The 40,767-nt window shown below is 30.5% G+C and carries 36 protein-coding genes and 1 riboswitch; of the genes, 7 read left to right on the top strand and 29 right to left on the bottom strand.

Annotation, left to right across the window (positions count from 1 at the left end; all coding sequences use genetic code 11):
• Positions 1-211: 211 nt before the first annotated feature.
• The 11 genes from CLOTH_RS09855 to CLOTH_RS09805 form a co-directional block, all read right to left on the bottom strand.
• A complete protein-coding gene (locus CLOTH_RS09855) occupies positions 212-1,933 on the bottom strand; it encodes a hypothetical protein (RefSeq protein ID WP_079413609.1) in 1,722 nt (573 codons plus the stop codon).
• 55 nt (positions 1,934-1,988) lie between these two features.
• Entirely contained in the window at positions 1,989-2,936 is a 948-nt protein-coding gene (locus CLOTH_RS09850) for an SAVED domain-containing protein (RefSeq protein ID WP_079413607.1), read from the bottom strand.
• Complete coding sequence (locus CLOTH_RS09845) at positions 2,914-3,405, bottom strand: Mov34/MPN/PAD-1 family protein (protein ID WP_079413605.1); 492 nt, start codon at positions 3,403-3,405, stop codon at positions 2,914-2,916. The genes CLOTH_RS09850 and CLOTH_RS09845 overlap by 23 nt, the downstream gene beginning before the upstream one ends.
• Complete coding sequence (locus tag CLOTH_RS09840; protein ID WP_079413603.1) at positions 3,395-5,095, bottom strand: ThiF family adenylyltransferase; 1,701 nt, start codon at positions 5,093-5,095, stop codon at positions 3,395-3,397. The genes CLOTH_RS09845 and CLOTH_RS09840 overlap by 11 nt, the downstream gene beginning before the upstream one ends.
• Before the next feature lie 15 nt (positions 5,096-5,110).
• The gene (locus tag CLOTH_RS09835) at positions 5,111-6,172 is read right to left on the bottom strand and encodes a cyclic GMP-AMP synthase DncV-like nucleotidyltransferase (protein ID WP_079413601.1); all 1,062 of its coding nucleotides are present in this window, start codon (positions 6,170-6,172) and stop codon (positions 5,111-5,113) included.
• A 415-nt stretch (positions 6,173-6,587) separates the two neighbouring features.
• Positions 6,588-8,471: a TnsD family Tn7-like transposition protein gene (locus tag CLOTH_RS09830; protein ID WP_079413599.1), complete on the bottom strand. Its 1,884-nt coding sequence runs from the start codon at positions 8,469-8,471 to the stop codon at positions 6,588-6,590.
• Positions 8,468-10,129, bottom strand: a complete 1,662-nt coding sequence (locus CLOTH_RS09825) for an ATP-binding protein (protein ID WP_079413597.1) — start codon at positions 10,127-10,129, stop codon at positions 8,468-8,470. The genes CLOTH_RS09830 and CLOTH_RS09825 overlap by 4 nt, the downstream gene beginning before the upstream one ends.
• Entirely contained in the window at positions 10,122-12,287 is a 2,166-nt protein-coding gene (locus tag CLOTH_RS09820; protein ID WP_079413595.1) for a Mu transposase C-terminal domain-containing protein, read from the bottom strand. Before CLOTH_RS09820 ends, CLOTH_RS09825 begins: the two co-directional genes overlap by 8 nt.
• Positions 12,274-13,122: a TnsA endonuclease C-terminal domain-containing protein gene (locus CLOTH_RS09815; protein WP_079413593.1), complete on the bottom strand. Its 849-nt coding sequence runs from the start codon at positions 13,120-13,122 to the stop codon at positions 12,274-12,276. Before CLOTH_RS09815 ends, CLOTH_RS09820 begins: the two co-directional genes overlap by 14 nt.
• A gap of 6 nt (positions 13,123-13,128) precedes the next feature.
• The gene (locus tag CLOTH_RS09810; RefSeq protein ID WP_079413591.1) at positions 13,129-13,407 is read right to left on the bottom strand and encodes a hypothetical protein; all 279 of its coding nucleotides are present in this window, start codon (positions 13,405-13,407) and stop codon (positions 13,129-13,131) included.
• A 112-nt stretch (positions 13,408-13,519) separates the two neighbouring features.
• Complete coding sequence (locus tag CLOTH_RS09805) at positions 13,520-13,717, bottom strand: hypothetical protein (protein WP_079413589.1); 198 nt, start codon at positions 13,715-13,717, stop codon at positions 13,520-13,522.
• Between the two features lie 231 nt (positions 13,718-13,948).
• Here CLOTH_RS09805 and CLOTH_RS09800 point away from each other — a divergent pair, with 231 nt between their 5' ends.
• On the top strand, positions 13,949-14,236 hold the full coding sequence (locus CLOTH_RS09800) for a hypothetical protein (RefSeq protein WP_079413587.1): 288 nt from the start codon (positions 13,949-13,951) through the stop codon (positions 14,234-14,236).
• A gap of 9 nt (positions 14,237-14,245) precedes the next feature.
• On the opposite strand, the gene CLOTH_RS09795 is transcribed toward CLOTH_RS09800, so the two are convergent.
• From CLOTH_RS09795 to CLOTH_RS09785, 3 genes are all read right to left on the bottom strand, one after another.
• The gene (locus CLOTH_RS09795) at positions 14,246-14,998 is read right to left on the bottom strand and encodes a DUF1444 family protein (protein WP_079413585.1); all 753 of its coding nucleotides are present in this window, start codon (positions 14,996-14,998) and stop codon (positions 14,246-14,248) included.
• 570 nt (positions 14,999-15,568) lie between these two features.
• Positions 15,569-16,759, bottom strand: a complete 1,191-nt coding sequence (locus tag CLOTH_RS09790) for a sensor domain-containing diguanylate cyclase (RefSeq protein WP_079413583.1) — start codon at positions 16,757-16,759, stop codon at positions 15,569-15,571.
• Positions 16,760-16,844: 85 nt separating this feature from the next.
• Positions 16,845-16,930: riboswitch (cyclic di-GMP riboswitch) on the bottom strand.
• A gap of 321 nt (positions 16,931-17,251) precedes the next feature.
• Complete coding sequence (locus CLOTH_RS09785) at positions 17,252-17,707, bottom strand: hypothetical protein (protein WP_079413581.1); 456 nt, start codon at positions 17,705-17,707, stop codon at positions 17,252-17,254.
• A 333-nt stretch (positions 17,708-18,040) separates the two neighbouring features.
• Here CLOTH_RS09785 and CLOTH_RS09780 point away from each other — a divergent pair, with 333 nt between their 5' ends.
• Positions 18,041-18,934 carry a tyrosine-type recombinase/integrase gene (locus CLOTH_RS09780; RefSeq protein ID WP_079413579.1) on the top strand — a complete coding sequence of 298 codons (894 nt, stop codon included), beginning with the start codon at positions 18,041-18,043 and terminating at the stop codon, positions 18,932-18,934.
• Between the two features lie 150 nt (positions 18,935-19,084).
• On the opposite strand, the gene CLOTH_RS09775 is transcribed toward CLOTH_RS09780, so the two are convergent.
• The 8 genes from CLOTH_RS09775 to CLOTH_RS09740 all read right to left on the bottom strand — a co-directional run bounded on the left by CLOTH_RS09775 (position 19,085) and on the right by CLOTH_RS09740 (position 29,866).
• Positions 19,085-19,798 (bottom strand): M48 family metallopeptidase, encoded by a 714-nt coding sequence (locus CLOTH_RS09775; protein ID WP_079413577.1) that lies wholly within the window; start codon positions 19,796-19,798, stop codon positions 19,085-19,087.
• A 10-nt stretch (positions 19,799-19,808) separates the two neighbouring features.
• Positions 19,809-22,940 carry a type I restriction endonuclease subunit R gene (locus CLOTH_RS09770; protein ID WP_079413575.1) on the bottom strand — a complete coding sequence of 1,044 codons (3,132 nt, stop codon included), beginning with the start codon at positions 22,938-22,940 and terminating at the stop codon, positions 19,809-19,811.
• A 26-nt stretch (positions 22,941-22,966) separates the two neighbouring features.
• Positions 22,967-23,770: a hypothetical protein gene (locus CLOTH_RS09765; protein WP_143715461.1), complete on the bottom strand. Its 804-nt coding sequence runs from the start codon at positions 23,768-23,770 to the stop codon at positions 22,967-22,969.
• Positions 23,771-23,802: 32 nt separating this feature from the next.
• A complete protein-coding gene (locus CLOTH_RS09760) occupies positions 23,803-25,107 on the bottom strand; it encodes a restriction endonuclease subunit S (protein WP_079413571.1) in 1,305 nt (434 codons plus the stop codon).
• 15 nt (positions 25,108-25,122) lie between these two features.
• Positions 25,123-25,383: a hypothetical protein gene (locus CLOTH_RS09755; RefSeq protein WP_079413569.1), complete on the bottom strand. Its 261-nt coding sequence runs from the start codon at positions 25,381-25,383 to the stop codon at positions 25,123-25,125.
• A gap of 29 nt (positions 25,384-25,412) precedes the next feature.
• Positions 25,413-26,930: a type I restriction-modification system subunit M gene (locus CLOTH_RS09750; RefSeq protein ID WP_079413567.1), complete on the bottom strand. Its 1,518-nt coding sequence runs from the start codon at positions 26,928-26,930 to the stop codon at positions 25,413-25,415.
• Between the two features lie 553 nt (positions 26,931-27,483).
• Positions 27,484-28,140, bottom strand: a complete 657-nt coding sequence (locus tag CLOTH_RS09745) for a ribbon-helix-helix domain-containing protein (protein WP_079413565.1) — start codon at positions 28,138-28,140, stop codon at positions 27,484-27,486.
• Between the two features lie 172 nt (positions 28,141-28,312).
• Positions 28,313-29,866: a toprim domain-containing protein gene (locus CLOTH_RS09740; protein ID WP_079413563.1), complete on the bottom strand. Its 1,554-nt coding sequence runs from the start codon at positions 29,864-29,866 to the stop codon at positions 28,313-28,315.
• A 159-nt stretch (positions 29,867-30,025) separates the two neighbouring features.
• On the opposite strand from CLOTH_RS09740, the gene CLOTH_RS09735 reads away from it, so the two are divergent.
• Positions 30,026-30,793 carry a helix-turn-helix transcriptional regulator gene (locus tag CLOTH_RS09735; RefSeq protein ID WP_079413561.1) on the top strand — a complete coding sequence of 256 codons (768 nt, stop codon included), beginning with the start codon at positions 30,026-30,028 and terminating at the stop codon, positions 30,791-30,793.
• A gap of 184 nt (positions 30,794-30,977) precedes the next feature.
• Positions 30,978-31,262 (top strand): hypothetical protein, encoded by a 285-nt coding sequence (locus tag CLOTH_RS09730; protein ID WP_079413559.1) that lies wholly within the window; start codon positions 30,978-30,980, stop codon positions 31,260-31,262.
• A gap of 65 nt (positions 31,263-31,327) precedes the next feature.
• Here the strand turns inward: CLOTH_RS09730 and CLOTH_RS10645 are convergent, their stop codons facing one another.
• From CLOTH_RS10645 to CLOTH_RS09710, 5 genes are all read right to left on the bottom strand, one after another.
• Complete coding sequence (locus CLOTH_RS10645) at positions 31,328-31,477, bottom strand: hypothetical protein (protein ID WP_158080504.1); 150 nt, start codon at positions 31,475-31,477, stop codon at positions 31,328-31,330.
• Positions 31,478-31,641: 164 nt separating this feature from the next.
• Complete coding sequence (locus CLOTH_RS09725; protein ID WP_143715460.1) at positions 31,642-32,334, bottom strand: hypothetical protein; 693 nt, start codon at positions 32,332-32,334, stop codon at positions 31,642-31,644.
• 76 nt (positions 32,335-32,410) lie between these two features.
• Entirely contained in the window at positions 32,411-33,502 is a 1,092-nt protein-coding gene (locus CLOTH_RS09720; RefSeq protein ID WP_079413555.1) for a hypothetical protein, read from the bottom strand.
• Between the two features lie 214 nt (positions 33,503-33,716).
• Entirely contained in the window at positions 33,717-35,945 is a 2,229-nt protein-coding gene (locus CLOTH_RS09715; protein WP_079413553.1) for a DEAD/DEAH box helicase family protein, read from the bottom strand.
• Entirely contained in the window at positions 35,929-36,645 is a 717-nt protein-coding gene (locus CLOTH_RS09710; RefSeq protein WP_079413551.1) for a hypothetical protein, read from the bottom strand. The genes CLOTH_RS09715 and CLOTH_RS09710 overlap by 17 nt, the downstream gene beginning before the upstream one ends.
• Positions 36,646-37,027: 382 nt before the next feature.
• Between CLOTH_RS09710 and CLOTH_RS09705 the strand changes: the two genes are divergently transcribed.
• Positions 37,028-37,345 (top strand): hypothetical protein, encoded by a 318-nt coding sequence (locus CLOTH_RS09705; protein ID WP_079413549.1) that lies wholly within the window; start codon positions 37,028-37,030, stop codon positions 37,343-37,345.
• A 54-nt stretch (positions 37,346-37,399) separates the two neighbouring features.
• On the opposite strand, the gene CLOTH_RS09700 is transcribed toward CLOTH_RS09705, so the two are convergent.
• Both CLOTH_RS09700 and CLOTH_RS09695 read right to left on the bottom strand, forming a co-directional pair.
• Positions 37,400-37,681, bottom strand: coding sequence for a hypothetical protein (locus CLOTH_RS09700; RefSeq protein WP_079413547.1), 282 nt, complete (start codon positions 37,679-37,681; stop codon positions 37,400-37,402).
• Positions 37,682-37,686: 5 nt separating this feature from the next.
• A complete protein-coding gene (locus CLOTH_RS09695; RefSeq protein ID WP_079413545.1) occupies positions 37,687-38,607 on the bottom strand; it encodes a ParM/StbA family protein in 921 nt (306 codons plus the stop codon).
• A 320-nt stretch (positions 38,608-38,927) separates the two neighbouring features.
• Here CLOTH_RS09695 and CLOTH_RS09690 point away from each other — a divergent pair, with 320 nt between their 5' ends.
• Both CLOTH_RS09690 and CLOTH_RS09685 read left to right on the top strand, forming a co-directional pair.
• Positions 38,928-39,212: a hypothetical protein gene (locus tag CLOTH_RS09690; RefSeq protein ID WP_079413543.1), complete on the top strand. Its 285-nt coding sequence runs from the start codon at positions 38,928-38,930 to the stop codon at positions 39,210-39,212.
• 258 nt (positions 39,213-39,470) lie between these two features.
• A complete protein-coding gene (locus CLOTH_RS09685; protein ID WP_158080503.1) occupies positions 39,471-39,827 on the top strand; it encodes a four helix bundle protein in 357 nt (118 codons plus the stop codon).
• Positions 39,828-40,767: the final 940 nt, after the last annotated feature.

Below are 40,767 nucleotides of genomic sequence, written 5' to 3'. Positions count from 1 at the left end.
CTGCTAATAAAAAAATCATGGAAGATTCAGTCTCAAAAACTGATATCTGCCCATGATTTTTAGGTCAACTTTTTTTGTTCTAGGTGGACTTTATTGTCACTAGGTGAACTTTTTTTGGAGTGTACATAGATAGTTTAAAGCAGTAAGTTCCAAGAAAAAAGCAGAATAAAACAAGTCAATAAATTATTTTATTAATGGACAATTAGTTACTTCAGTATAGTTTAGTACTCATTTTATTACTCAATATCTTCTTTACTCTCACTATTTCATTAAATGTAGACTTATAACTACTATGGTTTTTATAGTAACATATCATAACTTGTAATATATTATCCCATTGCACTATTATTTCTTTATTTAATATTCCATTTAACCTTGTTTCTAAGAAAACCCAAAATTTATTGCCTATTAAATAATTATGAACCTTTTCCACTTGATCTAGTAAGCCATAAAATTCAATTATGCTTTTGTACATTGGATTAAATAGCCATTCTAAATTATTTTTATAATCTTTATCATATAGATATCTATACATACATTCATCATTAGGATTTGTTTTGCATAGTTTAGAAACCGTTAAATATATATTCTTGTCTGTATCAAACATGCTAAAAAACTTTAGTGGCTTATTGTAGGGTATCTTTTCATTTGTTTTTATATCAAAAACAAGAAATTGCAAATCCAACAAAACTTCATGTGCCGTTTTCGCAACATGTTCATCATCCATCAATAAACCATGTGCGACCATATTCCTTATTAACGGAAAATCAAAAGCAAAATACTCATATGCATTGAAGCGAATTTTTTCATTTAGCATATTTAATTTAGTATTTAAAGTAAATGAGTTTATTCCATCCGGTTGGATACCCATTTCAAAACAATAGTCATAGAATATTCCTTCTATTTGTGTAGCAATTATACTTATAAAGGATAAGTAATTCTTCTCCTTATAACAATCTATAGCAGTTTTTATTACTTCCTTTCTTCTATAGATAACATGGTTATTATTTGTATTTTCTAAAATATAGCCGCAAACATTTTTTTCTTCAATATAAGTGGCAATAAATTTTATATAATTATGGATGTTATCCTTTTTAACTTTCTCAATTATATCTGATTTATACTTATAATTAGCCAATAATTGATTAATCTCATCTTGTTTCTCTTGGTAGTACAACGAATCATATTTCTCTAATAAACCTTTTAATTCCTTATAAAATTTTATTGAAATACTATAATCACACTCTGGTAAAAATAATTCTTCACTATCTTCAATAGGTGATAAGAAATATTTAAAAGTATCGCTTTCATCTGATCTTATTTTATTACAATTAGATAATGCTTTAGATTTTATATTAACTTTCTGCAAATCTAATCTTTCATTTTCTAACATTTTATTGTAGTGATCACATTTTTTGTTTTGGTATTCTATATAAGGTAATAATCTAGTTGTTATTAATTCTTTCTCCCTAACTTCTTCTATATAGGGTTTAAATTCTTTTCGTAATCTTTCTATTCTATTATTAATATCTGCTAATCTTTCTTTATGTTTATCATATTCTTCTTTCAGATTACTTTTTCTAATCTCAATTTTACTCATGATTTCATCAATTTTTATATATAGTCTGTTGATTTTATCATTTAATATTTTATATTCATCCCTTGGAAGCCCTTCTAAAAAGATTATCTTTTTATATACAGTAATATAAAAATCCATTTCATTTTTAGGAAAATTTATATTTCTATACTTAAATATGGAACTTAAAAACTCATGAATCTCGGAGAAACTCATCTTGTCCGTATCTAAATCGAATACATCTTTAATAAACCTTTTAGTTATTTCACACTCATCTTTTTCAAATATATATTCTATCCGTAATAGATTGTCTTTATCTATATATGCTTTGTACCTATTAAATTTCTCCTTGTCCATAAAAACTCCCCCTGAACATTTACCTGAAAGGTAAATCCTAAGACTTATTACATCATTATTTAAATATCACTTCTTTACTTCTAAGATTTACTCCCCAATCAAATATACCATTGTTATAGTTGTAAATTACAACTTCCGGGTGATAGTGCTTGATCACTCTGCCTAAACTAAAACTCAATGCGACAGGTGTTGTGGCAAATAGATGTATTTTTTCTACTCCTTTATTTTTTAATTCACTAAGAACTCTTTCAAATTCTCGCTGATACTTATCTATTTGAGCATAATTAGTTATTTTCCATCTCCCCGGTGTTTCAGGTCCAAAGGATATAATAGAAGGTACATTTATAACTTTTCTAATATCACCATCATTAATTTTAAAGGACTGCTCAATTTTTAATGCAATTTCATTTTCTATTGTTGCCCTATCTCCAATATTATCTAGCAAGTCAAGTGCTGAATTATATATCCGTTTTAATTCAAAAAATCCTCTCCCTAAGCATTCAGAGTCCATACCTTGATACTCATATAATATTGGTTCATCTATATCTGTAAAATTAATGCCATCTAAGAATCCTAAAGGAACATGAGGAAACCCTATGTATATGAATGAGTTTTTATTCTTCATTATTTTTTTTGCATCATCTATTGTTTTCTGCTGCTTCTTGATCACTCTTTCAAGGTTATCTTTTGTAATGGTTCCATCCTCTGCAAATTCTTTATAAGTTTCCAGTTTAAAAACCTTACATCCTGATTCCAAGTAGTTGTTTGTTATATCGTTTATTTTTCCTTCCTTTTTTGAAAAGTTACCGATCAATACAAACTCTTTTTGTATAAAAGGAATATAGTTTATAAGTCTCTGTAAAAACTTGTTTTTCCTATATGTAAGAATCGCTAAAATAGAAATAATAAAGGCTATTATGAGTAAAATTCCTATCAAGACAACACCTTTACCGGTATCTTGTTTAACTATATTTATTATTTCATCTAACCATTTTAAATTCACTATAATCACCCCCATAAATTTGATGGATTGTTTTTCTTTTTCTATCTCCTATCCATACTTTAAAAGACGAATTTCCTGCTATGAGAAATACTAATATTTCTGCCTCTGTTTTTGATTTCTTCATTAAGTTCATCCAATTTATAATGTCTTGTGATGATGGAAAAGGATTGTTCTGGGGGTGGGTATGCCACTCTCCAAAGTACATCTTAGTATACTGGCTCTCTATCCATTTTTGTTCAAGCAACTCATTATGCTTTTCACTACGGACATATTTAACCCTAGAACGGATATCCTCTTTTATTGGTAGTGTCAGATCTTCTATAACGATATCATTAGAATTTCTTATAATTGATCCTATTAGCATTCCACCGGCTTCACAATCATTGGGCCTTATTTGTCGGTAATCATAGATAGGTATTAAAGTATCATTATTAATTTTTATCTTTTTATTGCCAATATCAATTATCATCTTTAATTCTTCCCTCTAAACAACACATACAGTTGCTCCGTATATAGTCAGTGTTTTCTTTCTGAAGATCATCTAAACTTTTTTCATACCTAGGAGATGTTTCATACCCGTTTTTCCTAAATTCTTCTGAACTACCTTTCCATGAAACCAAAGGATTATCCTTTATTTCACTTTTGATTACCTTTAAAGCAAGTCGGGAAGCAATTAGAGCAGTTTGCATAGAATCGAGTCCGCCATAAGGTGTAAAAGTTCCAGAACATCCATTTATATTCTTAGTATATGGCTTATCACTTTTACCTGCAAGTGCTGCAGAGTTATTTAATTCTTCATCAATTAAGCATTCATAACAGCCTTTATCACCATTATTCACTAATAAAGCATGACCACCTAATCCATAGGCTTCTACCCATGTGAAAATTGCAGGAGTATCCGTTTCTAATATTAATTTGTGCAAGTACCTTTCAATATTGGGGTCACCAATAGCAATTAAAATTAAAGTATAATCATTGAAATCAATAGTCTTATCCTTAAGCAATTCTAATATATCTTTGTCTATTGCTTCAATTCTTGTACTTGGATACCTGCTTTCTATTTCTTCTTTTAGTAAAACAACCTTTTTCTTATATTCAAACGCTTTATTCATTCCTAAGAAATGCCTATATGAATTTTCCATATCTAATTTATCATAATCAACAATCGTAAAATTTTTTAATCCAGATCTTGCTAAAGAAAAAAGTACATCACTACCTACTGACCCACACCCAATGATTAGCACCCTATTATTACTCATGATTCCACCACCTCTTTCAACCAAGGAATGGTTATCATTCCGATAAATATATATAGGGTATATTTTAAATTCTTCACATGAATCAGGTTTTATAATAGGATTAGATCTTATGCTTCGAGTTTTTATCTTTCTATACCATAACCCAATTGTTACTTTGTTACCTGTCATCAGTGGAATCTCTAACAGATAATAATAGTTTTTCTTATTGGTAGAAAATGCTTCTAATTTTTCTATTTTCTCTGATGAAAGATTTTCTTTGAGTAAGTTAGCAATGTCGTCTACACTCCAGAAATCTTCCCCTTGAGGTACTGCACCATTATATGGCTTATCTAGCGGAATAAATAATGCTTTACTATGTATTAGTCCTGTTGACTTTTTTCCTGTTAAGTTTTCTAGTGTTACTTTAGATTCTTTGTCTCCTCTAAAAAATGCCATAGGCTGATCTCTTTTTCCAGTATATAAACTTATTTCTTCAATGTTATCTCCCTGCTCGTAAAAAGAAATAGCCTGTTCCAAATCCTTTAAAGTTGCAAAGTAATAATTAAACTCTCTATGGTATTCAATCTGCTCATCATTTTCTTGCAGAACATCTTCCACCCGTTCAAAAACTAGATCTAATGCTACACTGGGGTCACTATTCCAGACGATACCCTCCTTGTCCAAATAGCATATTGATCCACTCTTTAGAATATGTGGCTTCTTAGGAATATGAAAGCGTGTAGTATCAATTCTAATTTGTGGTAATGTCACTGGAAAATAATCATCAAATGTAATTATTAGTGGAATCTCATATTTATTTCTTAACTTAAAAAGAACTTTAAATCTATTATCCTTGTCATCCTCAATAACATCATTGATGTATGTCTTTACTTCTAACAATTCTTTTAGCCTTTGATTCATCTTACATATCACCCTTTATGCGGAAAATGATGAAGGTGAATTAGATTTACCTACTTGGTATCTACTCTCCTTTGCTTCAGGAACAGGGAACTTACTACCAAAATAATCTACTAATAATTTACATGCTGTATGAGGATCACTATCTGCTTCAGCCTTTACTAGAGCATCATATAATTCATCCAACTCATTATAGAAATCTGTCATTTGTAATTTTGACATTTTACTAAAGATATCTTTTTTAGGTGTAACAGGCAACTCAAGATAGATTGAATATAAATATTCTTCCCTCTCCGAATCCCATTCACATGTAAACTTGTTTTTTAAATTCCATACAAAGTTTTTTAGTGCCTTTAAATCAACATATTCTGTTTTTCCTGACAATGAATTATATTCTGTATGCGGATTAAACATTTCACATGCAGCAATGGTAATTCCAACACTAGGAGGTCTTGAATTTCTACTACTCTTAAAGCATACATCTTTCCACTTTTTCAAATATCGAACAATTCGTTTAAACTGCTTCTTATCATCTCCTGAAAATCTATTTTTAATATGTTCATTTAAACCTTTTGGATCAGCAGGGTCCCAATACTTATTTTCATTATTTGAATGTTCTTTACCCCACGCAATATATAACTCACTATCATTTTTTGATTTTGCATAGACCGGTATATCTACATGGTAAATTGGTTCTTCATCTTGGGAATAAGTTATAGTAACGCATGGGTTTTTTATCTTAGGTGGTGTTAAGGTATGCCCTTCCATAATTTCTTTAATCCATTTTTTCAACTCTGTTGGATCACTATAATCTTCTATGTACAAGTCAAATATTGCACCTTCATCAATATCATAATCTCCATCTTCAGGGATAATACCTAAATCAACAGCATAACTTCCTTGATCAATAAACTCAACGCTTGGAACTCCATTTTCGTCATCCTTAAATTTATCATCTAATCCATCTTCTATCTTTTTAATGATAATGTCTCTTTTTTCTCTTAATGTAGCATTTTCATCAAATCTTTTTAATTTAATTTCATCATGAAAATCTTCAAATTGTTTTTGTATTTGTGCCATTTTAAGGCCTCCTTCACTAATCAATATTTTAAACAAGAATTATAATAATTTTCATTGTAAAACTGTTATGTCTGCATCCGTTTCTCTAGTCCTTTATTCTTATATGCATTATATCACTTTTAGTTGTTTCTATAGATATACCTCCTTAAACTTGATTTTTTCTTGTTCTTTAATTAATATTAATTCCGATTATTTCTCATTTCTTTTTCCAGTTTATTATCTATTGTTTCGCTTTTATTTTTCTCAATTCACAACATATAGTTTTATCTAATCCTTCATAACACAACATATAGTATCAAACATATGTTCAGTTGTCAACTATTTCCACATAGATTTTTCTTTTTTTTCTAAAAATAAAGAATCGTAATATAAGTAAAGGTTATCAATCATACCTATTACCTACATCAAGATTCTTCTACCGTATTCGTTCTTCAACTTCCTGTATTAAATATCCTTGATATTCTGTCCTGATACCAGCCGTTCTGAAGATCACCCAAGACTTCAATTCTTTCCCTTGTAATTTAAGTTCTTTAATAGCCCATTCAATCCTTCTAATTTGAAAATCTTTTGTACTCTCAATGTTTTCCTCTAAACATTTTTTTGTTCTTGGTAGTTTACTAAGATGCTTTTCTATTAAAGATCTTATCCCTAATTTACTCCCGACTAGGCTTATTGTAATTCGCTCTGGCTTTTCTTCAGAATTCATAATTTCTTCAACTACTTCCGTTACCCTTAATAGAATTTCATTGTCTCTTTCTTGCCAATTAATCCTTGAAGTAACACTTGATGGTCCTTGTTTTATTGGTGAATTCTTTTCCATCCATTCCTTGCAGTTTCTGTATAGCCATGAATATAGTGCGGGATTCAATTTTCGTAATTCAGTTCTACTTTTACTAGGATATTTCTTTTTAAGGCTTAGCCATTCATTCTGTTTTAACTGCAAGTTATTTTCATCTATCACTGTTACATCTCTCACCTTATCATCTTTTATATTCTCAACAGTCCTATTCTCCCAGTAAGTTCTAATATCTAGTTTATCAACATATTTCTTTATGGTTGCAGGATCTACATTTAATTGCCGAGCAGTCTCTCTTAAACTTAATTTCTTTTCTGCTAGTTCTTTTAATTTTTGTTCCCAAATAGGTCCATAAACCTTTACTTTGCTAATCTTGTATCTAGCATCATTTTTTATATCAGGACCAGTTCTCGAATAGATGAAGCCACAGGAACATCTAAAAGTACCAAGTGGTTTTTTAGAGTCAGCATTATGTTTTATATTTACATCAACAATAGCATCTTTTAAATAATGGGTGGCTGCTACATTTAAACAAGGCCAAGGCCCCTCTCCAAATGGCTTATACTCTATTTTTTTATTGAACAAATCATTTATTGTAATACCTAAAAATCTGATAAATAGTAAATGTCTTATAGAATGACTTGTTTTATTCTTTCGTCTTACTAAATCTGATAACCAATTCTGATCACTGTGTATATCTATATAAGATTGCAATAGTACCAACAGTTTATCCCCGTAATAGTCCACAAAACTTGTTAATAACTCCTTCTGCTTTATCTTTCCATTTACATTTGCTAACCCTTTCTCCATAAGAATATTTGCATATTGATCTCTAAACCATTCTATTTCTTTATTCTCATGTTCACTATTAAGTAGAGCCTCTATATCTTGTGCAATCAGATTTAATTTTTGGAGCATATCATCAGTTATATTTGTCATCCCCCTGCTGTTGTTACAATTATTTACTGTGGCTGCCACATACTCATGTTTATTAAATCCTCTTACTGGTATTTTACTATCTTGTAATAACACCTTATGCTTGGGACATACAAATACACCGAAAATCTGATGTACTCGGTGCCAATATAACTCCCCGAATCTTTCTCGATCTTCTTTTAAACATTCCGGACAGAATTTAAAGTATTCGTTTAATGTAATAGAACTTGCCATTAGACCAATTTTATTATATATGCTACCACCTTTATCTCCCTTCATATAATCTTTGATTTCACTTGCTCTTTTAGGCGGAATAAAAGCAGCATAGAAAGGATATAGAGTATGCTTTTGTATTAATTCATTTGCATCATAATGGTTGCCTAATGGCATATTTGCAATAATTCTATTTATGTTAGAAGGTAAGTCCATTACAGCAGTAACATTTCTATGACCATATATATCATCTAAAGTAGACTTTAAACTTACATTTCCACTATAAACACGATATCTAGCCAGTATACTATACAGGAGTTCATCTTCATGGAGGATAGGGAAAAATGCCATCATACTACATCACCCAACTTTAAAAAATCTGACTCATAGTCCTTAATTATTCCCTTTTCTTTTAATGATTCATAGGCTGAAAGATTATTCTTTCTTCCATCTGATACAATAATCCTGATGTCCTTCTCATTGATCTTTTCTGTATTTCTAGGCTTCCTTTTTTTATTCTCAATATTAGATATCTGTTGAATCGCTTTTACAATGACTTCATTAACCTCTAGGTTCTCACCTTCTTCTTTTAATATTTTATCAACAGCCTTTAGTGCCTTATCTGGATTAATGTTTAAGTCGAATAATTTTAAAAGTGCTTCTTCTTTCTTACTCATTTTTACTTCTTGCTCTTTTTTCCTTTGAGTTCTTTTTAATGCCTCTACTTTCATTTCTAAGTCTATGCTACTTCTTTCTCTCTCTAAAAATCCCAAGAAATCCGTGTCAACAGTAGAAATATCCTCATATTTAGCAATCTTTTTTATATCTCCTGTTCTCAATGCATCCAGCATAGGCTTGACCAACTTAAAATTCTCACTTGCTACTTGTTTAATCAGGTTAGTGGTTATTTCTTCTTTTCCAGAGATAATTGCACGGATTTGGCTCATTGCATATAGTTTAACGGCAATATCTGTAATCCCCTGACTTTCTTCATATATAACATCACTTGCTTCTTTATTTAATGGAGTTATTTTCCTTGTCCACTGATAATCCCATATGGCATTTAATAACAAATCCCAACTCTGATCCTTTTTTAATCTATCCCACACTAGATCTCCTTGACCCGAACCACGCCTTGCCTGTCTGAACTGTGATTGTAATACCGATAACGCCGCTGGAGTTCCGATAAGTATGGTAGGTATGCCCATATTAATTAACTTAACAAAGAAATTTAGCATTTTATCTGCTCCACCACTTTTTGCTCCACTTAGATTTTGAACTTCGTCTATTAATAGCATTCCTAGCCCCGAATTTTTAGCAACTTGTGCCATGACTGGAACCATAGTATTGACTGATAATCTGCTCTGCCCAAACTTTTTATAATAATCTGTTCCTAATAAAGCATCTATTTTAAGAAAGAAATCTACACATAAACCTTTTAAGGAGCCATCATGTGGACAATCAATTTTTAACCATGTCAATTGATACATACTAAATTTTACATCTTTATATCGAGAATGGATGATAATTTGCGGATACATAGTTATGATCCTATTAATTGCTGTTGTTTTCCCAATACCGCTTATACCAACAATGGTTAATCCTGCACCAGTGCTTCTAAAAAACTCATTGTTATTTAAATCGTAGTTCATATTTTGGATTGCATCATATCCTTCTTGAAATGTACTGATATACTTTGGGTCAAATGGGTTACGGGCTAAGTATCCTTGTCTTATAATCCTAGAAATCCTGCTTTCTAAGTCTAAGTGAATCATAAGTGGCTGAAAACACTGAAATAACCTTTGAACGATATGTACCCTATATTGTTTATCCAATTGTCGTTCCTTTTCATTATAGGGTGGATAGATAGCAATCTTCTCAACTACTTCATCAGATGAAAAAATTGGAGGCAATGCCTCTATAAAGGGATTTCCTCCATATTCCAATATAACTTGTTCCTTATAGTCAGCCTTTACGGCCTCCCCTCCGTTTGCAAGTATTATCTTATTCATATATCTTCTTTAGAGCCTCCTTTTGTTTTCTTCTTAAAAGATCTAATTCATTATTATCTTCCTTCTTCTCTTGAATATCTGCATTTAAATGTATGAGTTCAGATTCTGGGATTTCTTCATCTTTATCCAACTCAAAAGCCTCATCTTCTCGATTCATTAACTTTTCAATTTTTCTATTCATTTTAATTCTTTTCATTCTTTTATTATTACTGTCTATAGATGATTTTTCTTTATTTGCCTCTTTTTTAGCCTCTTTGACGATATGTTCTATTTCTGCTATTAATTCAACCTTGCTCTGTAATTCTAACTCCTCATTTTTCTTCTCTTGTAATTTCTCATATTCTAGTAAATACTCAATCTCCTCAAAACTTTTACCTTTATATTTACTCTGATGCTCTAAGAGAAAACACTTTTCAAATCCCCTGCCATCTGGTTCTTTAATATAGATATAATCCATGTTCCTCATGTCAAAGCATACTGGAACTGACCACGAGCCATAATTTCTAGCCTTCTCGAACCATCTTTCTTTTAAAACCTGCTTGGACCCATAATACATGCTTTTAAATTTAATTCCTTGTGCTGTGACGGTTGCACTTCCCGTGGGCATCAAGTTAAGTTTTACTATATCCTCTGGTACAGACCTTAATTTCCCCGACCTATTTTGTATTCCCCAATTCCATAGTTTAATTGGAATAGGCTCTATATCATCCTCTATCATCATTTCTTCTCTGGAATAATGGGTAAGATAGTGGTGATTATTGTGATACAAAATACATTTCAAAATAACCTGCGTGAACTCATGCAAATTTAAACATGCATCTAGTTTTCTGTCCCTATCACCCCTTATTTTTGCGTCCTGATCCACCATTGCAGGAAGCAAAGGTTTCACCCTACCTTCCATTATGTGGAAGTTTTTCTCAATTATCGCTTTCATCTCGCTACGATATGATCCAGTATTTGAGATTTTTATATGTAATGCGTTTGTAAGACTTTCTATATTATAGCCCTCTAATTCGCCTCTATCTGCCAATATACTGTCTGGCAAGTAATGACATGGAAATTCTTCTTCTGATATTTCAATTCCATATTCCTTATAAAATTCCACCTTATCCATTGCAGCATTGGCTAAAGCCATAGCAGCCCCATTCCAACTTGGGCCCTCAAGGCCTATGTAGAGTCCCACTATCATCCTAGAGAACACATCCATAATTTGGTAAATTACAGGTCTGCCAATAATCCAGTTTCTATTAAACCGAGAAACAAGATAAATATCTCCTATTGTTGCATCTATCTGAAAAATACTCCCTGTGCCTAATGCCTCCATGGTAGAATCTCCGATAATTGCTCTATGGCTTTGCTCATATTTCTTTAAACTTCTTCTACTCTTAATCTCTTTTTTTATATCTCTTTCCTTTTGGAACCAGTATCTAAACTGCCTTAATGATGGAATCTCGTTCAACGGCTTTAGAATTGGCATTTCAACACCATTTTTAATCTTGGTATCTATACTAAAAAACTCCTTTAGCATCAGTTCATAAACAGCCTTTAGAGAGTTCTTAGCCGTTGTATAGTAAAATTTGTTGATTGCTATTCTAAATATTTTCTTTATATCTTCATCAACATTTACACCAACCCCTATAACTCCAGCACTTATCCTTGGTCTCCCTCGCTTTATTTCACTAACCCCTTTATCACTGCCTTTTCCACCACACAGATGGTAATCTGGCAAAAGAGCATTTTTTACTTTTCCTCTTATCCAATACTTCTTTAAATAGTTAGAGACAGTGCTTTCATCAACCCTATATAATTGGCAAATATTTAAAACTAATTTTCTTCTCTCTTTACTAATAAATACCTGTGGCTCTAAATTAATGATATTGTGAATCATCTCCCATGCCTTATCCCGTATTTCCCTATGCTTATCTGGAATATCACTCTCATCTATCACTCTGTAAAGGGGATCTGATTCGAGTAAAATTATGAATCCGTCTTTTATTCCACCATTAATCTCTTGAAGGCTTCTCTGATAAGGATATCTATTTACATTAATATTAATCACAAAAACAATATCCGCTGATTTATCTATCCATAGTATCCTTTCTGTTATATCTTCAATGCCATCATTTTGCCATTTGATTAATGAATTAACTAATAGCAATTATGCCTCCCCCCTCTTTAGAAGTTCCCTTCTCTTTATATGAAATGACTAGATTATTAATATTAATCTCCTTTGTCATATCAACTTCAATTCGTTTTGTAGCAATCAAATACTTGAATACATATAAACCTGTACCGGCTCCATAATTATATACTTTATCAAAGTCCGAAATAATTTCTTTTACTGTTGTGTTTTTTCTAACTATCATATCTATTAAGGTATTACTCATAAACTGAATATCTTTACCTGAAAAGCCCCTCTCTTTATAGTCAAAAAGTGAAGAATGGACCCACTCAATATTTCTTGCCATTACAATTGGTATATCTTTTTGTGTAACTATTCCCCAATCTATCCCCTTTGCTTCCCAATACCGTCTTTCTATCTCCATTTTTTGTAACGATTTATTCCTTTCTAATTCAGATTGAGCCTTAATACTTCGAGCAAAATACCTTACCCCATTGCTATCCTTTATTGTAATTAAAAAAGTAGTAGATATTACATAGGGTGTTTTGCTCTCTCTATCCGTAAAAAGTGCAAAATCCAAATCATCTTTTCTCTTAATAACTTCATCAACATCTAAAAGAGGAAAATGCTCCCGAATATCCTGAACAGAATCTTCCCATTCTAATAGATAGAAATACCTAGTCTGGATATCCGTAAACAAATGATGTATCCTTCTGGTTTTCCATCCAAAAACCCTTGACACTCTACCCATACTCGGAAAGTCTTGGATATTTAGCCATGGCTTGTAGTCCGCCCCTATTCCGTTGCCCCTGCCTTGTTCAATAAACTCCTGACGCTTATCTTCGTTCCATTTCAATTTCCTCTTTGCCATACTATTTCACCTACCATTTCTATGTATATATCCCGTATAGATTACATAAATACCATAAATAAATGAAATAACCCAATTTAAAAATGGCAGAAAAAGAACCAATGTAACTATAATTACTAACCATGTACTCTGCCTTGGATTGGACATATCCACTTCTATATTAATGATTGGTTTTTTATTCTCATCTTCCTCAAACATTTCTGGAAACTTATTTTGTGCAACTACACAAAGTATAAATAATGTAATACTTAAAAGAGTTGTGCTTACATATAACTCCTCACTCATTTACTTCCTCCTATTCCCCCTTAACTAAAAAACAAAATTTCCCCTATAGTTATAGTTGTCAACTGTAGGGGAAATTGTTCTTAAATACATTAGATTATTAGGTATGTAGTATCTAAATTGTTGTTCGTTGCACTGTTCTTAGTTCTTTGTAATCCTCTTTTGCTAAATAGTCTATAAGAATTGCTAGTGGAATTACAAAATATTGTTCTACTAATGGAATATCCATAGAAACTCCAAATTGATACATTAAATAAAATACCATTAATGCAACTGCATTAGATATAAAAAGTCTTATCATTGTTTTTCTCATTATTTATCCCTCCAGTTTATCTATAAAAATTAATAAATGTTGTTTCATTTTTATAATAAAATTATATCATTTTAGAGGCTTAAAGTGTTGATTTTACAGCATTCTTAACACAAATGTAAAAGTCTGGATACATAAATTTTTGAAATAACTTTAAAAAAATATCAGTTAAGGATTTGATTCTACTCACTTCTCTAAATAAAATACTTAAAAAAATTTAGAGGAGTGATATTAATGAAAGAATTAGATATTTTAAGGTTAGAAATAAACTATTTTCTATGTATTGTAGATTCAACCCTTTCCGTAGAAGATAGCAACTTAGCAAAAGAGGCACTTAATTCACTTGTTACCTCATTTCTATTTGCTAACCAGCATAACTTTTGTGAATATCATATACAGATCATTGAGGACTATATATCATCCATATCCAATCTTTCGGAAGAAGAATATCGCTATATAAAAAGAAATATTCCACATGTCATCAATCTATTAAATTTAATCAAGCAGGAAATAATAAAATAGCCCTGAGGGCTATTTTATTATTGTAAAAATCTGTTTTCTTTCAGCATATTCATAATGTCCGTCTTTAAATCTATATATATGCCTAGATACCTTATGTGGATCAGGGTCAACACCAATTAGTGTTTTCAATAAATCTATATATTTGTAACTATTTCTAGCAACAAGTAAAGATGTAGAAGATGGAATCGCTAATAAATGATTTGATCCTACTTTTCTCTGTATTTGTTGCTTCATGCTATTTAATAAAATAAATGATGATGAATAGTCCGTAAGAAATGCCACAGAATATATATCAAGGTCTTTATCCAACTTTACTAATCCGGTCGATACCATTTCTAAATTCTTATATGCACTTTCCTTTAATTTCCTATAATCATATTTGTCATCTATTAGTATAAATCTAAAGGTTTCTCCCATGTCCATAGCATATAGAATATTTAAATCTAAAAATAATTCATCTCTTAAAAAATTTGTACTCTCTCCCAATCCAAAATCCTTAGATTTTATAAGAGGAAATACCTTTGTATAGTCTATTTTAAACCTTCTTTTCTGAAATTCTTCTTTAAGCGTTTTCTTAAAGATATCACAAATAAATTTAAAATCCTTTGCCAATTTATATTCTTCATATGCATCCTGCATTGAAACTGTTGCTTCTATTGTTCCTTCTTCTATCACTAAACTATCTTTCTTTAAAAAAGCATTTACATATTCCTTTCTAAACTCATTTAACATTTTAACTTTAAATTCTTCAAAATTTATCATCCTAAAATCCTCCTTCAGTTTATAAATCCTAACTTTTACCGCTTCCTTATACCAAAGGATGCCTTTTACTTTCAACTTAAATTACTTGAAGTTATATTAAAAGATTTTGTATAACAATGATATAAATTAAGGAGGTATTAAGATGATTGAAACATATATACAATGGATTTTTATTATACTTATTGCTTATATAACTATATTTAATATTTTAACTGGCCATCTTCAAGGGAAATGGTCTAAGGAATTTAAGAGAAAACTACGAACACTATTTTTTCCCACATGGTTATTCCTATACTTTTTTTACCTTTATTGTGTTTAGATAACTCCTAATACTAAATCTTCCTTTTTCCAACATATTCTTTTTGGTGCTATTATTCATCTTATTATGGCTTCATTTGGCTATCGGGCAACTTTTCACTAAATATTAAATCCTAAGCAGTAAAATTGCTTAGGATTTTTATTGAAACTTATTACCGCACATATTTGCCTTATTCTGTCCTTACTTGAGTGCGATTTTTTGATATAACCTGCTATTTTTATAGTTTTTATTACCAGTGCTTTCTTAGGACATTATCCCACTTTCTTACTATGTTTATCTCTATACATATTTCTATCTGCATTTCTAAAAATCATTTCCATACATCCAATAGAATTTTCGTTATAATCATATCCCATAGATAATCGAATCGGTATTTCTGGATCACATGAATTATAATTATCAATTGATTTTATTATTGCATTTACTCTTGCCTTAACTTCTTTACATTCGATATCTTCCATGAGAATTACAAATTCGTCTCCACCGATCCTCGCAACTAAAATATCAGCACCTACATTTTCTTGTATTAGTCTTGCTGTTTCTTTGAGTAATTTATCCCCTGCTTCATGACCTAAATTATCATTAATAGGTTTTAAATTGTCTAAATCACAAATAATTACTCCCACTGACCTGTTCTTCTCCTTATTTAATTCATTTTTATACTTTTCAAAATAGGTTCTATTATAAACCCCTGTCAAAGTATCGTGATAACTTAAATAAGTAAGTTTTTCCTCTAATTCTTTTCTCTTTTGAATGTTTCTAACGATACTTTCAATTGCTACTAATTTTCCTTCTTCATCATAAACAGGAGTTATATATTCTTCAAACCATATGTATCTGCCATCTTTATGTTTGAATCGTGTCTCAAAATACTGATCATAATCTACTTCACCTTTGAATTTCTTTAAATGCAGATCATAGTCGTCTGGATGAACAACTTCTAGGGGCATCATTGGATTATCTTTATTTTCTTCTATAGTCATACCGAGATTTTTATAAATAGATGGACTTATATAATCCATTCTATATTCTCCCTCTAAATTATAGGAACATATTATATCATTAGACCTTTCAAATATTCTCACAATCCTCTTTGCTCTATTAAGTTCCTCCTTATGCTTAGTGATATCAAGCATGGATAAATAGATAAACTCCCTATTATCCTCTTTAATAAAATCCCTCTTTACACTCATATATATATTCTTATTATTTTTATCTTTAATCGTTATCTCTCTTATTTCAAAATCTTGATTTTTATCTAATATAGCACCAAATTCATTATTTTGGAAAATTTCTTTAATATTGTAGCCAATCATTTCTTCTTTTGTGTACTCAACTATATTAACACAATTTGAAGTTACATCCTGTATAGTGCCATCAACTTTAATCTCTATAAATAATTCCCTTGATAGATTTTGTTGTGCCTTTTCTCTTAGATGCATTATTTCATCTCCTTAATAAATAAAAAAACATCTGTACCAAACAGATGCCATTAACTTATAAATTATTGTTATAAAAACAAATCATTATGGCAGCCTGTCGATCATAGAATTAAATTCTTTAGACACATGGCTTTGCGTCCTTATCTTTCGATAAGTTTGCCTTTTCATTGAAGTTATTAACTTATTATTAAGTATTCACTAATATAGGACCTTAGCCCTATATATATATATATATATTTATTCTCCACTTTTATTCTAATTCCTCCAATCAATACTAACAAATAATACTAATCTTTAAACTGATATTTTTAAATTTCTTCCGAAGAACTTCTTAGGAGATTTCCGTAGCATAAGCCTAATACATTTCATCTAAATAATAAAAAGGCTCCTTCAATTAAAATATTCAATAATATTATTATCTCCTATAGATTGACCTTTTTTATCCATTTCCCTGTGAAAATTTCTAAATGTTATACTTTCCCTCCTAAAATTCTATTTAAATTTGTTCATCATAATTTCAATGCTATATTGGTTCAATAATCCTAAGTTTTTTTGCGATAAATTTATTCCCCATTCTGGTTTACTTTTTAAATCCTCATAATCTCTATCTTTTAGTAAATTATTAGGACTTTTCCACTCTATAGCAGGGATAAGAAATACATCTGGCATCTTATTATCCTCAAACAACGCAAGTACAAGAATTAAACTTTCGTTATTAATATCAAATTTATCTTTTCTCATAAAGACATAATTTAAATCCCTACATGATTTAACCTGCATCTCATAGAATTTTCCTGATCCACTTTTAATGACAAAATCTACTCCTTTATCATCTACCTCCGTATTAAATACATCAAACCCATAGGATAAAAATTCCATCTTCATTAAATACTCTGCGTACTTCCCAAGTTGTAAATGTGATAACTCACTCCATATCATTCTAGGCATAGGCACTCCCCCTTAAATTACAAATAATTTATTTTCCTATATATTACATCTATTATATCTTTTCTTTAAATTTCCTTCTAGGGAACCTAGTTAGGAAATATAAATTGAATTCTGTTGCCAATCTGTTAATTCTATAAAGAAATTAGATTTTTATAATCCAGCAATACAGCCATTGTAAAATTTCCCCTGAAGCCTCTATCCCTAAAAAATTGGAACAAGAACTTTATATCTGCTATTTTGCTAAGATCTTATATATATAAACCAAAGTTTTTCTTGAAACAAGATTTATTTTTTCTATATACTTTTACAAATAAAAAATGGAGGTATTTAGACATGGTTAAAAGGGATATGTATATGGATAAATATTATTTTAGAGAATATAAGACTTATCTGGAAAGCCTAGATAAATCCGAATCTACAGTTAATACTTATTTGGATAATGTAATTACATTTATAGAATGGTTTAATGAGGCAAATTCAGATTCATTCCAACCCGGAACTTGTACCACAATAGATTTAAGAGATTTTCGTTCTCACTTGCTGACTGTAAAAAATGCAAAAGTCAATACGATTAATCTAAAGATAATGAGTTTAAAAAGTTATTTTTATTTCTTGCATTCCTATGATTATATTAAGCAAGATATTGCTCGTAATTTAAAAAAGGTAAAGACACAAGGTCCACCTATCGTGAAGTCTATAGATGAACAGACATTCCGAAAAATAAGGAGAGAAATATATAGAAGTGGCTATAAACACCATGTGGCATTAATCGAATTGCTTAGACATGCTCTCCGAATTAATGAGATTATAACATTAAAAATCGGTAATCTTCATCTAAAAGAAAAAGGTTCCTTTATAATGGTTTATGGTAAGCAAGGAAAATATAGAAAAGTTCCTATAAATTCAGATTGCCGTAATGCCCTAATAGACTATTTAGAAATGCGAGAAAAAATTAAAAGCCCGTATGATAATTTATTTCTATCTGAACGAAAAACACCTTACACGAGGTCGGGGCTATGGAAAATAATAGATAAGTATTCTGCTAAAATAGGAACTCATATATCGCCTCACCAGTTTAGACATTATGCAATCAAAAAAATGGTTGATGAAGGTGTCCCACTTACAGTCATTGCAAATTTGGTGGGTCATTCTTCCCTTCAGTTGTTGTCAGATGTATATGCAGTACCGCTATTTGAGGATGGCGAAAAAGCAATTCAAAAATTATAACTCAATATTAAAACTGCTCTAATTTATAGAACTCTACTTATATCACAAGTAGAGTTCTTCCTTTGTAGAGTGCTTGTTATTCTTTTTTATTAAACAATGGAGAACAATGCATAAATCCATTTATTAAAACTTCCTTGATGGTTCATTCTATTATAAATCCATCCTCACACCATTGTTCCGTAGCCACTCTTTTCTCTCTTTATAATCGGGTATAATGGATTCTACTAATTTCCAATATTCTTTAGAGTGATTCATATGAACCATATGGCACATTTCATGAACAACGATATAATCCAGCACAGGGGCAGGAACCATTACACACCTCCAATTAAATAGCAACTTATTATTTGAAGTGCAACTTCCCCACCGCTTTTGTTGCTCCTTTACCACTATCTCAGAAGGCTCCATCTTGAAATAAGGTTGAAAATAAATAATTCTTTTTTTTATTTTTTCTAAAGCCTTTTCACGATACCATTCTTGTAATGCCATTCTTAGAATCGTTTCATTGCTCGTGTTTGCAGTAATATAAAACTTACCCTGATGGAGTTTTACTTCTGGCTTTGCTTTGGATTGATCTATTATTATTTGGAGGGAGTAATTTCTACCTAAATACATAAAAGATTCTCCATTAACAAGTTCCTTATGAATTTTTATATATTTCATATTTTTGTACTCAAATAACTTCTGAACAATCCAATTTGCTTTACTCCTCACTTTTTTTATAATATCATCTTCAGATGTTCCTATAGGAGCCACCACTTTTATAATGTCTGGCGGTTCAATAGAAATTTCCAGTGTTTTTCTGTGTCTAAATTCTACTTCAAAAGCAATCGTCTTTGTTCCATATGCAAATGCTAATCTCATATTATTACCTCTACTCTGTCAATGCTGCATAATGTTTTTTTGCTAATTGTAGTAATGGCTGTACCAATTGCTTTCTTACTTCTAATTTGATTTTCTTAAAATATTTGGTTGTAAGCATCATATAGATGGCTCTCTCTATATCCGAGGTTTTGGTTGGATTCGTTACCCAGTCTATCAAATAGTTTTTCTTTACAATTTCTGCTATATCAGTAGCAATTGATTTTGATAACTCAATGATTTCATTTGAAATATATTCCGCCTGTTCTTCTTTCACAACTTCATTATTTGTTTCATCTTCTTTTAAGTGTTTCTTCACTGTTTCAAAAAATGCATATTCTTCTTTGGAAAGTCCTAAAGCCTCTGCTTCTTTTATTTCTCCTTTTTGAACATCATTCTGAATAAACTCCTGTAACTTATTTTTTCTTTCAATCCAGTTATTTTTAGTCTCATCCAATATTTTTTGGAGTTTTTCAAGGAGTGAAGTATAATATACAGGGTTATCATCCATTTTCACATGAATCACATTTTTGATGGCATGTTCCATACCAGAAGCCACCGCTTCATCAGATTCAAGAGTGTTAATCTTCTTTTTAAAGTCTGCATCAAATAGAGTAATCGGTTCAATCCAAGTCTCAACACCCTTAGATTTTAAATGGGCTGATATAATTTCTCTAACCTTTCCTCCACATCCTGCAATATCAAGTTGATCCTGTGGCTCAAATCTTGCCTTTGCTGCTGCTCGAATGTAGGATAGCCATCTTAAATCGTTTATTGTTTCTGTAGGTACATGGGCAGGGAGGATCTGTTCCATGGTGGATGCAAATCGCTTATATGCCAATTCAAATTCGGCCCTTTTATCTTCCTTCTCTATGCATTTTACAAGTTCATCTAAATCGTTAGGGTCTATACCTTTAAACATACTCATTACGGCTTCTCGATAAGAAAGCATCTGATTATATACTGCATCAATACCTTCCATTGGCTCACCCAATTCTTCTTTATCAAAAATAGCAAGGGCTTCTTCCAAATGATTAGATATGCCATAATAATCAACAATATAACCACATTTCTTTGTTTCTCCGAATGTTCGATTTACTCTAGCAATTGCTTGTAGTAGATTATGCTCTTTCAGCGGTCTATCTAAATACATTACTTGTTCTATGGGAGCATCAAAGCCTGTTAATAGCATATCTTTTACGATTATAAAACAGAGTTTATCTTTATCTATAGGCTGTAAAAATCTCTTTATAATTTGATCCTGCTCTGTCTTAGTTGTAAAATGCTCTTTTAGATGCGGTTCATCATTTGGGCTACCAGAGTAGATAATCTTTACCTCCAGTTTCTCTCCAATACTACCTTCCATATATTTATTTAAAGCATTGTAATATTTTACACAAGCCTCCCTAGACACACATACTACTTGAGCCTTAAATCCATTTGGAAATATCTGCTCTTTATAATGGGTAAGAATATCCTTGGCAATATCAGCAATTCGTTCATCTGCTTCTACAATTGCTCTCTTGTTAGCATATTTCTGTTTAATGGCTTCTTTTTCATCATCCGTTTTATCTTCAAATTCTATATCAAATAGTTCTTCTAGTGTATCTCCATCTATTTGTAATTCAGGTTTTCTTCCTTCATATACAATTTTAACTGTTGCTCCATCTTCTACCGCTTCCTTAATTCCATACTTGTCTATATATGTTCCAAAGGTTCTCTTTGTTGATTTATCCTGCTTATCAATCGGTGTCCCTGTAAATCCTAAAAAGGCTGCATTAGGTAGGGCATCCCTCATATTCTTTGCCATACCCTTATACTGGCTACGGTGTGCTTCATCAGTTAGTACAATTACATTAGTTTTTGTCGTTAATACCCCAAATTCCTTTTCAAAATATAGTCCTTTGTTCTGTTTATCATCCTTCAATACTTGTTTTTCTTCTTTTTCACCTTGGAATTTGTGTATGGTGGTCATAATAATTTGTGGCTGTGCAAGAGATAGTAGTTCCTTTAATGTTGAAACGCTATCCGCCTGTACAGGCGTTGTGATTGTAGATAAAGTCCTCATAAATGTATTGTAGATTTGCTTGTCTAAATCAACCCGGTCAGTTACTACAACTATGGTAGCATCCATGAGTTCTTCTATCCTTCTTATTTTCCTTGCCAAAAGCACCATGGTTAAGGATTTACCCGATCCCTGTGTATGCCAAATAACTCCTCCACGGCTTATAGAATCTTTGCCATCCACAAGTCTTTTCAGTGCTTTATTAACTGCTCTAAATTGCTGATATCTACAAACTTTTTTGATGCCACCTTCATATAGAAGGAAATTCCTCATAATATCTAGTAGATTATTCTTCTCCAGTATTCCCTGTAAGAATATGTTCTGCCCGTTATCTTCTACTCCTTGTATATCCTTAACCTTAAATGGGTACGGATCTTTCCATTCTTGATAATGTCCGTATGTAGAACTAATAGTTCCTAAATATCCATGATATTTATTCAATATCCCCGTAATGAAGTTAGTGTAAAAGAGCCGTTCTGCCCCTTCTACAACATTAGATTCCCTTGCATTCATATATCTTCTTAGTTGATTAAAGGCTTCATATTTTCCCATATTTTCATTTTTGCTTTTTTCCAAGAAAGGGGATTTACATTCTAGCACCACTACTGGTATTCCATTAATAAAAATAATGATATCAGGAATAATTTTCTCATGGGGACCATGAACCTTAAACTGTCTTGTTACTAGAAAATCATTATTAGTAATATTATCCCAATCAATAAACTTCACAGTATGATATTTCTTCTGACCACTTCCATCTAAATCTTGATCTAGTGAATATGATAGATTTACAATAGCATCATAAATTTTTTCATTTATCTCATATAGGCTAATACCTAGACCTTCTGGTCTCGTTAAATATCGTATTGCTTTAGATATGTTTCCATCATTCATCCAAGGATTAATTCTTCTTAGAGCCTTTTTAAGCCTTTTCTCTAGTATAACTTCTGTCATGGTTGCTCTTTCTCCATAATCGGGAGTTAAGAACTGCCCATGAATGAATTCATAACCTAGTTTATCCCGTAGATAATCTATAGCCGGTAATTCTACTAGCGTTTCTTCATTCCCTAAATACCCCATTGTATCCCCCCTTCATACGCTAATCTTTAATAATAATCATAGTTACTATAATACTCTCTTTCAATCTCTGCCTTTAACTCCATCTCATATTGCAACATATCATCTACATCTGGTAATCTTCCTAATAATTCCAACATTACTTGAGCAAAGAATCTCAAAGAATCTAATAGTTCTTCCCAATTTCCAACATATCTTTCTTTAAATGAATGTACACAATTTCTACTTTCCCTAATAAAATCCATTTTATCTCTTATTTCACTAGCATCTTTCTCTGACCATAAATTATTAGAATGATAGAAATTAATTAAATTTCCTAGAGTTAAGTCTGTTAAGTGCTTAGTTTCCTGTTTTGATTTAAGATATTCCTTAATGTCCCTTTTGAATGTATCCTTTTGTTTTTGAGTTATAATTTCTTTTTCCTTCAATTCATTTAAAGTTTTTAATAAATCCTCTTTTGTTTCATCTAGTTTAAAATTATCCCATTTTCCCCAACCAGAGTTCTCATAATCTCTTAGGTAAACACCAAGGAAAATTTGCAATAATGATTCCAATGCAGAACCTAATGAAATCCACATTTGCATAAGTCGTGCCTTATTCTCTAATGTATCATCAAACCCAAATAACTGCCCAAGTTCTTCAAAGTCGGAATTATTTATCTTGGCTTCATTTATAGGTATATTCAAAGAATAAGTTATCGCCAAAAACTGATTTAAACTATTTTCAGATAATAGTTGTTGAATTTCTTCATCCCCTGATACATAAGAAACTTTCTCTATTTCATTCACAAACTTATTAGAAATTTCATTAATATCTTTAAGAATCTCTGTCAAATTGGCTTTCTGAAAATCTAAAGCATATCTCATTATACAATCACTCTCTTTTTGCCTGTTAATATTTGTTGCATTAGTCCCTTTTTGAGTGTTATTAGTTTTTCTTTTCTAATATTATATTGTTCAATCTGTTGATCTACTTCTGATAATATAAAAGCAATTTTTTGCTGTTCTTCTAGTGAGGGACAAGGAATTTCTAAATTTCTAATCATTCCTAGAGAAATGAATTTCTGAACTCCACCATTTGACTTTTTATCAAATTGTTTTTTTATTACTTCTGATTCTAGTAAATTTTTAATAAAAATATTATTCATGTTACTGTTTTCAAATTTGATTAAGGCTACATTCTTTATTGAGAATTCAAAATCCGTATTTACAATTACTGGATTCCCTATAGTGCCAATCATTGCAAATAAAATATCTCCATTATCAACCTTGGATCTTTTTGATATATTCTCATGATCCTCTTTTGAAATGTAGGTGATGTCTTGAAAATCTATTCCAAACTCTTTAAGATTTTTAGATGTTACAAAAGGTATTCCTTCTTCTAATTGTTTAGGTGAATCATGAGTGCCATCTCTTACATCTGTAACATTATTCAACTTTTCTATTTTCCACACCTTCGGTATCTTGCCTATTTCCGTCATTTTAAATTCTGTATTCCCAATACCTTGAGTAAGTAGTTTTTGCATTAATCCCCTTTTTAGTTCCTTTGTTTTTTCTATCAATCCATCTACTTGTTCGATATGTTCATCAATTGTTGTTAGAATCGAAGCAATCTTTTTTTGTTCAGTTATAGTTGGAATGAGAATTTTAATTTTAGGTATGTTGGATCGTGATATACCATATACTGTAGCCCCTGTGGCAAGGACTCTAAACTGCTTTCTAACTTTATTGGTGCTAAAACAATATTTCTTATATAAATAATTCAATCTATTTGAAGCATCTTTAGCCACAATAGTATGTAACCCTGATACAAATGGTTTTTGCTTTTCATTAATTATAACCACGCTTTTTCCTATACCCTCATAATCCTCTGAAGCATCAGCAAAAACTACATCTCCAGTTTCAAGAAATACACCCTCTTTTATATTTGTTTCCTTAATATCTATTTTAGGCAACCATTCATCATCTTTTTCAACATTTATATAAGTGAAATTTCTTTTATGAATATCTCCATAGTGCAAGTAAAAAATTCCTTCTTCTGAAAGTTGTGATCTAGGTATAGATAATCCTCCAGAAAAATTAAAAATATTACCTATTTGTTCAACTTGCCACTCAACAGGTATCTCACCTAATTCTGTCATCTTGTATCCTTCTCTAATCTGTTTACTCATATGTCACCTCAACTTCTATACAAATTTCATAATTATCCATACAATAAATGTATTAATTAAATAATAAAGAACTTTACCTCCTATAGTTCCGAACCAAATTCCGTTATTTCTCCTCCACCTAAATATCGAGCCAACAACCTTAAAAGTAATTATAGACACAGGAATACCAATAACAGCAGACTTAAATTCATCAATACCCCACATCATCTTAAAGGCTTCTCTAAAGCCCTGAACTAATGATGTATAGAATATGTTTTTAAATAACTCTGGCTCCATAGATCCCCCATTTAAATATTGTTTCAAATCTATATTTCTTCAAATCCAAGTTCTTTTAGATATTCATTTAATTTGTTCTCTGTTTCTAATGATTCTGCTTTAATTTCTTTGATTTCTGAAATAACACCTTCAATATCTATTTCTTCTTCTTCCTCACTGGTATCTACATAGCGGCTGATATTTAGATTATAATCATTATCCTTAATCGTCTGTAAGGTTACCACTGTAGCATATTTCTCTACATCTTTATATTCATCATAAGTCTTTGTAATCTTTTCAATATCTTCTTCTCGAAGTTTATTTTTATTTCCGTCCTTTACAAATCCTTCACTTGCATCAATGAATATAACTTTCTTCTTTCTTTCAACCGGCTTTGCTTTATTAATAATAAGTAGTGCTGCTGGAATACCGGTACCATAGAAAATATTTTGTGGTAGCCCGATTACTGCTTCAACCAAATCATCTTTTAAAATTCCTTTTCTAATCTTTCCTTCGGCTCCTCCACGAAATAATACGCCGTGGGGTACTACTGTCCCCATTTTCCCTTTAGCATTTAAACTTGCTATCATATGACAAACAAAGGCTAAATCTCCATAAGACTTTGGAGGAACTCCATAAATAAATCTATTATAAGAGTCTGCTCCTGCTTCTTCATATCCCCAATTCTTTAATGAAAATGGTGGATTAGCAAGTACCTTATCAAAAGTCTTTAATACTCCACCTTCTAGGTGCATTGGTTTTCTAATAGTGTCACCTTTTCTAATATCTGCTCCTCTCGCTTCGTGAAATAGCATATTCATTTTGCAGATAGCCCATGTGGATAAGTTTATTTCTTGTCCAAACAAAGAAACATTCTTAGGATTACCACCATGAATTTCTATGTAATGCGTAGAAAAAATTAGCATACCTCCACTACCTACTGTAGGGTCATAAATCCTGTCCCCTTCCTGTGGCTTTACTATATTTACAAGTACCTTTACTACTTCTTCAGGAGTATAGAATTCTCCACCTTTCTTCCCACCTTCATCTGCAAACTGTTTAATTAAGTATTCGTAAGCATTTCCTAAAATATCTTTATTTTCAAGATAGTCATTTGATAAATTAATACTGTCAAATAAAAGCAATAACTGTGAAAGTTTATTGTCTGGAACCCTTTCTTTATCATTGTAGTTGGCTGTAGTAAGAACCCCAATTAATTCAGCATTTTTAGGTTCATCCTCAATCGCTTTAAATGCCTTATCTAACTCTGGTCCTATATTTAGATTAAGATTCTTCAGATTTTCCCATCTAGCCCTCACTGGCACAAAGAATGTTTCATATAATGAGGATTCTTCTAAGATCAACTTTATTTCTTCTTCATCCATTCCTTGTGTTAAGAATTCTTGTCTTTTTATCTCTCGTTCTATATTAAATTGATCATTCATTCTTTTAAGGAATAAAAGCCCAAATATATAGTCTTTATATTCGGCTCCACTAAGTTCCCCTCTTAATATATCTGCTGCACTCCATAGTGTAGATTCTAATTTTTGAAGTGTTAGTTTATCCATTTGTTCCACTCCTTCTATCTATTGCATATAAGTAATTTCAATGTTTTCATTATAATTCAAATTATATCATAAAAGTTATAATCCAAATATGAAATATACAATTTTATACAAATTAAACCAAGGTTTTAGTTTACATCTTATTGCATATTGTTATTCCACTGTTTAAAAGAATAACATCTTCTATCTTTACAAACAATTGAACATTATTGTTTTATATTTACAAACAATGGAACACAATATTGCATTGGAAATAACCACCTAACTCTTGCTTGTATATTGGGAAATCTTACAACTCACTAATTACCCGTATGAGTGTAATAACTTTAGGTCTATTAAAGGTATAGTATCCTATGTAAAATAATTTTTTTGTTGTAAGTACCCTTTTGTCATAACTTATTAAACAATTAAACTCTATACCTCTATTTTACCTTTCACTATATTACATACAGGTGGATTTGGGGTGAACCTTACGAAATTTTTATAAATTTTTTTAATTTTTTTTATGAGTAAAGCCTATGCATCCTACATAGACTTATTTAATAATGAACTTATACTATTTCCCAAGATATAACTTCTTCAATTTTGTCCCTTCTTCTTTTGTCAAGTGAATTTTGGTCCTGTTTAGCGGTTTAGCAGAAACCTTTTCTCTATAATCAGCAGCCCTAATTATATTACTTTCATCAACCAAGTAATTTCCTTCAGCATCTACCTTTAAAGATTTTTTATCAAATTCAACATTTACAAAGTATTCATCCCACACATCATAAGTATATTCGGTTCCTTCCTCATTGGCGTAACACTTTACTAAACTATAGTCATTTATCATATAGTTTGATTTTACTGTTCCTGCTCCTACAACTCCTTTTTCGTTCATATAAATGAAAACATAGTCTCCCGGCTTTAATGCTTCTATTGCACTTTTCGTATCTCCCCACGCAGATGCTCTATTGCCTTTTAGCATATGAAGATGACCTTCTGGCATATAGGCATTATTAGAGTTAATTATATAGTATTCCGGTTGGTTTATATTTTCAAAATCTTGTACAAATGCACTGGATATATCACTAATAATTTGATTTTTAGATACCTCTAATTGGTCTGCAATTTCAGATAATCGGTCTAGTACATTCTCATCTACTGTTATTGTAATGGACTTCTTTTTCTGGGTCTGATTCTTGAGTTTTTTAATGTAATCATAATTATTCACCATAATATAGCCCTCCTCACAAATAATAACTTATATTAATAATAATACATAATTAATATATTATCAATATTATTATAATATTTTTCTAATATTTTTTATTAATATCTGATTTATTTTTTATTAATACAATCAATAAAGCCTTATGTATTTATAACATAAGGCTCTTATAATATATTTATTTACTAACATCTTCATCAATTATTGTAATTTTTTTCTCACTATATCTAACACTTTGTAGTTCAGGCCTATTGTAAGCATAATCCACTTCTTCTTTTGTTGCTTCAGCAGCATCTTTTCCATTTTTAAGAATCATTTTATATATATTTTTAAACCCAAGTTCTTGTAATTTCTTAACATTTCCTTCAAAGGCTTTTATTCCGGCTTCATCATTATCTACGAATAAATGTATCTTTAAATTTTCTCTATTATCCTTAAATAACTGATACAATTGATACAACTGCCCACTTTTTAAATCCTTCCCAAACATACCTACTGTATTTTCATATCCATGATGACAGACCATTTTCATTACATCAAAAGGACCTTCGCAAATAAAAATCTCGTCTACTTTCTTGTTTACCAGTGAGTTACAATTATATAAGACATAACTCGATTCCAATTTGTTGTAATACTTTATATATCCTCTTTTCATTGCTTTCAACACTTCAATTTGCTCATCTTTGCTTAAAGACATATCTATATTATGGTATTTAATTTGATTATCATAATACTCATTTTCTGTAAACTGGCTTCTTCCCACTACTCCTACTACCCTATTATCTAGGTCTCTAACTGTAAAACATATTCTACTCTTAAATCCATTTTTGCAGTATTTCCCCGCATAGTAGACTCCCATCTTTTCCCCATCTTCATTAGTAAATCCCCTATTGTAGTAGTAGGGTGGATATATTCCTTTACGAAACCCGAATTCTTCAACATCCAATGAAGATAATTTTTTAGTAATAAGTTGAACTTCTTCTTGTCTTTGGTCAATTTTCTTTTGAATATCCTTAATATCTTTGGATGTTTCAACTCCATTAGAATTAATACCCATTATATTCGCAATATAGTTTATAGCGTCTATATCCGTCATACCTTTTTGTTCTGCTACAAATTTTATAAAGTTAGTTCCTTCATTACATTTGCGACAATTTATCACCCAAGAACCTTCAACACCAAACAGAAGATACGCATGTTGGTAAGGACTTGGTGTTTTCTCACATCCAAAAGGGCAGCGTATTAGAGGAGTATATTTTGCATTATCATTTCTCACGCTAAGACCCATGTCTTCAAGCACCTTAATTATATCACTTTTCCTATTTATGTTATTTATTTCTTCTCTTAATTGGGCATAAACCTTATATACATGCTCTTGATAATAATTATATTGTTTTCTATTTTTATTTCTACAGTATTGTAGATAATAGTTTACAATTCCAGCAATTTCTTCACTTTGATTTTTTGCTAAGTAATTTACCACATATCCTTCGTTTTCATAATCAATATCAAATAGACTCATTCCCTTATACTGTCCAAACTGTATAATATAATCCTTAGCATATATTCTAAAGCAAGTCTCTATTTCTTTCTTTATAAATTCATGTTGTGTCATCTTATGCATTCCCCATAAATATTGTAGCCCTGTAAAAGATGAGTGGATTTTGGGCATATTCAAAACTTTTTCCATCTGCATCCCTTTTACCTTTCCAAAACTAAATATATTTTTCATACAAACCACCTCCAAAGAATTTTGGAGGCATTATATTTACTTACTAAATGGAATTCAAATTTTTACTTTTATTTTTTTAAAAAAATTACCTTAAAATTTGATTTTTAAATTCCCCTAGATAAAATGCTAAAAAATCTAATTGAACAAGGGGGAATTATAATGAATAAAAATAAATCTGAAATTCTTTTTAAAAGGTATAAATTATATAATCATGAATTTGCGTTTGAACAACTATATTTTAATTTAGAACCTTTACTAAAAAAGGTAATTACGAATGTTACTTATGTCTATAAAGGTTCATCTATAGAAAACCAAAAATATAGTAAAATACATGACATAGAATCTGCTTTAGAAAAGAATTTGAGTATGTCTGCACTTATGGAAAAATATAAAGATGAATATATCAAACAAATGTACTGTGAAGATTATAATAGATATTCTAACAAAAAATACTCTTTATCCTATCCGTTTTGGGAATTAGTAAATGAACTGACCCTTAATGATGTTTTGAACGATATGAAAAATTGGAAAACTTCCTTTGAATGGTATCTCGCAACGAAATTCTGTGATAAATATTGGATCTACTTGGAAAAATGTTTAAGGCGAGATTTTGGTAGATATAAAACAGATAATAAAAAGACTTTCCAAGAGATTTCCTTTGAAGATCAAATTAAGAATCGAGAAGATTCCTTTTATATTAAAAACGATCTTTTTATACAATTGGATACTCTTATTTTTACCAAAGCATTATTAGAAGAATTACAAGAAAATTTGACTAAAAGAGAAAAGCAAGTGTACGATTTACTTCTATTAGGTCATTCTCATAACACTATTAGCCAATCATTAAATATATCCCTAGAAAATTCTTATAAAATAAAATCTTCTATAGAAAGCAAGTTAAAGATGCTTTTAAAAAAGTATAATTAATAAACATTTTCATTCCATTGTTTAAAATTAAAAACACTTCTAAATTGATATTGACCCAATTACTATATTGACTTAAAATGGCATTATAAAAACACAAAAAGACAATGACAATCTACCTTGTCTTTCTGTGTCTTTTTTCTGCCCACAGACAAGGTAAATTAATTTGTTGTCTGGAGGTATTATAATGAAATATGATATTGAAATTTATTTTGATAGGGATATCCATGAACTGCTTAAAGATGAAGGAATTACAACTTCTACATTGTACAATGTTTTTGAAAAGTTTGTTCAGGAGGAAATGACATTAATTGATAATGAAATTGCTAATTTTATACTTCCTTTTATAAATCCTATATCTTACAAAAGATACACACTTTACGGAAACTATCAATTCAAAAACTCTCATATAGAGTTTGAAGTTGAACTTGTTGGTATTAGCATTAAAACAGTAAAAATTAAACCCTGCTAGTTTCAGCAGGGCTGTCTCATTTATTAAAACTTTTAATCAGGTACTTGGTTAGTTATATATATTTTCTACACTTCATCTACATATATAGTACATTCTTCATAAAATTGCACTCTAAATTTTATACATCTATCATCTAATTCAAAACAAACTGTTTCTTTAGGTACAATGAAAAGTGAGTTAAGTATACTTATGGCCTCGTCTAAATCAATAGACATTACCTGCATTTTTTATCTTTATCATATTCTTCAGTTTCTTCTATATCATCTAGTCCTATTATTTTTTTAATCTTCTTTTTGATTTTTAATCTTCCTTTAGATAATAATTCAACCAATTCGGATATTACTTCTTCTTTGTATAGATATCTTTTTCTTTTAGGTATTTAAATATATTTAACTAAGGCAACTTTATCTAAATAGTTTTCTATTACTATAGCATCTTTAGTTTTAATTGGTATAATACCAAAGAAATCATCTTCTTCATAAACCTCTATTACTTCAACAATTTTAGCATCATATCCAGATCGTCGTAACTTTTTAACTTCTACTAAATGTTTTCTATCTACTTTATCTTCTTTTTCTTGCCATAACTGACTACCATAATACACATCAAAATCCGGTAATTCTTCTACTAATCTTTCAAAAATATAATTTTCATCTACATTATGTCCTTCATTTAACCTTGCTTTCAATTCCTCGCTGCCAAACTCACTAATCCATGTAAACTTAACACTATTGAAAACTTTTTCTTTGTATTTTAAGTTGGCTAGATTATTTTTTGTTAAATCATATAAGAGATTGAAATACTCATCATGCTCTTGCTTCCAACGAAGTAAATATTCAACATTTGTAAACTCATCAAAGAAGAAAAATCTGTAATCACTAGTGATTTTAATATTATCGTCTAGGTAATAATTGTATGCCATTTTTATTGGATTATTTTCTTCGTCAAAGCCATCAAATCCTACATAGATTACTGCTTCTCCTTCATCATTTAGTTGAACTAAACCTTTATATCCATCTTCTACTTCTGTTTCAATACATTTAACTGCTGAAATTGGGCTACTACCTTCCAAATATCGTTCACTCCAACTCTTTTCTAATAAATAATATACTTTTGCTTTTATCATACAAATCATTCCTTCCTATAGTTTAATATTCAGACTTATGCTCAAATGGACAGTCATAGATGATACTTTCTAGGTTTATTTCCTTAGGATTAAATGTTAAAGCATGATTATTCCAGAACTCTAACACTTTCTTCATTTCTTCTTTATCTTTGATATTTCTTTCCTGCGGTTCTTTTACTATATGCTCACCGGGAAACATGGTAATTAAATAGTATTCATCTGGATTCTCAAAACTTTGCTTTAGCACAACAACACATTTATTTATAAGTCTTGATCTACCATTTAGTGTAAACTTTGAATAAATGTCTCTATTTTTTCTTTTGGCATATACAATCTTATGCCCAGATGTAATTTCGCATAATTGTGTATATCCAATATCAAATGGAAAATCAATGACCATCTCGACAAATTTATCTTTTACTTGTTTAAATTCACCTTTTAATTGCATATACTTAATCAAATTCTTATAGGGTAATATAAACTGCTTTTTATGCACTTCCATGTATTTTCTAAATTTATTAGTTTGAATTATTTTAATTTTATTTTGTTTTTCTTCTTTTAACTCATTCTCTATACCTATCACAGTATGACAATATCTATTTTTATCATCCAAAGAGTAGTTATAGAGGCAAAGACTATTTTCTCTAACTGCAATACACTTTTTACTTGCCTTCCATCCATATTCATAGTAATCCGTTAACACTTTTTCCACTTGATCCATATCCATATCTATATAACTTCTACTTTCTTCCCTACCGTCATATTCATTATAGAATATATTAACCATAGCCATCTTTCCTTGCTTAGAAAACTCTTTAACCTTCTCTAAAGCCTCCTCTTTAGTCAGGTATTCGTTATTTGACTTGGAAAACTCTACTATATCTCCATTATTCATTAGTAATGTTACTGCCAAGTCTGATTTTATGGCTTTATAATATCCTTTATTGTAAATATACTCATCAAATGTAACCATTACTTCACCCCAACCACAAGTGTTTTCTAAATCGAGTTCTGAAATATATGTGTCATTAACAGACACCCAAACAAAACTCCCTAATTCATAAATAGCATTAACTACTTCATTGGAATTATTTAAATACATAAATTTCTTCATAGTAAATTCCACCTTTCATCTTTTTAATCTATTATCAATCTTTTGATTTATCTGTGGCCACAGATATCAAAACCGGTTTTCTCTGTTACATCTGTAACATAACATACAAATTTCACATTTTAGGTTTCACATGAAAATTTTTTAATTTTTTCTGTTTCAATCTTTTATACTTTGTCGCAAAATAAAAGAGCCTCAAATACGAGACTCTTGCCTACTAAATTCTTATTTTCTTAATTAATTTATTGATTATATTACTATTTTCTATTTCTTCATCATAGTTAATGAACTCAATGCTTAACTGTTTTCTTATCTTCTCCACCTTTTCTTCTGCATCATTCATAGTTTCTAATAAATGTAATTGTTCCTCTATAAAGCGATCAAGAAACTTTGGTTCTCCAAAAGATTGATTACTTAAATTATACATAACAGCAGACTTCTTCCCCTTAGTCTTTCTCATGATTCTACCTAACCGCTGCACTTGCTGACGCTTACTTCTTTTCCCTTGGTATATAACCCCTACACTCATATCTGGTATATCAACGCCCTCATCAAAAGCAGTTGGAACGCAAATTACTTTAGTGGTATCTAATTTAAGAGATTGAATTGTCTTTTCTTTTATTGCTTTATCCAATTGTGAATGGTATAGTTTTATTTTCTCGCTGCCAAACTCACTAGCCAATTCTAAATAAATTTCCTCTATATCCTTAATATACTCTCCAAAGAGAATGACTTTGTCATCAATGTGCCTCTTTACCAGTTCAATACATCTTTTCTTCCTATCTTCTGCATTTAATAACAACCTCTTTAGTCTTTCAAATTTTCCTATATAATTCTTAACTGAAAGTGCTATTTCTTCATTTCTTCCAGCAAATTCGTACAGCCATTCATCAAAATATATTTTCCAGTCCTTATCTCCATATTGTTGCTCAAATTCTACCTTCTTTTCCGAAATATAATTAAGAATATCTTCAAACTCTTTCAGATAATAATATGCTAAACTACTTATTCCTTCTTGGCTAAAATTGATATTATATTTAGAGAGTGTCTCTGTTAATTCTTTTTCTGCATCTGCTAACTCTTTCTTATACATATGGAATCTTTTCTGTTCCTCAATGCTTAATTGATAAGAAACATCTACAATGTTTATTGGAGATATTATGCCATCTCCTAGAGCCTTAATAAAACTATAAGTGTATATTATATCTCCTAAATATTTTTTTAACTTGCCATTTTTACTGTAGTCACTTGGAAGTGTAGCACTTAGTGCAATAGAAAAATAGTTTATTCCTGTTTGCTGATCCTTGGGCATATAGTCAATCTTATCAAAAATCTTAATATTTTGTGGTGATTCGTAATGATGACATTCATCTGCTACAATAAAGTTTAGGAAATTTGTATTCCCTACCATATTGTCAGTTATTGTACCTATGAAATCCGCACTGAATTTTCCTTGGGCAGTTTTATCTATATAAATTGTTATTTCTCTTTTTTTCTCATTTCTATTGTTTCCCCTTCTCCCTATATACTTAGTTGGTATGTGAAGTTTCTGTACTAAGGAGTCATACCAATTATCCATCAGTGCTTTGGTAGGAACAATAATTTTTACCTTAATATCTTTATACTGTTCTTTTATTCTGTGTATAGAATAAAGTGCAAACTTTGTCTTTCCACAGCCTGTAGCCACCTCAAAAGTTCCTTTATATCTATTTTCAGTCCATTTCTGATATGCTTCATTCTGCCACTGGTACAAAGGCTCATCCTCTAAATCTAACTTATATTCCATTTCAGGGGCATAAGCGTTTATTTTATCTATTTGCTTATAAAGATATGCGTTATAGACTTCTTTTCGATATTCCTTTATTAGAAGCATCTCCCTTAGTAATGTATCTACTATTCCTTCTAGTTCCTCATATATTCTATCTACATTATTTAAAAGAGCATTTTCCTTATATATCCCAAACACATATTCATCTACATCATCTTCAAGTTCTTCAACCATAAAACCTTCCGCTATAGAATTTGAATTGATAGGAATACCTTTTATTTTTAAACCTATTTTTCTAGCGACTCTTTTTGTTCCACTGATAGAAAAGTCACTAACATTTTCCTCTCTATACTTCTTTAGTAAAATATTCTCTAGTTTTGCATAAGCCTCCTCTAAATCAACCACTTCTTTTTCAAATTTTTCTATATCAATCTTTATATTATTATCCTTATAAATCTTGATTAAAGATTTTGTTTGGGTATATATATTTTCCCACTGTTCTCTATACTCCATTATCCCACTGAAGGTATCCTTAAAATCCTTTAGTGTATCTATATCATCAAACCGTTGACCTTGAAACTCGAAATCATCTTCGATTATAGGAATCCAATATTCAATACCCTCTCTTTGTTTCTGTATTTCTTCTATAATCGGTTCTATCCTATTCAAATCTGACATCAATTTCACCTCTATATACCGCTATGTTTTCTTCTTTATGCTTTTCTATCATCATCAATAATTCTTCTGCATGTCTATAGTTATGATCTGCTAGATAAAATCTTACAGCATTTGTAGCGATATCTTGATAACTTATACTGAATACTTTCTTAAAATCTATTACTGCCATATGGTCTATACTTGGAATTTTCCAAGAGGGTTTACTAGTTATATGACTAAACTGCTTATTATTGTAGGCTGATTCATAATCAATCATTGCGTGGTAGTTCTCTAAATCTCCGAACTTTTCTTTTAACTCATTTAATTTTACAAGGCTAATATCAGGTATTTTTCCTTTAGATTTTTCCTTCCTCTCAAGAATACCATCATAAATTTCTTGTGGAATATAATGTCGTAATGCATACTTTAATACTTCCTGCTTAGAACAACTTCGGCAATAAATAAAATCTTCTATGGCTTTTATATCTATATCACCAAACATCCAACCTGTATTTTTCATTTCAATTTTGTTTATCTCTATATCTTTATCTGGAAAATCAAATTTTACTTTACGCTTTGACTTTTGCTGTAGTTCTTTATTATATGTAGAAATTAGCATCTTTTTCCTTAATAATTCACTTATAGTTTCTTCCTTAGCCTGATTTAAAACATCACTATCGAACAATGCTAAAAAATCTTGCATATCCTTATTTGACCCCATAATCCTACTCCTTTATTTATCTTCTTCATATATCTTAATCAAAATTTTTCTCATATATAAATTATCACATCTAAAGTTATGTTGCCAATAGGTATATGTCTATACCAGCATTATCATTATCCCCCTGTGTAGATAGGGCTAATTATATTAAACTTTTCCGTTATTTCTTTTTCTATATAAGAGTCTCATTTCTAAATCTCTATTTAGGCTCCCGTAAACCATTCAGTTTTCTTTATGTTACAAATACGAACCTACTTTCTGTCTGACCTACTTTTATAGTTCTTTTTCGTTCATTTTTCTTACTAGGTTTTTGAAATTTACTTGACATAGCATAGAATAATTTTTTATCATGCTACCATCAAATTTAAAGGAGTGATGTCATATGGATAAATTAACTATTCAGGTTCAAGACTTTTTAAATATCTCGTTAGAAGATTGTTTAAACTATACACCGTATGAAAAATTAGAGAATACTATTAAATCTTCTACCGAATCTTTAATAAAGAAAATTACAAATGATACAAATAATACATTATCCAAGGAAGATAAAATAGTATATTTCTTGCAGCAAATGCTTCTAAGAATGTCTACTCATGATAAATGGATATCTCTAAGAGATAAGCATAATTTAGACCAAAATTATCTCTATACTGTAATTAAAAAGCATGTATATCTATATGCACCAGAGTTTATACAGTAGGAATACCTTATAAAAGAAACAGGAGTTCATCTTTACGATAACTCCTGTTTCTTTCTATAGTCCTGATAACATTTCAAATACATCATCAGGTATTACTGTATCTTCTTTTTTGCCTTCGGCTTTCTTTACAGCCATCTCTAATCCCAGTTCCTCAATTGCTTCCTTAACACCTTCTTTTACTATCTCCTTATAGATTTCATTATCTTTATCTATATAAGCAAGAACGGCATCTGTAATAAATGCCGTCTTTGCTACTTGTTTCTGTATGGTTTCAAAAGCCTTCCTTGCCCTTTCATTCTCTAAATTGAAGCACAAGTTTATTCTCTTGGTATTCATATCAATCACCTTCTTCTTAATGCTTCTTTAGCCAACATCTCGAATCCTAACGCATTTGCCAATTGTGGGTTCGGAAGCAATTCATAGTAATTAATTCTTTTATTATGCTTGTCCAAATTCAAGATATTCTCAATTATAATTGCCCCACCGCCCATTAATAAGTTCATAGTGGCTTGTAATTCATATCCATTTTCTCTAAGTTCGTCTAGCATTTCGTTTATAAAATCTACTGTTGTAGTTTGGATAATATTTTCAATATCATCTTGGAAATAAATACTTTTTTTACCTTGTAAAGTAGATTCTATTTGTGGTTCACTAATTTCTATCCCTGTTGCTTTTCTAATATTCTCTTGGATATTCTTAATTAGTTTTAACATTCCGTAATTTAGACTTATGGCAGATTCCAATACTGGTTTTCCACCTTGAATTTTTACAGCATCCAATGTTACTTGCCCTATATCTAATAAGTTTAAAAAATCAACATCCTTGTACTTCCAGTAGTTTACCATAAAACCACCTATCGCCTGTGGAAAGCACATTACTTCTTTAATATGGGCTACATATCTTTTATTCTTGTACTTAAAATCAATCCCTTCCTTAGTAAAGTAGTTTATATACTTTTCCTTCAGTTGGAAATGAGATAGTGGTAACCCTATGCCTAGAACGATATTTGCCTCACTAACTCCTTCTTTCTCCATACGCATTGCCAATGCGGGTAAAGTGAGTATAAAGTAGGTATCATCTATTGTTTTATCGTATCTATATTTTGACCTACTATCTATGCAATGAAATCTCCCGTTATATTCAATATATTCATCTACTCCACTTGGACGGTTACGATATGTCATGTAACCACAGTTGTACATACCATCTCCACTTTTTACCATCCTATTTCCATGATCGACACCTAATACTATAATTTTCATACAAATCACTCCTCTACAAAATTAATACTAAATCCATCATTTTATCAAATACCTTGTCTTTTGATTCAGGTGCATTTTAGTAACTGTAAATTAGTGATTGCAAGTATTTTTTATAAAAAATAAGAACCTTTTATTTGGCTCCTTTGCTTTGTTCTTATTTATAATATGTATATTAATCAATCAACCCCAACTCTTTGTATTACAAGGCTTCAAGATTATTTTATAGTGACAAAATTTATAACATAGTCTTGAAAATAAAATACTTGAAACCAGAAATTATCTATATTTATCATGATATAAATTTTCTAGGAGGGATCTAAATGAATAATTATATGGTAATTCTGGAATCAACTGAATCTATGTTTATACAGACTAACGCAGGAAAAGAAATTACTGCGAAGATATTAACTAGATACTTTTTATTAAAACAATTTAATGCAACCTACAAAAGTGTTTCTCAATATTTTATCGAGTATGGCTATATAGCCAATGAGTTTATTGAAGTTGGTATTAGCCTCTACAATACCCTCGCTTCTAAAAATTATAAAGTTATTGATTTATCTGCAATTAAGCAATATATTCACAATCAACTATCCCCAAACTAAAGTGATATCTTGTTTAAAACATACACTCCTTTAAAGCAACTGCCTTAACAAGCAGTTGTTTTTTGTTTCCTTCCTTAAATTGCTACAAAAAAATCTTTCTAAGCCCCTGATTACTCACTCTCATGTGTTATGTTAATCCCATAAGGGAGATTGAGATATATTTAGTCTACATCATCTCCCTCACCAAATAATTCAGATATCGAAAGGATGATCAACATGAATAACACTCAAACAACTCACATTAGGGATTTTACACAATTGAAAGTCTGGAACAGAGCCATTGATTTAAGCGATCATATTTACGGGGTGCTTGACAAATTCCCACAGTATGAAGAATATGCAACTAAGACACAAATCATTAAGTCTGCAAATTCAGTTTCCGCTAATATAGCAGAAGGAAATAGCCAGTGTTCTGTAAAGAGAGAACTATACCATATAAATATTGCAATTGGGTCTACAATGGAGACTAAAAGTTGGTTATTACTAAGTCTTAGACGAAACTATATTACTCAAGAGCAATTTGATCAAATTAATCTGGTAATTAATGAAATAGTAAAGATGCTACATGGTTACAGAAAAAAACTATTTATGTATTTGGAGGGTGAGGAAGAATAGCACCCCTATTCTTCTATAACAACTTCATCTTCTTTTTCCACAAGAGACTATTTGCCTTTTCCCAAAACTTTATTTTCTTATTTCTTATGCATACTCCTCTTAAGCCTTAAATCTTAATTCTTGATTTACTAACTATGTATAAGTCAAATAATGTTTTGAGAAAACTCCCTAACCCAACAATCTCCCTCAAACCCTTATCACATCTATCTCCCACCCACTTTTCAATACCCTTTCCATTTTCTGAAAGTAAAATAAAGTTTTTAGAAAAACTGGTCATTTCTTAGTTCTTTTTTCTTAGTTCTTGAGCCTTTTCAGTAAAATAAAGTCGTTGGAAAGTTAGTCGTAAGGATCAAGGTTTAAGGGGTAAATTTTGCCCCCTTTTCCATTCTTCAAATCAATAAGATCTTTCAATATAATAAATCAATACATGGCTGAAAGCCTTATTCTATAGGGGTTTTATCAATGTTTAATTCTCTTTCTTAATCCTTACTACTTATTCCTTCTGACGATATACGCATAAAAAAATTGCGGATAACGGTAGCCTATAACCTGCTACTTATCCACAATTTTTCTAACAACTTTATTTTCTCTCTAACGAGTTTATTTTACTTCTAAAGACTTTATTTTAGTTATACAGTTGGAAGAACAGACATAAGAATAAAGGTTTAAGGGGTATGATTTGCCCCCTTTTCAGTCTTAAAATCAATAAAATCTTTCAATTGTATAATACAAAAAAAGTTCACCTAAAAACTCCACCACCCTCAACCCCTTTTCCCATCATCCTTTCAGCCCATTTTTTATCCATTTTTCATTTATTAATGTCAAGGTTATTTTGTACGATTATGCCAATATTTTTATGTACAGTTTTGCTAGGTTTCTTTATTAGAAATCTTAGAGAGCGCAGAAGCAGTTCTATAAGAGTTGCCTAATATATTTACGA

The organism is Alkalithermobacter paradoxus (genome assembly GCA_002029295.1).
Lineage (GTDB): Bacteria > Bacillota > Clostridia > Peptostreptococcales > Peptostreptococcaceae > Alkalithermobacter > Alkalithermobacter paradoxus.
Note: the sequence above shows the minus strand (reverse complement) of the source record. Positions and strands in the feature narration are given on the sequence as shown.

Coding starts and splice junctions, on each gene's coding strand:
- CLOTH_RS09855 (WP_079413609.1), bottom strand. CDS start 1,933: ATGGACAAGGAGAAATTTAATAGGTACAAAGCATATATAGATAAAGAC.
- CLOTH_RS09845 (WP_079413605.1), bottom strand. CDS start 3,405: ATGATAATTGATATTGGCAATAAAAAGATAAAAATTAATAATGATACT.
- CLOTH_RS09840 (WP_079413603.1), bottom strand. CDS start 5,095: ATGAATCAAAGGCTAAAAGAATTGTTAGAAGTAAAGACATACATCAAT.
- CLOTH_RS09835 (WP_079413601.1), bottom strand. CDS start 6,172: ATGGCACAAATACAAAAACAATTTGAAGATTTTCATGATGAAATTAAA.
- CLOTH_RS09830 (WP_079413599.1), bottom strand. CDS start 8,471: ATGATGGCATTTTTCCCTATCCTCCATGAAGATGAACTCCTGTATAGT.
- CLOTH_RS09825 (WP_079413597.1), bottom strand. CDS start 10,129: ATGAATAAGATAATACTTGCAAACGGAGGGGAGGCCGTAAAGGCTGAC.
- CLOTH_RS09815 (WP_079413593.1), bottom strand. CDS start 13,122: ATGGCAAAGAGGAAATTGAAATGGAACGAAGATAAGCGTCAGGAGTTT.
- CLOTH_RS09810 (WP_079413591.1), bottom strand. CDS start 13,407: ATGAGTGAGGAGTTATATGTAAGCACAACTCTTTTAAGTATTACATTA.
- CLOTH_RS09805 (WP_079413589.1), bottom strand. CDS start 13,717: ATGAGAAAAACAATGATAAGACTTTTTATATCTAATGCAGTTGCATTA.
- CLOTH_RS09800 (WP_079413587.1), top strand. CDS start 13,949: ATGAAAGAATTAGATATTTTAAGGTTAGAAATAAACTATTTTCTATGT.
- CLOTH_RS09795 (WP_079413585.1), bottom strand. CDS start 14,998: ATGATAAATTTTGAAGAATTTAAAGTTAAAATGTTAAATGAGTTTAGA.
- CLOTH_RS09790 (WP_079413583.1), bottom strand. CDS start 16,759: ATGCATCTAAGAGAAAAGGCACAACAAAATCTATCAAGGGAATTATTT.
- CLOTH_RS09785 (WP_079413581.1), bottom strand. CDS start 17,707: ATGCCTAGAATGATATGGAGTGAGTTATCACATTTACAACTTGGGAAG.
- CLOTH_RS09780 (WP_079413579.1), top strand. CDS start 18,041: ATGGTTAAAAGGGATATGTATATGGATAAATATTATTTTAGAGAATAT.
- CLOTH_RS09775 (WP_079413577.1), bottom strand. CDS start 19,798: ATGAGATTAGCATTTGCATATGGAACAAAGACGATTGCTTTTGAAGTA.
- CLOTH_RS09770 (WP_079413575.1), bottom strand. CDS start 22,940: ATGGGGTATTTAGGGAATGAAGAAACGCTAGTAGAATTACCGGCTATA.
- CLOTH_RS09760 (WP_079413571.1), bottom strand. CDS start 25,107: ATGAGTAAACAGATTAGAGAAGGATACAAGATGACAGAATTAGGTGAG.
- CLOTH_RS09755 (WP_079413569.1), bottom strand. CDS start 25,383: ATGGAGCCAGAGTTATTTAAAAACATATTCTATACATCATTAGTTCAG.
- CLOTH_RS09750 (WP_079413567.1), bottom strand. CDS start 26,930: ATGGATAAACTAACACTTCAAAAATTAGAATCTACACTATGGAGTGCA.
- CLOTH_RS09745 (WP_079413565.1), bottom strand. CDS start 28,140: ATGGTGAATAATTATGATTACATTAAAAAACTCAAGAATCAGACCCAG.
- CLOTH_RS09740 (WP_079413563.1), bottom strand. CDS start 29,866: ATGAAAAATATATTTAGTTTTGGAAAGGTAAAAGGGATGCAGATGGAA.
- CLOTH_RS09735 (WP_079413561.1), top strand. CDS start 30,026: ATGAATAAAAATAAATCTGAAATTCTTTTTAAAAGGTATAAATTATAT.
- CLOTH_RS09730 (WP_079413559.1), top strand. CDS start 30,978: ATGAAATATGATATTGAAATTTATTTTGATAGGGATATCCATGAACTG.
- CLOTH_RS10645 (WP_158080504.1), bottom strand. CDS start 31,477: ATGTCTATTGATTTAGACGAGGCCATAAGTATACTTAACTCACTTTTC.
- CLOTH_RS09720 (WP_079413555.1), bottom strand. CDS start 33,502: ATGAAGAAATTTATGTATTTAAATAATTCCAATGAAGTAGTTAATGCT.
- CLOTH_RS09715 (WP_079413553.1), bottom strand. CDS start 35,945: ATGTCAGATTTGAATAGGATAGAACCGATTATAGAAGAAATACAGAAA.
- CLOTH_RS09710 (WP_079413551.1), bottom strand. CDS start 36,645: ATGGGGTCAAATAAGGATATGCAAGATTTTTTAGCATTGTTCGATAGT.
- CLOTH_RS09705 (WP_079413549.1), top strand. CDS start 37,028: ATGGATAAATTAACTATTCAGGTTCAAGACTTTTTAAATATCTCGTTA.
- CLOTH_RS09700 (WP_079413547.1), bottom strand. CDS start 37,681: ATGAATACCAAGAGAATAAACTTGTGCTTCAATTTAGAGAATGAAAGG.
- CLOTH_RS09695 (WP_079413545.1), bottom strand. CDS start 38,607: ATGAAAATTATAGTATTAGGTGTCGATCATGGAAATAGGATGGTAAAA.
- CLOTH_RS09690 (WP_079413543.1), top strand. CDS start 38,928: ATGAATAATTATATGGTAATTCTGGAATCAACTGAATCTATGTTTATA.